General features: G+C 36.4%; 51 protein-coding genes and 2 tRNA genes (1 of these 53 running past the window's edge). 4 read left to right on the top strand and 49 right to left on the bottom strand.

What is annotated here, in order from left to right; translation table 11 throughout:
• The 4 genes in view from secD to KKH91_05330 are tightly spaced (each overlapping or abutting the next) and all read left to right on the top strand, a layout consistent with a single transcriptional unit that may run on beyond the window.
• Positions 1–1035 carry the 3' portion of a protein translocase subunit SecD gene (secD, locus tag KKH91_05345; GenBank protein MBU0952231.1) on the top strand. Its footprint begins 387 nt before the window's first position, so only the last 1035 of its 1422 coding nucleotides appear in the window; the start codon falls outside the window, past its left edge; the stop codon is at positions 1033–1035.
• Entirely contained in the window at positions 1032–1943 is a 912-nt protein-coding gene (secF, locus tag KKH91_05340; GenBank protein ID MBU0952230.1) for a protein translocase subunit SecF, read from the top strand. The genes secD and secF overlap by 4 nt, the downstream gene beginning before the upstream one ends.
• Entirely contained in the window at positions 1940–2518 is a 579-nt protein-coding gene (locus KKH91_05335) for a hypothetical protein (protein MBU0952229.1), read from the top strand. The genes secF and KKH91_05335 overlap by 4 nt, the downstream gene beginning before the upstream one ends.
• Complete coding sequence (locus KKH91_05330) at positions 2515–3171, top strand: lysophospholipid acyltransferase family protein (protein ID MBU0952228.1); 657 nt, start codon at positions 2515–2517, stop codon at positions 3169–3171. The genes KKH91_05335 and KKH91_05330 overlap by 4 nt, the downstream gene beginning before the upstream one ends.
• Positions 3172–3184: 13 nt before the next feature.
• Here KKH91_05330 and def read toward each other — a convergent pair whose 3' ends face one another.
• From def to KKH91_05085, 49 genes are all read right to left on the bottom strand, one after another.
• Complete coding sequence (gene def, locus KKH91_05325) at positions 3185–3697, bottom strand: peptide deformylase (GenBank protein ID MBU0952227.1); 513 nt, start codon at positions 3695–3697, stop codon at positions 3185–3187.
• Positions 3698–3703: 6 nt separating this feature from the next.
• Positions 3704–4663, bottom strand: a complete 960-nt coding sequence (gene argF / locus KKH91_05320; GenBank protein ID MBU0952226.1) for an ornithine carbamoyltransferase — start codon at positions 4661–4663, stop codon at positions 3704–3706.
• Positions 4664–4689: 26 nt separating this feature from the next.
• Positions 4690–5532, bottom strand: a complete 843-nt coding sequence (locus KKH91_05315) for a prolyl oligopeptidase family serine peptidase (protein MBU0952225.1) — start codon at positions 5530–5532, stop codon at positions 4690–4692.
• 22 nt (positions 5533–5554) lie between these two features.
• Positions 5555–5640 (bottom strand) — tRNA-Leu (locus tag KKH91_05310).
• A 20-nt stretch (positions 5641–5660) separates the two neighbouring features.
• A tRNA-Glu gene (locus tag KKH91_05305) sits at positions 5661–5733 on the bottom strand.
• A 22-nt stretch (positions 5734–5755) separates the two neighbouring features.
• Complete coding sequence (locus tag KKH91_05300; GenBank protein ID MBU0952224.1) at positions 5756–6850, bottom strand: DNA recombination protein RmuC; 1095 nt, start codon at positions 6848–6850, stop codon at positions 5756–5758.
• A 64-nt stretch (positions 6851–6914) separates the two neighbouring features.
• Complete coding sequence (locus tag KKH91_05295; protein ID MBU0952223.1) at positions 6915–7910, bottom strand: PorV/PorQ family protein; 996 nt, start codon at positions 7908–7910, stop codon at positions 6915–6917.
• Positions 7907–13114 (bottom strand): right-handed parallel beta-helix repeat-containing protein, encoded by a 5208-nt coding sequence (locus KKH91_05290; GenBank protein ID MBU0952222.1) that lies wholly within the window; start codon positions 13112–13114, stop codon positions 7907–7909. Before KKH91_05290 ends, KKH91_05295 begins: the two co-directional genes overlap by 4 nt.
• Before the next feature lie 84 nt (positions 13115–13198).
• Positions 13199–14473: an adenosylhomocysteinase gene (gene ahcY, locus KKH91_05285; GenBank protein MBU0952221.1), complete on the bottom strand. Its 1275-nt coding sequence runs from the start codon at positions 14471–14473 to the stop codon at positions 13199–13201.
• 73 nt (positions 14474–14546) lie between these two features.
• Positions 14547–15716, bottom strand: a complete 1170-nt coding sequence (metK, locus tag KKH91_05280; GenBank protein ID MBU0952220.1) for a methionine adenosyltransferase — start codon at positions 15714–15716, stop codon at positions 14547–14549.
• Positions 15717–15776: 60 nt separating this feature from the next.
• Positions 15777–17213, bottom strand: coding sequence for a phosphoglucomutase/phosphomannomutase family protein (locus KKH91_05275; protein MBU0952219.1), 1437 nt, complete (start codon positions 17211–17213; stop codon positions 15777–15779).
• Positions 17200–17529: a cupin domain-containing protein gene (locus KKH91_05270; protein MBU0952218.1), complete on the bottom strand. Its 330-nt coding sequence runs from the start codon at positions 17527–17529 to the stop codon at positions 17200–17202. Before KKH91_05270 ends, KKH91_05275 begins: the two co-directional genes overlap by 14 nt.
• A 61-nt stretch (positions 17530–17590) precedes the next feature.
• A complete protein-coding gene (locus tag KKH91_05265; protein MBU0952217.1) occupies positions 17591–18646 on the bottom strand; it encodes an NDP-sugar synthase in 1056 nt (351 codons plus the stop codon).
• A gap of 3 nt (positions 18647–18649) precedes the next feature.
• Positions 18650–20020, bottom strand: coding sequence for a sugar transferase (locus tag KKH91_05260; protein ID MBU0952216.1), 1371 nt, complete (start codon positions 20018–20020; stop codon positions 18650–18652).
• A 74-nt stretch (positions 20021–20094) separates the two neighbouring features.
• Entirely contained in the window at positions 20095–21147 is a 1053-nt protein-coding gene (locus KKH91_05255) for a glycosyltransferase (GenBank protein ID MBU0952215.1), read from the bottom strand.
• Positions 21148–21345: 198 nt separating this feature from the next.
• Positions 21346–22314, bottom strand: coding sequence for a glycosyltransferase (locus KKH91_05250; GenBank protein ID MBU0952214.1), 969 nt, complete (start codon positions 22312–22314; stop codon positions 21346–21348).
• A gap of 12 nt (positions 22315–22326) precedes the next feature.
• The gene (locus tag KKH91_05245) at positions 22327–23259 is read right to left on the bottom strand and encodes a glycosyltransferase family 2 protein (protein ID MBU0952213.1); all 933 of its coding nucleotides are present in this window, start codon (positions 23257–23259) and stop codon (positions 22327–22329) included.
• A gap of 1 nt (position 23260) precedes the next feature.
• Positions 23261–24004 (bottom strand): O-antigen ligase family protein, encoded by a 744-nt coding sequence (locus tag KKH91_05240; protein MBU0952212.1) that lies wholly within the window; start codon positions 24002–24004, stop codon positions 23261–23263.
• A gap of 523 nt (positions 24005–24527) precedes the next feature.
• The gene (locus tag KKH91_05235) at positions 24528–25838 is read right to left on the bottom strand and encodes a nucleotide sugar dehydrogenase (GenBank protein ID MBU0952211.1); all 1311 of its coding nucleotides are present in this window, start codon (positions 25836–25838) and stop codon (positions 24528–24530) included.
• Between the two features lie 17 nt (positions 25839–25855).
• Positions 25856–26941: a UDP-N-acetylglucosamine 2-epimerase (non-hydrolyzing) gene (wecB, locus tag KKH91_05230; protein ID MBU0952210.1), complete on the bottom strand. Its 1086-nt coding sequence runs from the start codon at positions 26939–26941 to the stop codon at positions 25856–25858.
• On the bottom strand, positions 26938–28005 hold the full coding sequence (locus KKH91_05225) for a polysaccharide biosynthesis protein (protein ID MBU0952209.1): 1068 nt from the start codon (positions 28003–28005) through the stop codon (positions 26938–26940). Before KKH91_05225 ends, wecB begins: the two co-directional genes overlap by 4 nt.
• Complete coding sequence (locus tag KKH91_05220; GenBank protein ID MBU0952208.1) at positions 28002–28883, bottom strand: SDR family oxidoreductase; 882 nt, start codon at positions 28881–28883, stop codon at positions 28002–28004. Before KKH91_05220 ends, KKH91_05225 begins: the two co-directional genes overlap by 4 nt.
• A 5-nt stretch (positions 28884–28888) precedes the next feature.
• Positions 28889–30109, bottom strand: coding sequence for a glycosyltransferase family 4 protein (locus KKH91_05215; GenBank protein ID MBU0952207.1), 1221 nt, complete (start codon positions 30107–30109; stop codon positions 28889–28891).
• Positions 30110–30122: 13 nt separating this feature from the next.
• Positions 30123–31262, bottom strand: coding sequence for a glycosyltransferase family 4 protein (locus KKH91_05210; GenBank protein MBU0952206.1), 1140 nt, complete (start codon positions 31260–31262; stop codon positions 30123–30125).
• Positions 31259–32314 (bottom strand): radical SAM protein, encoded by a 1056-nt coding sequence (locus tag KKH91_05205; GenBank protein MBU0952205.1) that lies wholly within the window; start codon positions 32312–32314, stop codon positions 31259–31261. The genes KKH91_05210 and KKH91_05205 overlap by 4 nt, the downstream gene beginning before the upstream one ends.
• A gap of 4 nt (positions 32315–32318) precedes the next feature.
• Positions 32319–33236, bottom strand: coding sequence for a glycosyltransferase family 2 protein (locus KKH91_05200; protein MBU0952204.1), 918 nt, complete (start codon positions 33234–33236; stop codon positions 32319–32321).
• On the bottom strand, positions 33214–34167 hold the full coding sequence (locus tag KKH91_05195) for a Gfo/Idh/MocA family oxidoreductase (protein ID MBU0952203.1): 954 nt from the start codon (positions 34165–34167) through the stop codon (positions 33214–33216). The genes KKH91_05200 and KKH91_05195 overlap by 23 nt, the downstream gene beginning before the upstream one ends.
• Complete coding sequence (locus KKH91_05190; protein ID MBU0952202.1) at positions 34167–35411, bottom strand: class I SAM-dependent methyltransferase; 1245 nt, start codon at positions 35409–35411, stop codon at positions 34167–34169. Before KKH91_05190 ends, KKH91_05195 begins: the two co-directional genes overlap by 1 nt.
• A gap of 4 nt (positions 35412–35415) precedes the next feature.
• On the bottom strand, positions 35416–35841 hold the full coding sequence (locus tag KKH91_05185; GenBank protein MBU0952201.1) for a hypothetical protein: 426 nt from the start codon (positions 35839–35841) through the stop codon (positions 35416–35418).
• Between the two features lie 24 nt (positions 35842–35865).
• Entirely contained in the window at positions 35866–36807 is a 942-nt protein-coding gene (locus KKH91_05180) for a GDP-mannose 4,6-dehydratase (protein MBU0952200.1), read from the bottom strand.
• Entirely contained in the window at positions 36804–37844 is a 1041-nt protein-coding gene (locus KKH91_05175) for a glycosyltransferase (protein ID MBU0952199.1), read from the bottom strand. Before KKH91_05175 ends, KKH91_05180 begins: the two co-directional genes overlap by 4 nt.
• A gap of 2 nt (positions 37845–37846) precedes the next feature.
• Positions 37847–38518 carry a class I SAM-dependent methyltransferase gene (locus KKH91_05170; GenBank protein MBU0952198.1) on the bottom strand — a complete coding sequence of 224 codons (672 nt, stop codon included), beginning with the start codon at positions 38516–38518 and terminating at the stop codon, positions 37847–37849.
• Complete coding sequence (locus KKH91_05165) at positions 38475–39839, bottom strand: B12-binding domain-containing radical SAM protein (protein ID MBU0952197.1); 1365 nt, start codon at positions 39837–39839, stop codon at positions 38475–38477. The genes KKH91_05170 and KKH91_05165 overlap by 44 nt, the downstream gene beginning before the upstream one ends.
• Before the next feature lie 3 nt (positions 39840–39842).
• Complete coding sequence (locus KKH91_05160) at positions 39843–41039, bottom strand: glycosyltransferase (GenBank protein ID MBU0952196.1); 1197 nt, start codon at positions 41037–41039, stop codon at positions 39843–39845.
• Entirely contained in the window at positions 41032–42447 is a 1416-nt protein-coding gene (locus KKH91_05155; protein MBU0952195.1) for a hypothetical protein, read from the bottom strand. The genes KKH91_05160 and KKH91_05155 overlap by 8 nt, the downstream gene beginning before the upstream one ends.
• Before the next feature lie 2 nt (positions 42448–42449).
• On the bottom strand, positions 42450–43388 hold the full coding sequence (locus KKH91_05150; GenBank protein ID MBU0952194.1) for a class I SAM-dependent methyltransferase: 939 nt from the start codon (positions 43386–43388) through the stop codon (positions 42450–42452).
• Entirely contained in the window at positions 43385–44857 is a 1473-nt protein-coding gene (locus KKH91_05145; GenBank protein ID MBU0952193.1) for a hypothetical protein, read from the bottom strand. Before KKH91_05145 ends, KKH91_05150 begins: the two co-directional genes overlap by 4 nt.
• Positions 44850–45884 (bottom strand): glycosyltransferase family 2 protein, encoded by a 1035-nt coding sequence (locus tag KKH91_05140; protein MBU0952192.1) that lies wholly within the window; start codon positions 45882–45884, stop codon positions 44850–44852. The genes KKH91_05145 and KKH91_05140 overlap by 8 nt, the downstream gene beginning before the upstream one ends.
• Positions 45881–47209 (bottom strand): lipopolysaccharide biosynthesis protein RfbH, encoded by a 1329-nt coding sequence (gene rfbH, locus KKH91_05135; GenBank protein ID MBU0952191.1) that lies wholly within the window; start codon positions 47207–47209, stop codon positions 45881–45883. The genes KKH91_05140 and rfbH overlap by 4 nt, the downstream gene beginning before the upstream one ends.
• 11 nt (positions 47210–47220) lie before the next feature.
• A complete protein-coding gene (locus KKH91_05130; GenBank protein ID MBU0952190.1) occupies positions 47221–48159 on the bottom strand; it encodes an NAD(P)-dependent oxidoreductase in 939 nt (312 codons plus the stop codon).
• A complete protein-coding gene (locus tag KKH91_05125) occupies positions 48156–49220 on the bottom strand; it encodes an NAD-dependent epimerase/dehydratase family protein (protein ID MBU0952189.1) in 1065 nt (354 codons plus the stop codon). The genes KKH91_05130 and KKH91_05125 overlap by 4 nt, the downstream gene beginning before the upstream one ends.
• A complete protein-coding gene (gene dmpG, locus KKH91_05120; GenBank protein MBU0952188.1) occupies positions 49217–50227 on the bottom strand; it encodes a 4-hydroxy-2-oxovalerate aldolase in 1011 nt (336 codons plus the stop codon). The genes KKH91_05125 and dmpG overlap by 4 nt, the downstream gene beginning before the upstream one ends.
• A 1-nt stretch (position 50228) precedes the next feature.
• Entirely contained in the window at positions 50229–51119 is an 891-nt protein-coding gene (locus tag KKH91_05115) for an acetaldehyde dehydrogenase (acetylating) (GenBank protein MBU0952187.1), read from the bottom strand.
• A gap of 14 nt (positions 51120–51133) precedes the next feature.
• Positions 51134–52909 carry a thiamine pyrophosphate-binding protein gene (locus tag KKH91_05110; GenBank protein MBU0952186.1) on the bottom strand — a complete coding sequence of 592 codons (1776 nt, stop codon included), beginning with the start codon at positions 52907–52909 and terminating at the stop codon, positions 51134–51136.
• Positions 52900–53676 (bottom strand): glucose-1-phosphate cytidylyltransferase, encoded by a 777-nt coding sequence (gene rfbF / locus KKH91_05105; protein MBU0952185.1) that lies wholly within the window; start codon positions 53674–53676, stop codon positions 52900–52902. The genes KKH91_05110 and rfbF overlap by 10 nt, the downstream gene beginning before the upstream one ends.
• Positions 53673–54620: a GDP-L-fucose synthase gene (locus KKH91_05100; protein ID MBU0952184.1), complete on the bottom strand. Its 948-nt coding sequence runs from the start codon at positions 54618–54620 to the stop codon at positions 53673–53675. The genes rfbF and KKH91_05100 overlap by 4 nt, the downstream gene beginning before the upstream one ends.
• Before the next feature lies 1 nt (position 54621).
• Positions 54622–55599, bottom strand: a complete 978-nt coding sequence (locus tag KKH91_05095; protein ID MBU0952183.1) for a GDP-mannose 4,6-dehydratase — start codon at positions 55597–55599, stop codon at positions 54622–54624.
• 15 nt (positions 55600–55614) lie between these two features.
• On the bottom strand, positions 55615–56172 hold the full coding sequence (locus KKH91_05090) for a winged helix-turn-helix transcriptional regulator (GenBank protein MBU0952182.1): 558 nt from the start codon (positions 56170–56172) through the stop codon (positions 55615–55617).
• Positions 56173–56185: 13 nt separating this feature from the next.
• Positions 56186–57451: a hypothetical protein gene (locus KKH91_05085; protein ID MBU0952181.1), complete on the bottom strand. Its 1266-nt coding sequence runs from the start codon at positions 57449–57451 to the stop codon at positions 56186–56188.
• Positions 57452–57671 lie beyond the last annotated feature (220 nt).

Below are 57671 nucleotides of genomic sequence, written 5' to 3'. Positions count from 1 at the left end.
AAAACAGCATTGCTTGAATTCAGGATTGTTGATACTTCCGACAAGTTACCCAATATATCGGCAAAAATGAAAGAACTCAATCTCAGTTTTGAAGAAGCATCTACGAGAAAAGAAATACTGAAAATGATGCCAACTGGTTATATGATGCTGTCAGGGAGAAATGACGGCAGTTTTTACTTAGTAAAATCATCCCCGGAAATTACAGGCGCTTACCTGGTAAATGCAAAAGTAGAACTTGGCGGAGAATTCGGCCTTCCGAGAGTCGGCATAGAATTCAACAATGACGGAGCAAAAATATTTTCACGGGTTACTGAAGCTAATGTTAACAAAAATCTTGCTATCGTGTTAGATGGGGTAGTTCAATCTGCTCCAGTTATTAGGACAAGGATTCCTGACGGTAAAGCAGTTATTGAAGGCAATTTTACAATCGAAGAAGCGAAGTTTTATGCTACAGTTCTTCGTGCAGGTGCCCTGCCTGCCCCGGTAAGAATAATTGAGGAAAGAACAGTCGGCCCTTCATTGGGTGAAGATTCAATTCGTGCAGGAACACTTGCTAGTGTTATAGGGCTTTTGTTGGTAATGATTTTTATGATTGTTTACTATAAGCCCCTTGCAGGTACTATCACGAATATCGCATTACTTTTGAATTTCTTTATACTGTTTGGTGCCATGGCTGTCTTTCATGCCACTTTAACACTTCCTGGAATTGCAGGTATAATACTTTCCCTAGGTATGGCAGTTGATGCCAATGTATTGATTTTGGAGAGGATGCGTGACGAGCTTGATTTGGGTAAAACGAGCCGTGTTGCCGTTGATTTAGGCTATGAAAGGGCGCTTTCAGCTATTGTAGATTCTAATTTGACTACACTTATAGCTGCAGCTTTTATGTTCCAATTTGGAACCGGGCCTATTAAGGGATTTGCAGTAACTCTTACTTTAGGTATAATAACTTCTATGTTTACGGCGATTTTTATAACCAAAATCATTTATGACTATATGTTTAAAAAGAAAATGGTGGAGAGAATAAAATTATGAGACTATTAAACAGCACAAACATTGACTTTATCGGTAAGAGGTATATTTGTTTTGGTATTTCCACAGCGCTAATACTTATCACTATCATCTCCATTTTACTGCATCACGGCCTTAATCTTGGTATTGATTTTAGCGGAGGCTTGCTTGTTGAAGTAAAATTCAATGCACCTTTCCAGATTGAAGCAGTAAGAAAAGCATTAAATGATTCCGGGATTTCTTCCTTTGAGCTGCAGAGTTTCCCTAACAAAAATATGGTTAATATAAGAGTCAAAGATAGCCAAGCTGCTTCGGCAGAAAGTATTTCTTCTCAAATAAAAGATGGATTGAGCAAATCTGATGCTACGAAGGATTTTATAGTTGAACGCGTCGAGTTTGTAGGTCCCAGCGTAAGCGAACATCTTTCAAAACAGGCCATTTGGGCGATTTTACTTTCCTTTGTTGGAATAATTGTCTATGTTGCATTCAGATTCAAATCGCCGATATGGGGTATTGCTGGTGTATTAGCATTGATACACGATGTTGTTATTACTATTGGGATGTTTTCTGTATTTGACAGAGAGATAACACTGACCGTTGTTGCTGCTTTGCTCACGCTTGCAGGATATTCAATAAATGATACGATTGTAATTTATGATAGAATTAGAGAAAACATCTCATTGCTGAGAAAAGAATCGTTAGGGAATATTTTAAATGTGAGCGTAAACCAGACTCTTTCCAGGACCATTATCACTTCTTTAACAGTTGAAATGGTACTACTGACTCTATTCTTTTTTGGAGGAGATGTTATTCATGATTTTTCGTTAGCCCTTTTGTTTGGTTGTATTATAGGCACCTATTCCACCGTTTTTGTAGCTAGTCCCCTGGTTTACGAATGGACTATGTACAAGAATTCAAAACGAAAAAAATGAAAATAAAGAAATTCAAGGTTTCTCTAAGAAAAAAAGAAATATTCAGGAACCTGAAACTTACAACAGAGATAAAAGAAATTACACCCCAGCTTGATGAGGCAGTCTTAAAAGAAATAGAAAAATCCAATAATTATTTATCTCCGGCGGGCGTTACCGAAACGTTCCCTCTTTCAGAAGCGCTGAGTAAATTTGAATTAGCTCCCCAGGATTTTGAACAAAAGCCTGTACCGATATCAGTAAGTGTCATCGTTGTAACAATCGGAAATACAATTGAAAAAGAAATAGAACTTGCCAGGCAAAGCGGCAAACCCTTGCATTCCGAAATCATCCATAGTCTGGGGCTTGAAGCATGCAACAGCAGCCTCAATTTCATTTACAGGATTATTAATGAAGAATCGGCAGAAGAAGAATGCACATTGCTCCCCTTGGAAAAACTCTCCGGCGATATTGAAAAAAGCGTTACCAAGAAAATGGATACACAGAGGATAGGTGTATCTATTGACGAAAATAATCAAATTCACCCGGTTTATAGCTGCGCAGCAATAATCAGATGGATCAATAAAGTTAAGAAATGAATTTTTTCCTCAACAAACTTAGCGACAAAACCCTTTCTTTCACCGCTTACCTTTTGATGAAATTAATAGGCCATACCTGCAAAATAAAATTTGTAAATGAAGACATTGTAAAAAAGGAAAAAGAGAAGAGCAAGGGTGTAATTTACGCTTTCTGGCATGGAAGGCAGTTTTTACTCATCTTTAGCCATCGTTTCAGAGACATCTGCATTATGACAAGTTTTTCCAGAGACGGCGAATTACAAACAAATATAATTAAAAAATTGGGTTATAAACCTGTCAGAGGGTCGCACAATAAAAGAGGCGCCATTGAAGGCACTCTTGATATGATAAAATTGGCTAAAGAAGGCAACAATATAGCTTTTGCGGTAGACGGCCCTAAAGGGCCGGTTTTCAAGGTTAAAGACGGAGTTTTATTCATAGCAAGGAAAATTAATCGCCCGATTATCCCCATAACCAGTTCTGCAAAAAACAGGAAAATATTTAATAATTGGGATAAGTACCTGTTTCCAGTACCGTTTAGCAAATGCGTAGTTGTCCATGGTAATACGATTACAATAAATGAAAACGACAGTTTGGAAGAAAAAGCCTTAGAGCTGGAAAATGAATTAAATAGAATTACCGAAGAAGCGGATAGATTAGTTGATGCTATGTAAAAGCTTAACGGAGCTACCAGGTACCTGCCTTTATTCTGCGTTTAATTTCACTTTTAACTTTTAGTTTCGACAAAATTGAAAGCCTGTCTATGAATTGCTTGCCTTCAAGGTGGTCAATTTCATGCTGAAGAACTCTTGCCAATAAACCGTCCCCAATAAACTCAATTATTTGTCCTTTGTCATCGACTGCTTTGATTTCAACGCTTTTAGCGCGTTTTATTGTCAAGTAAAGCCCTGGGAATGATAAACATCCTTCTTCCTGGCTGCAGCTGTCTTTTTTTTGGGTTATTTCCGGGTTTATCAGGACCAATTCAACTTGATTTTTATTTTCATCCGGAATCGAAATAATAAGGATTTTGATAGGTACGCCAACCTGATTAGCCGCAAGGCCCAACCCTTTAGCGTTTTTGAGTGTATCGCTCATATCTTTAATGAGTTTTTTTGTCTTGGCATTTATGCTTTTAATTATTTTTGTTTTTTTCTTGAGAATCGGATCCGGATATTTTACTATCGGTAATACTGCCATTTTGTTTTACCTCATTAAATATAAAAGTATGGCTTTTTGGACATGCAAACGGTTTTCTGCCTGGTCAAATACTATTGAATTTGGGCCGTCCATAACTTCACCGGTTATTTCTTCTCCTCTGTGAGCAGGCAGGCAATGCATTACTAAGACGCCTGGTTTTGCATTTGATATAAGCCTTGCGTTCAATTGGTAATCTTCAAATATCTTGATACGCTTAGTCTTTTCTTTCTCTTTTCCCATGCTTGTCCATACATCCGTATAAAGAACGTCGCTGTTTTCTACAGCTTCTTTAGGGTTTCTTATAAGTTGAAATTTACCGCCTGATTTTCTGCAGATTTGCCTGCTTTTGTCAATTATGCCCGGATGCGGTTCGTAACCTGCAGGAGTACAGACAACAAGATTCATGCCCATAATTGAGGTTGCCAGCATAAGCGAATTTGCTACATTGTTCCCGTCTCCTACGTAAGTGATTTTGATATTATTAAGGCCGTACTTTTTCCATTTTTCTGCGTCCATACTTTTAACTTTGTATTCAAGAATGGTGAAAATATCGGCCAATACCTGGCAAGGATGTTCCATGTCGCTTAGCCCGTTTATTATCGGGACTGTGGAATATTTGGCAAGTTCGATGATATCCTGGTGGGTATTTGCGCGTACCATCATACCGTCCACATACCTGGATAAAGTCCTTGCCGTATCAGCAAAAGTTTCCCCCCTTTTTACCTGGGTTTCCTGGCTGTTTAAGAATATTGCATGGCCTCCAAGCTGAGTCATGCCTACTTCAAATGAGGCCCTGGTCCTGGTGGAAGGTTTTTGGAATATCATGGCAAGTGTTTTGCCGATAAGCGGCTGGTATTTTATACCTCTTTTTACCTTGTCTTTCAAGGCCACGGAAAGCGCAAAAATCTTGGTGAATTCCTGTTTGTTTAAGTCGGTAATAGATAACAAATCTTTAATTTTTTTCATATTTTATCCTATTTGGAATTTCTCAGTCATTTAGAACTTAGTTTAGTAAGTATCTTGTGAACATAATTCCAGGTTCTGAAAAATCCCCAGAAATTAAAACGTGTCAACATACACTTTAATTTTAAAGGCGTGTGGATTCCTTCGCCTGGAAATATTTTGAGATGCACGTCCTTTTTCAATTCTTTCATTTTATGATAAAGTTCAATTGAATGGTCCATCGACACGATCTCATCATCTTTACCGTGAATCAGATATACAGGGCATTTTATGTTTTTTACGAAGTTCATCGGCGAACGTATCTCAAACTCCTTTGGCTCTTTCGCAGGAGTTGTGAAAGCATATTTTTGATAAAGTTTAAGAAGGCGGGCCCGTTCATCGGTTCGGGGATGGGCCTCGATATACCCCTGTGTATAATAATATGCCCGGGCCAAATCAGCGAAAGGCCCCATTGCGATAACTGCTTCTACATTCAGTCTTTCGCCTGCTTTCGAAGCGATATTGAGCATTGTTGCCCCGCCCATGCTTACTCCAACAAGTACTGTTTTAGGGCTGATAAATGGAAAATTTTTATGGGCATATTCTATTGCATTAATAATAGCCTGAACTTCACCTTTGGCTATTTCAACACGACTGTATTCCGTTCCTAATACTACGTAGCCAGCCCTGGCCATAATTTCGGCAGAAGCAGGTATTTCCCAAATTCTAAACTGCAAGCCTACGTCGAAAGCGATTAAAGGAAAAGGGCCCTTGCCTTTTGGTTTCCAAATCACTGCCTTGAGTTCTTTTTTATCTCTTATATGCTTGAACTCAATAGTTTCAATTCCAACAGCTGGCGTTAAATGATAAATAAAACCTGGAAAACTTAACATAATTGAGAAATCACTTTGAAAATGCCGGCGGTCGGAGTTGAACCGACATGCCCGCATAACGGACACGGGTTTTTGAGACCCGCGTGTCTGCCATTCCACCACGCCGGCTTAGTTAGGTCTAAATTATATGGCTCCAACGGGATTCGAACCCGTATTTCAGCCTTGAGAGGGCTACGACCTAAACCATTAGTCGATGGAGCCCCTCTGAGATCATAGATCTGGATCAGATATCCAGTAGATTTTTTTGTACTGGTGTCCCTGCGGGCACGGCTACATTGTCGCTTGAAGAGGCCAATCTCTCCTCGAATTTAATAAGGCGCTTGTCGGAGTCTTCATATTTGGATTTTGCGCTATTTAAATGTTTCCCAAGAATTTCAAATTCCGTTTTAAAACGTTCAAAATCACCTTTCAAGCGCTGTAAATTTTCCAGTATGGATTGAGCATTCTTTTCAACCTGCAATCCCTTTAAACCCAGCACTATCACCTGCAAATATGCGTAGAGCGAGTTTGGAGAAACTGGAACTATTCTTTTCTCGAGAGCATAAGAAGATATAGCGCGTTCGTCAAGAAGGTCGTTTTTAATTATTGTCTCATAATATACGTTTTCTGCAGGTATATACATGAGAGCAAAATCAAAAGTGCCTTCGTCAGGAAGAATATATTTTGATGCTATTGAATCAATATGTTTCTTCACGTCTGTAATGAATTTCTTTCTCAAAGACCTTTTTTCGTCATCAGTTTTAGCTTCGAGCATTTTGACGAAATTCTCAAGCGGAAATTTTGAATCAACTGAAACAATCTTATTGCCTATTTTAACTATTGCATCAACGATTTCGCCGCTTTTAAATTTATATTGCTGGGCAAAATTTTCAGGGGGAAGTATCTGGGAAAGTAATTCGTTTAGAAATAGTTCCCCCAATGATCCTCTTAGCTTCGGGGCTTTCAAAATTTCCTGTAAAGAGGATATATCTTTGCCCACTTCCAGGATTCTTTCGGTTGATTGTGAAAGAGAACCGAGCCCTTTCTGAACTTCTCCGACAACTCTTGAAGTATTTTCCAGCCTGTCACCAAGCGTTTTATTTACATTATTGAGCTGCTTGTTTACTATTTCGATAACAGAATTGAGTTGTTGCCCCATAGCTTGCGAATTTGATTGCATGCTATCATTTACTTGTTTCCTTAAAGATTCAACCTGTTGCTGTAAAAGAACGAAGGGCTGGTCGTTTTTTTCCTGAGGTTTTGACTGAACCATCAAAATTACCAGTGAAATCAGTAAAACGACGGTTATTCCAAGAAGTATAGCGAATAATATATTCATAAAAAACCTGGTTTAGACAGTGATTTTATCATTTTTTGCTGGTAGTGTCAATTTAAGGCAGTATTTAATGGAATTTGTTACCAAATTTATAGGTTACAGATATGCGGTGAGTGTAGCCTAAATCTTCCGAGTTTGAAGTTAAAGCGTAGTCAAAATCAAATTCAGAACCCTCTTCTTTTGATTCTTCTACGGTCCCTTCTTCCCACAAAGCTTCTTTTTCGAGGTTAGTCCTGGTTCCGATACCAAGGCAAATGCCTTCAGTACCGGATATTTTATTAAGCTGGTTATGCCCGGCTCTTAAAACAAAGGAATTGTTATAAATGTATTCGATTCCGGAATATATTTTCATTGCGCTGTCGGATGTTTTATCTGCATCGACATCAATCTTAAAGCGGCTTGAAGGTATGTAAGCAATACCTAATCTGGTAATTGTAGGAAGGCTATTTCCTACATCTGCAATTGTGATTGGAGAACCCAGGTTTTGTAAAGCTAATCCTGCTGATACGTAGCCTTCGCTTATTCTGAACTTATAAATTCCGGAAACGTCTGTTGCCATACCGTTGCCTGAATACAGTCCGTATTTCTGTGATATTGTTTTTGCTGTCAGGCCCACGCCAAAATTATCCACTATTTTTCTGGTATAAGCAACTGAGATTACCGAATTGCTTACCGAGTTATTTGTTGCAAGTAGCAAGCCTGTCGAATCCCTGGCTTCGATTTCACCCGTTGAAAGATAACTGATGCCCAAACCAAAAGTGTTAGCGCCTGAAGGATAAGCAAGGTTGACTGATGTATGGGTAATATCTTCAAATAACAAGATATGAGTTGCCGAAATATTTATTGATTTAATCTGGATAAGGCCGCTTGAGTTCGTATAGATGGCATTTGAATCATCAGAGATGGCAGTAAATGCATTTCCCATACCTGCCGGCCTGGCACCAGGTATTAATTTAAGGAAGACAGCCGTACTGGTCCCTGGTGATTCCGCGACAACAAAAGAATCAGCTGCAAGAATTGAAAAAATAGTTAAAGAGAGTATAGTCAGTATAAATTTTTTCATTTACGTTTTATCACTATTTGTTTTTTTGTCGTAGTATACTTGGTTGAAGAATCCATTTCTGCAAGCAGTTTAATTATATATACACCTGTTCCTACCAATTCCCCATCCTGGTTTTTTGAGTCCCATACATACGTTTTATTTGAGCCTACAGTTGTATCCAATGTTTCCTGTCTGACAAGTTCTCCGATAATGTTATAAATTTTTAGAGTGACTTTAGTCGCGTTATTAAGGAGGCTGTAGTTAACCCTTACATTTCCATCAGTGCTTGGGTTGGGATAGGTGTAAGATTGAGTTTTAAACACTTGTTCGGGGTTCTGAATGTTTACGGTGAAACTTGAATTGAAAGTGGAATAATTATTTGCATTATCATAGATTGTCGCAGTTATTGAGTAGTTACCATTTTGCACCTCGCCGGTTATAGTATAAACCAGGCTATTAGAGCCGCTTATGGACAATGTTCCTGCGGCTGCTGTGCCATTTTGAAGCAATGCAATAGTGGAAGATGATAAATTTAAACCTGATAAGGTATCTGAGGCAATGATAATGATTTGAGTAAAGCCCGAAGTAAGCGTGCTGGCGCTTGAAGGAGTAACTGATACAATCGTAGGAGACGATAAATCAATGGCATTTAAAGAAGTAAATGTTACGGTTACAGAAGACGTCAAAGGTAAAACATCCGACTGGTCTTGCGCGCTTATTATTCTTTGCCCGGCACTCACACACATCAGTGTTGCAGCTCTGATAAAACCTGCATTGTCAGTATAGTTTGTTGAGAGAGTAAGCAAATCCCCTGCTATATTCGGAAGAATACTTACATTTACAAGCTTGTTGGGAACAGGATTACTATATATATCAAGCAAGGTTACATAAACTGTAACAGTACTGCCCAGTATCGCTGTCTGGCTGGATATGCTTACTGTTGAAATACTGCCGTTTACATTTGTAGGAGTAAAGTTAATTGATGCGCTGGAAACAATCATGATATTATCAGTAATATCTGTTGCTGTAATTGTTTTTCTTTCAGCTTTTGTTGACCAGAATGAGGCAAAAGCCTGGCCATTTGAATTTGTTTTGTCAGTTGGTTGAGTTATATAATTGTCGGTTCCCGATACAGAAATAGTAACATCTTTGCTGGCAACGGGATTGCCGTCCAAATCTTTCAATGTTACAGTAACATTGACTGGAACCAGAGAGGAGCCTACTACACTATCAGTGACAGTAATAGACAAGGCAGAGCCGGGGGCGCTTACATTTTTGGTTATCCACCAACTCTGGCTGGCTGATTGGAGTCCGGGATAAGAAACAACAATTGTCGGGTTTCCCCTTTGTTCATCACAATACCTGAAAGTTGCTTCACCTGAAACCATAGTTGCACTGGTAATAGTTACATTAGCAGTTGAACTTACGAAAGCATAATTTGTAGATGTACTCAATAAACTGATTGACATATTGGCATCCACATCTTTATTGTTTGCTGAATCCTGGCCTTGAATTGTAATTATTTGTGAGGTAGCTCCGGAGCGCAATTCTTGTTCAGAAGATATAAAAATGAGCTTGGATACGATTATGTTATCTACAAAGAACGAACCGGTAGTGGCTCCTGAACCAGTTCCATCTCCTCCTGAAGGGGTTATTCTTATTGCAGTTGAAACATCTTTATTTGCTAAATCAGTTGAAGAATCCCATATAAAGGTATGCAGCATACCGGGTGAAACGACAGCAGTCAGATCCGTAGTAGGTTCAGACCCAACGCCTATTGTAGCCGGTTTCCACGTGTTTGAGGAAGGGTCGCGATATTCAACCGTTACAGAACATTTATTAAATGGATCAGGCCTGTTGTTATCATCAATTAAATTAAAAGCTATAGGTACAATGCCTGTTTGTTCGGTTGAAGGTGTAACAATCGTAATCCTTGGCGGTGTTCCTTTAATAGTGAAAGTACTCATCGAAATCCCTGTACCGGAAGCTTCATAAGTGCTCATTACATTGTTGTTTACGCTATAGAGGCTGTAAGAATATGTAGAAATGGTCATGCTATTAGGGTTTGTTGCATAAAACCTGAAAGAAAGTATACCGTCTCCGGTGTAAGCGATAGAGGAAATAATACAGTAAAAAATTTCGCCATTTGTATAATTGTTGTCATTGCCAACACCGGTTTTTAATTTCATTCCAATTCTTTCAGAAGTTTCATACGTGTCGTTATCATTAAAATCGATCCAAACCTGAACTGTAGTAGGGGCATTCCCGTTAGCTCCCAGCCCGCGGTCAATATATTTTACCTGGAACTCTCTTGCGCTGGATTGGTCAGCGTTATTGGGGTCAATGCCATCATCAGTAAAACCTGATAATCCGCTCCATACAAGAGTTGGATCCCAGTAAACGGCTGAACCAATGCTCAATTTATCCTGCAGGAAAGGCCTCGTGTAATCCCTAAAGTATAAAGTGGAACCATCAGCCCTTACGTTGTAGATTCCGGTTACAGAAGTTGTTTCAATATAAACTGAATCAAGGTAATGGTCGGTTACATTCAAAACAGATATGTAGGTTGAATAAGTTGTGCCAGGAAGAAGATTTTCAATACGGATATTTTCTGTATTATTTTCTGGTTTAGCATTTAAGAATAGACCTTTTCCGTCAAGGAATGACAAATCGGTGTATTTTATTTTGTTTATTATGCCGCCTAAAGTCAAACCGTAATAGAAACTTGTATCAGGAACGTCTTCGGCCAGTTTTCTGGTGACAAGAGTTGGGGCAGTAGATAAACCAATAAACTCAACCGTAGCACCAGTTTTATTAGTAAAGCTTGCACCAATATAGTTAGGATCAGAAAAATCACACAGTTCTACTTTTTTTTGTGTGTTTTGGTCATTTGAGTCTGCTAAAATAACAAAAGTATATTCTTCACCCGGCGAAACAGGAGAGTAGTGGTGAGTGATTCTGAATCTTATTTCTCCGTTATCACTGATATAATCGGAGTCAGGTTTAGCAAAACCATTTCCTTCAGAGCCGCCCCTTGTCTGCATCCCCGAACTTGAACCCCAAACCGTCCAGCGGTTTATTGATGACTCATAGGTTAATATCCAAAGCTCTGTTTTTGTTGTCGAACTTGGCGTAATTGATGTAATGTCATTAGACCCTAAGGGAGGCATGCCGGCTCCGTCAGCACCTCCATCGTCGTATCTCAGCATAGGTGTATCATAATTATTTATAGTTTTGTTCCAGCCGTGAGATTTTCCTGTGTATGACTTTTCGCTATAGTCAAATTTCAGGAGATCGGATGTATGCCAGGAATGGGCAGATTGGGGTATTGAGAATTGTCCCCAAACTCTTGTTAACCCATTTGTTCCGTTATGTTTTTGGCTTATAACCCATGAATTTTCTTTAGTAAACTCCTGTTTTTCCGGTGTATTCGTGAAGGTAACAGTACTCCTGAATAAACAATTTTTCATCCAGAGTTGAGAAATATAACCGATATTTTCTTCACCTTCTATATAGATGTCCCCAATTGTATTATTTTGAAATAATTCATTTGCACAAAAGGTATCTACTGAAGAATGAGAAGTAAAACCGGTCCTGGCATTTTCTGAGCTCACATTGGATATAAATATATTGCCGTTGGCATTGTAACGGACTCTCATTCCTCCGTCAAGATTTTTTGAGAAATTGTTCCCTACAACGTAGTTAAGATTTGAACCGTTCTCTAGAGCAATTCCGTGAACAGGGTTGCTATAGCAGCTATTCCCGGCAATTATATTTTTTTTGGAGTTATAAAGATAAATACCCTCTTGTCCGTAACCCGGCAGTTGGTCGTGGACAAGATTGTTAGAAATAAGGTTTTTATCAGAACCATTAAGGTAAATTCCTATAATTTTATTTGCATAAACATCATTGTTCTTGATTGTGTTTTCATTTGATATGTTTGTCAGATGAATTCCGTAACCGATATTTGCTCCAATGTTATTATAAATCTTGCAATTTCTAATTTCGCTTTTTTGTGTTGAATCAAGCCAAATACCGTTATATCCGTTTCCTCTTATTATGCAGGATAATATACCCTGGTCATACCATTGCCTATTGAGCCTTGTACACCCGGAAAGATAAATACCAGTATCAATTGATGAAGAGATATCGCAGTTATAAAGGAAAATTTTTTGATCTATCGCACCGTCTATATTGAAAAAGCAGATACCATATTTATTTTCTGCTCTGAATTTACCAAAACGAGTAATAGAAGCATTTTCAAAGTCAGTATAACCATAGCATTGCATATAAGAGTCACCATAAACACCTGTAAAAGAGATATTTCTTCTCGTATTTTCAGAATCGGGTTTTGGGTTTGCGCTTGGATTGGTCCCGATTAAACGTAAAGTACCATTGTTGCTAACTGCGGCAGGTGATAGTGAACCGTTTAGAGAAAGTGACATCGTGCTGGATAATACAGAGCACCTGGCATCAAAAACTCCTTCAGAATTTGTAGTTAGTTTTGCAAAAGAAATGTTTGCTAAACACTTATTTGCCTGTGAGTTCACCATAATGTAAAGATCATTCAAAGTCCCTACAGTTATTTGTCCGGCAGCTAAATTAAGAGTAGTATCTGGCGCATTGATCTCTATATCAAAAAAATTACCGTAATTAACACAATTGGCAAGCGATATATCACGGCATGCCAAATTAATAATCGATTTTGTGCTTGCTGTGATTCTAAAAAGCGCTGATTTATCAGCACCTAATTTAATGTCTCTGGCATTGATTGTAAGATTTTGGGTTTGTGTAGTGTTGAGCAGGGATGTTAAGGAAGAGCCATCGCCGTTTAAAACTAAGTCGTTAGCGTCTAATAGCATCCTGTCATTTGCATTTGAACCGTTCATGGTCATAGCAGCGCCATCGCCAAAAGTGATATCCCCTCGTACATTAAGAGTTGATGCATTTACTCCAAAAGGATGGAATTCAACAGTTGCGTATTGATCCAGTGTAAGAGAAATGGCTTTGCATTCAGCAGCAGTATCTATTAACAATAAAAACCCTTCACTTACAGTTACTTCATCATCGGGCCCAGGGATTAAACCGCCGGACCAAGTGTAAGTTGAATTCCAGACACCGGTTGTTGTTTCTGTAGATGTTTGAATTGCAGAAGAAAAAGAAATTGCAGGTAAGAGAAGATTGACTGCAAGAATGGCCAAAAGGAAGAAGATTATTTTTTTCATTTAGCGTTAAAATTATATAAATATTAAGGCGGTTTGTCAAGAAAAAAAACTGCCAGTTTATAGCTGGCAGTTTTTTAGATTATTTTACGTACCTTCTGACCAGGAATCAAGATATTTCTTCTGTTTTTCAGTGAGTTTATCTATACGGGTCCCCATCGAGTGCAGTTTTAATTCTGCGATTTTTTCATCAATAACTTTAGGAACAGGGTAAACATTATTTTCGAGTTCTGTATTCAGGGTATTGTTTTTATAATGCTTTAAAAGATATTCAACTGAAAGTGACTGGTTCGCAAAAGACATATCCATTACGCTGGCAGGATGGCCTTCAGCAGCAGCCAGGTTTATAAGGCGGCCTTCTGCCAACACGTAGACATTTCTGCCGTTTCTTAAAGTGTATTCATCAACAAATTCTCTGACTTTCCGTACTTTTTTACTGATAGTCTTCAAGTCTTCAATATCTATTTCGACATTGAAATGGCCTGAATTTGCCACTATTGCCCCATCTTTCATTGAAGCGAAGTGTTCTTTCCTTATTACAGAGATATTCCCGGTGAGGGTAACAAAAATATCTCCTATTTTTGCTGCTTCACTCATTGGCATTACTCTATAACCATCCATTTTCGCTTCAATTGCTTTAATTGGGTCTATTTCAGTAACTATTACATTAGCGCCCATACCGTTAGCGCGCATGGCTAAGCCTCTGCCGCACCAGCCATAACCTAAAACAACAAAGTTTTTTCCAGCTAAAAGGATGTTTGTAGCTCTTATAACGCCGTCAATTGTTGACTGGCCGGTTCCATACCTATTGTCAAAAAAATGTTTGGTTAAAGCGTCATTTATTGCAATAATAGGATATCTCAATACGCCATCTTTTGCCATTGCTTTAAGCCTGATTACGCCTGTTGTTGTTTCTTCGGTTCCGCAAATTATTGTATCAATTAACGATTTGTGGGTAGTGTGAAGCATTGTAACTAAATCGGCTCCATCATCCATGGTAACTTGAGGTTTTGTGGCGAGTATCGATTCAATGTGTTTATAGTAGGTTTTGTTATCTTCACCTTTGATAGCAAAAACCGGGATTTGCCAATATTTCACTAACGCTGAAGCGACTGAGTCCTGGGTTGAAAGAGGATTGGAAGCACATAATGCGACTTGTGCTCCTCCTTCTTTTAAAGTGATTGCAAGATTTGCAGTTTCAGTTGTCACGTGCAGGCAGCAGCCTAATCTGAAGTTTTTCAGCGGTTTTTCTTTTGCAAATCTTTTCTTAATCTGGCCCAGCACAGGCATTTCTTTTGCGGCCCATTCAATTCTGCTCTTGCCTTCAACGGCAAGGTTCATATTCTTTACGTCGTATTTCATTATTTCCCCCCTAATACCCATTGCTACCCGTTAGGAATGGTAATGGGTATTTTCTCCTAATTATTTTTTAAATTTATTTCGCTGCTTTTCTTAATTCATCAACTTTGTTGGTTTTTTCCCACAGAAAGTCAGCTTCTTTTCTGCCAAAATGCCCGCCGGCAGCTGTTTTGCAGTATATGGGCCTGCGAAGTTTGAGGTAATCAATTATACCCCTGGGTGTTAGTGGGAACACGTCCCTGACGATTTTCTCAAGCCTTTCATCGCTGATTTCACCTGTGTTATGGGTATCAATCATGATTGAAATAGGGTCGGCAACACCGATACAATATGAAAGTTCTACCAGGCATTCATCAGCAAGCTTCGCTGCGACAATATTTTTTGCAATATGCCTTGCCATATAAGTTGCTGACCTGTCAACTTTGGTCGGGTCTTTCCCTGAAAATGCTCCGCCGCCGTGCTGAGCCCAACCGCCATAAGTATCGACAATAATTTTTCTCCCGGTCATACCTGTATCTGATGCAGGCCCGCCGATAACAAATTTTCCTGTTGCGTTAATAAAATATTTTGTTTTTGAATCAGCCATTTTGCCGATTATGGGGTCAATTATTTCCTTTTTCATTTGTTTTTTTGCATTTTCAGACATGTGTTTTCCGGTTTTATCTAAAACATCTTCGGTGTGCTGGCATGCAATGACTACAGCGTCAACTCTTGCCGGTTTGCCGTTGACATATTCAACAGTCACCTGGGATTTGCAATCAGGGCCTAAATAAGAAAGAAGGCCGGAAGTCCTTGCTTCATTAGTTTTTTTGATAAGTTTATGGGCTAAAGTAATCGGCATAGGCATTAGTTCTTCAGTCTGATTATTTGCATAACCAATCATTATTCCCTGGTCTCCGGCGCCGCCTGTGTCAACTCCCTGGGAAATGTCCGGTGATTGAGAGTGAATTCCGTTTAATATCCCGCAGTTCTTGTAATCAAAACCATATTTTGGATCATTATATCCGATATCTTTGACTACTCTTTTTACAATGCTTGGGACATCCACATAAGCTTTTGTGGTTATTTCGCCCCCGACAATGATCAGGCCCAAGGTTATAAATGTTTCACAGGCTACCCGCCCTTTTGGATCCTGCCTTAAAACATCATCCAATACTGCATCAGAAACTTTGTCGCAAACTTTGTCCGGATGGCCGGCGCCTACTGATTCAGATGTAAAAAAGAAATCTTTTCTAACAAAACTCATCTCTTTCTCCTCTTGAGTACCCCATTCTGCTCGCTTGGAAGAGCATGGGGTATCTCTCTTTTATTTGTTTTTAAAATAGTTCATGGTTATTTTTTTGCCGTAATCAATTAGTTGCTGTGTCGTTTTCTGTGACGGTGTTTCTGAATACACCCGAAGCAGTGGTTCTGTTCCTGAGGGCCGCATTAAAAGCCAGGAATCATCTTCAAGTACTATCTTTATCCCATCAAAGGTTTTTACAGACTTCAACGTCTTACCATTTATTTTCTCAGAAATAAAGCCCTTGATAATATTTACAAAGCAACTTTTGTCAAAAATTATTTCAGGTAGGCGAAAATCATACCGCATGAAAGACGATTTTCCGAATTCTTTTTGCATTTCTTTTACAAGCTCAGACAGTTTTTTTCCTGACGAACCAATCATTTCCAAAACGGTAAGGCCCGACAGTATTCCATCCCTGTCCGGCAGTTCTCCTGGAAGCGCATAACCGCAGGATTCCTCACCGCCGAAGATATTCCCCTCTTTAAGTATTTTCTCAGTTATATACTTAAAGCCTACGGGTGTTTCTTCAAATTCAAGACTATATTTTTTTGCAATACGCTCAGATAAATAGCCTAATGAAATTGTTTGCGCGACTTTTGGTTTTTGATTTTTATATTTTGCCTGATAATATAAAAGCAGCGGAAAGACCGTATGAGGAGGCAGGTAAATACCGCCGTCAGCCACAACTCCTACGCGGTCACCGTCGCCGTCCGTTACAATACCTGCCGCGGCTTTATGTTTTTTTACCTCCGATTTTGTCAAAGACATATATTTTTCAATCGGTTCAGGATTAAACCCGCCGAACAGCACGTCCCTTGTATCTCTTAACTTGATTATTTTTTTATTATCCTTGCCAAATAAACCGTCGATATAGCGGTAAGCCGGGCCATGCATGCAATCAAAGACAATATTTTGTTTTATTTTCCCTATTTTACTGAAGTCAACTGACATTTTGATGTATTTAATATAGTCGTCTTTAAATTCGACAGGCGCTAGACCCTCATTATCTATTTTAGACTCGACAAATCTTTGCGGTATATTTTTTTCTATTTCCTTATTAAGCCATTCCGGTACAGGCCCGCCATATTGCGCTTTTGCTTTAAGCCCGTTAAATATAGCGGGATTATGGCTTGCGGTTATCATGATGCCGATTTGCGCTTCTTTCGATTTTGTAATGAAACAAAGATTGGGTGTTGTGACAGATGAATCCGATATTATCACTTCATAACCGTTTTGTAAAAACACTTGAGCGCAGCAATTGGCAAATTTTTCTGAAAGAAACCGGTTGTCATAACCAATTGCAATTTTTTGCCCGGATTGCGAATTGGATGGTTTTTGGGTGCTTCGCAGGTAATCGGAAATTGACTGGCTTACTTTTGCGACATTTTCAAAAGTAAAGTCTTTGGAAATAATTCCTCTCCAGCCTTCAGTACCGAATTTGATGTTATTTTCTTGCATAATCGTCTTCCATTCTTACTCTATCTCTTGGATGTGACGTTGAAGTTTCAATTATTCTGACATCGGAATACTTTGCGAACATGCGGTGGATTGTGTTAGGTTTTACTCTGATAGCTTGCCCCGGTTTGACGGTAAATGTTTTTCTTCCAAGCTCCATTTCAAATCTTCCGGTATCACAGTAAAGTGTTTCATCTTTAATTTTGTGATATTGCCTGCTTAATCTATGGCCTTTTTTAATTATCAGGATTTTTCCCAAATATTTTTTTGTATAAGCAATCCAGATTTCTTTTCCCCATGGTTTATTAACAATTTTCATTTTTTTTATCCTTTTAAACACCCAATGCTATCCGCTTGGAAGGATATTGGGTGCATTCCTTTTACAAGTTCGAAAACCTTGTTATCAATGAATTGTCTCCGATTGCACAGCCTGGAGTCAATATCGAATTAGGTTCTACGTTACAATTTCTGCCGACTATGGATTTTTCAATCTTTGTGCCTTCTCCGATTATTGTATTGTCTAAAATTACTGAATCACTAATCTGGGCTCCCTTTTTAATTTTGCAGTTTTTTCCTATAGAAACAAGCCCTGAAAGCTGGACAAATTCGTCAATTCTGCTGTTGTGCCCGATTATTACCTTGCCTTCAATAACTGACTTCGCGTTTATAGATACATTTTTGTCAGCCCAAACAGATTTTTTGATCTGCTTGCCCGGCACAGGTATCTTTACTTCTCCTTTAAGTATGTCGAAATGCGCCTGGACATATTTTTCTACCGTGCCAATATCAAGCCAATATGGCGAAGAAACGAATCCAAATACAGGTTTTTGTTCTTCAAGAAGGTGCGGAAATAATCCTCTTTCAACAGAATAATTTATATTTACAGGTATGTAATCAAGCAATTCAGGCTCAAAAATATATATTCCGCTGTTTATGGTATTACATGTAACCTCGTCCCAGGAAGGTTTTTCAAGAAATTTTTCTATTCTTGATTGTTTGTCTGTTTCAACCAGTCCATAAATGGTGGGGTCCTTCACCCTTACAAGACCTATAGTAAGAATAGCATTTTTCTGGTTATGAAATTTGGCCATCTCTTTCAGATTTATGTCTGTAAGAATGTCTCCATTAAGAATAATCGTGGTTTGGTCAATAAACTTTTGTGCATTTTTTATTGCGCCGCCTGTGCCTAAAGGTTTTTCTTCGTAAACATAATTCACTTTAAGGCCGAAATTTTTTCCGGTGCCTACAAATTTACTAAATTGTTCGGCTCTGTAGCTAAGGCAGAAAGTTACTTCTTTTATGCCAAACTCTTTGATTAAGTTAAGCTGATAAGTTATAAACGGCTGGTTTAAAATAGGTAACAAAGGTTTTGGGGTTGTGCAGGTAAATGGCCTTAGCCGGGTACCAATCCCCCCGAGTAAAATGAGAGCTTTCATTATTTAATACGCTCCTTTTCGGCTGAAAATTGCCGGCAAAGTTTTTAACAATATTTTTAAATCAAGCCCTAAGGACCAATTTTCCAGGTAAAAAATATCAAGTTCTATCATCTCTTCGTAACTGAGAGAAGCTCTTCCTGAAACCTGCCAAAGCCCAGTTGCTCCCGGCAGTACGCTTAAGCGCCTCTTGGCCCAATTATCATAGGCTTTAGCTTCCCATAATACCTGGGGCCTGGGCCCTATCCAACTCATTTCTCCTCTAAGGATATTTATTATCTGAGGGATTTCATCGATACTGTATCTTCTTAAAAATTTTCCGATTTTCGTAATCCTTGGGTCATTTTTCATTTTAAATACGGGGCCTTTTCGTTCAGTGAGATGTTTTATTTTTTCAAGCATTTCGTCGGCATTTATCATCATGGTTCTGAATTTAAAGAAATTAAAAACTCTGCCTTTATAACCCATTCGTTGATGAGAATAAAGAATTTTTCCTTTTGAATCAAGTTTTATAAATATAGCAATGAAAATAAGTGGAACTATTGAGAAAGACAAAAATACTATAGAAAGGAATATATCAAACATTTTTTTGTAATAAAAATTTGCCCCCACTAAAGACGGCGATTTCAAACGAAATACCGGAATTCCTAAAGAGTCGTCAATAAGTATTTCTCCGAGTTTTAACTGTAGCAGGTCTGGGACTATTTTTAGCTCTATTTTCTTTTCCTCGCATTTATCAGACAGATCTATCAGTTCCTGTTTGCTTAACAGAGAACTCATCACCAGTATTTCGTTAATGTCTTTTTGCGTAATCAGGTTAAAAATGTTTTCTTCGTTTTTATAGTCAAATAAAAAAAACGGTTTAATGTGCCTGTTTCTTCGAAAGGTTTTTTTAAGAATTTCAATTTCTTCGATTTTGCCGATAATGAGGACATTTTGCGAGTGAGTTATAATGAGTTGAAAAACGTATTTTGATGTTAAGTGCCAGATGAATATCAGGATACTGCTGATAACCCAGATTATCCCAATAACAAATCTTGAAAATTCCACGTCCCTGTAAACAAAAGTAATAGCCATTAAAAGGATTGTGGCTATGACTGTACCTTTAACAACATTTACGAGGTCGTCCAGGTCTGATTCAATTTTTTTCTTATAAAATCCCACAAATATAAATACAGGCAGCCAGACTAAAATCGCGAGTTTAAATAACTCATTGTAGATGGTAAAGTTAGGTATGCCTTTAAAAGGAGGAAATACTGTTATAATTGACGCCCAAAAAAACCTTATGTAATATCCAAGCACAAATGAAAAATAGAGCAGTAAAAGGTCGCCTGCGAAGAGAACACATATAAAAAGTGTGTGAGAATGTTTTTTCATAAGTTTGTCATCCAATTCCTGTCCCAAAATTAATGTGGAAACGAATTTTGGGATTTCGTCTGACTCAGATTATACTAGTTTTTAAGATTTTTTTCAATGAATTTGCTGATCTTTTCTTTGAATACACTACGACTAAAATCTTGTGCGTGCACGTGAATTTCTTTTGAATCAAATTGTATTTTACCTAGTTTATGTATTGCTCTAGTTAGAGATTCGACTGTTTGATTTTCAAAAAAAACACCCGTTTTGCCGTCAACTATGGTTTCAATAGCCCCGCCCCTGGAATAGGCTATGACAGGAGTACCGCAAGACTGCGCTTCTACGGGGACGATCCCAAAATCTTCTTCACCCGGGAAAATTAAAGCTTTGCAATTTTGATAATAATATTTTAGTTCATCATCATTCTTCCAATCTAAAAATTCAATATTTTTATTTGCCATTTTTTTTAATTTTTTTTCCTCCTGTCCTGATCCGATTATTTTTAAAGGCAATCCGATTTTATTAAAAGTTTCTATTGCCAAATCTATTCTTTTATAAGGAGCAAAAGCAGAAACAACCAGGTAGTAATCTTTTTTTTCTAATTTATCAGAAAGAGTATAAAATTCAGTATTCACCGGAGGATAAATGACAATAGAATCGCGGTTGTAATGCCTTTTTATTCTTTCTTGAATGTATTGAGAAATTGCAACAAAATTGTCAACTCTCTTTGAACTGTTAACATCCCACCATTGAAGGACTGGTCTCAATATTTTCATTGCAATTTTAACATATAGTTTTGAATTTCCAAAATATTGGTCGTACAGGTCCCATATGTAACGCATAGGGGTGTAACAATATGATATATGTAGTGACCTTTCGGGAACTTTCACACCTTTAGCAACACAATGGCTGGACGAAATTATCAAATCATATCCGTTTAAATCAAATTGTCCTATAGCTATTGGCATTAAAGGCAGGTAATTTCTATATTTATTTTCTATGTCAGGAAAATGCTGAAGAAAAGATGTGATAATTTTCATTTTCTCAATGGTTGGAGACAGAGAACCTTTTACATGTACCAGCGAGAAAAGAGTTGCTTCAGGAAATAATTCACAAAAAACTTCCAAACATTTTTCCCCGCCCCTCATTCCGGCTAGCCAATCATGGATAATTGCGACATTTATCCCTTTATTTTTAATTTCCATACCAGGAAAATTGCCTCCATGATGACACTTCCGAATATTCTTTTATTTTGAAACCATTACTAAAAGCCCTGTATTTCATTTCTATTAAACATCTGTAACCTTCGGATTTTATTAAGCATGTAGGAATAATGATCAGCGGTCTCATAAGACAGCCCTAAAAGACTTGAATTCAAAACATCCTTTTAAAAAATGCCAAACGTAATATAATGGCAATGGTAAAATTTCAAAATAGCCGGGAAGATTATTTATCTTGTATTTAAAACAAATACCAACGTTTAATAACAACAAAAGCAGCATAAAACGGGCATTAAAAGAAATTGCAAGAATAAAGGATAAAACCGAGAACAGTGAAAGATAGTGTAATGGCCTTTTAATTGTAAAAATGCCGATTTTTTTAACTTCAATCATTTTTCTGAACAATTTGTTATGTTTTTTACATAAAAAAGGGTCAAAATAGTAACGTTTAGCGTGGTCATAGGCGCCCTTAATAGTTTGATATTGTCGCGGGTGATACGCCAACATTTCCGGAGAAACGACCGCTTTATAGCCTGATTCCAGCAGCCTGAATCCAAGCTCGATATCTTCACGAAAATAAATGTTCATATTTTCATCGTAAAAACTTATGTCATATCCGCCCAATTCATTAAAAATACTTTTTCTAAACATAAGATTGCATGGCAGGAAAGCTAATTGGTAATGCTTCTCAAGCCTTCTAACAGGTTTATTTGAATCGATATATTTTGTAATTCCTTCAACTGCTGAAATCTCATCATTGATAAAACAGCCAGACCCAGTTTTCAGCCAGTTTGGATCAAGGATTATGTCATCTTCTGTAAAAGCAATTATAGTTCCTCTGGCTTTTTCTACTCCCGTATTTCTGGCAAAAGCCGGTCCTGAACGATTTATATTAATAATTGAAGTAGAAAACGGCATTTTTTCCGTGTATTCTTTTATAAATTCATTTATGTTTACAGTTGAACCGTCGTCAACAATAATCAACTCAAAGTCTTCTTTTGAATAATTTTGTCTGTTTATAGAATCAATACACGAAACTAGCAGCTCTCTTCTGTTATATGTTGGAATAATAATTGAAATAAACTGATTTTTCATTTTTCAGTTGTTTTAATCCAAAAGCAATTTAAAGGACTTGAAATATCCTTTTAGCCTGCTCTTCGATTCTTTCCTTCTGTTTCTAAGGGTGAGCCCGATTAAAAGCCATAAAATCAGCCTGGTAATATTTCTTAATGATAAAATAACTTTAAGTGCTAAAACAGCCGTTATAGAGTAATGTTTTTTATAGAATAGAATAAGGCTCCTTGTGTATTGCAAAAGCCTGAATTCATCATAATAACCTGTTTCACCGCCGCCAAAATGTATTATTGAACAATCTCCCAAACGAGTTATACTCCACCCCTTTCTTTTGGCGCGATAACAAAAATCAGTTTCTTCGAAGTACATGAAAAAATCTTCATCAAAAATACCAATTTCCTCAATTACTTTTTTTCTTATCATCAGGCAAGAGCCTTGTAAATAATCAACTTGTTTAGTATCTCTATAGGGTTCGAATGTCTTTTTGTGTTTTCCAAAGATACGATTGTTTGGAAAAAATCTGTCCAAAAAAAGCGTTTCAGATAACAAATTAACATTATTGGGATAGGTAATTCCCGTACATTGGTTGCTTTTATCAGGGTTCAAAATAATTGGACCGACTATCCCAGCTTCCGGGTTCCGGTCTAAAAATAGAACCATTTTTTCGATACTATTATCCAGAATCAATGTATCAGGATTTAAGATAAGAATATACCTACTGTCAACTTTGTCAAATCCTGTGTTCTGCGCTTTGGCAAAACCAATATTTTTATTGTTTCTGATTATTTTTATGGTCGGAAATGTTTTTTCAATAAGTTCAATGGAATTATCGGAAGAAAAATTATCTATAATTAAAATAGAAAAATTTATTTTTTTTGTATTTTCATATATAGATTTTATGCAATTTTGCAGGAACTGGATATTATTGTAATTTACAATGTTTATTGAAATGTCATCAGCGTTCATTTTAAATTATGGTTTTATTATTTTTTAAATTTCCCACTGCGATACCCAAAAGCATCCAAAAAGTAAATTGAGGCGCCAGCCAATAAAATAAATCTGCTACTAATTGATTTAACATGAAAAATGAAAGGCCCAAAAATATGGCAAATATATAGGAATTCATTCGATGTTTCCATAATACGTGAAGCCAATAAATAATGAACATTATAAACATAGCAGTACCTATAAGCCCTATTTCGCATAAAAATCTGAGAAAGACGTTATCAGGGGTTTTTAAATATTCTGTAGAATCCTCAGCTCTATAGAAGTCATGTGCTATTGGGTAATTACCCAGGCCTACTCCAAAAAAAGGGTATTTTTTTAATACAGTCCAGGTTGTATTGTATGAAGCAGAACGGTGAGAGTGCACAATACTAGATTTTAAACTTTGGAAACCAAACCGTTCTATAAACAATGGCTTCGAATGCGTAAATAAGAAAAAGAAGGTTATAATGATTATTAATGACAACAGCAACTTCCATTTTCTAATAAAAAATTCATTTTTTTCTGTGTAAAAGTAAAAAAACATTAGCATCAAACTTAAAATCCACGAACTGCGTGAGAAAGAAAAGAAAATTGTTAATGAAATTAAAAGAAGAGGAATTGACTTGAGTATTATATTTCGCCCCCGGATGTACCATATTGCAATAGGTAACACCAATACTAAATAGCCGGACAAAACAAGAGGATGTCCCATTGTACCTGCCATCCCGGACCTTGGAGACAAAGCCCAGTGTGTTTGAAAACTCGGGAACTTAGAAAATGGGTTCCAATGGAAAAAGAACTCTATTAAACCCACTATGCAAACAAGGGAAGCACAAATCAAAATAGCCGACGATGTCGTTTTTCCATTATTTTTTAAAATCCGTTGTGAAATAAAAGCTATTCCTAAACCCCTAAAAATGAAACTGCCAATACTGCGAATAGTATAAAGCCTGTCAACACTCGAAATTAAACTTAGACAAAAACCCGCAATTACAAATAAAAGCCACTTATCAAATAATGTTATTCTTTTTTCTGTAAGCCAGGATAATGAAATTAGCAAAAGGACAAGCCCGCTGGTAAAAATGTAGTGGAATGGTATTTCTCCTATTTTGAAAGGTAAGTAATTCATTGGAACAAGAGAGACCAGGAAAAACAAGGTTATGAATATCCAATAAACTATATTCCTTGAATTATGTAATTCTTTACTAAACTGCATTTAATCCCCTTTAACACCCACCGCCATCCGCTTATGCCTTAATTATTTTTTTGGAAGTTGTTTTTATAGAATTTCTTGTATCGATGATGAGCTTAGAATAGCGCGAAATCATATCATAATCATAACAAGTGTGATTGGTTAATATCATAACGCAGTCATATTTTCTTAATGAGTTTTTATTTAAATTAATCGATGATTTTGAAATTTTGAACTTTCTCATTTTGGGCACAATGGGAATAAAAGGATCATTATAATCAACTTTTGCGCCTTTTGATTCCAAAAGTTCAATTATTTTAAATGCAGGGGATTCCCTTTGATCACCAATATCCTTTTTGTAAGCTATACCTAAAATCAAAATTTTAGACCCCTTTAATTGTTTTTTGTTTTGATTTAAAGCATCAATCGTTTTTTCTACTACATATTCAGGCATTTTTATATTAATTTGGCCGGCTAATTCTATAAATCTTGTAGAATAATCATACTTCTTGGCGATATAAGAAAGGTAAAACGGGTCTACGGGGATACAGTGTCCGCCCCAACCGGGGCCGGGATAGAACGGCATAAAACCGAATGGTTTTGTTTTTGAGGCTTCGATGACCTGCCAAACATCAATGCCCATGCGGTCAAATAACATTTTCAATTCGTTTACTAAGGCAATATTTACGGCTCTAAAGGTATTTTCGAGCATTTTGGTTGATTCTGCTATTTCACAAGAAGAGACTACAACAACTTTATTTATTATTTTTGAATAAAATAATGAAGCCAATTCTGTCGAGTTTTTGTCAATTCCGCCGACAACTTTTGTAATTGTTTCAGTATTAAAGTTTTTGTTGCCGGGGTCTTCTCTTTCTGGAGAAAAAGCCAGGAAATAATCTTTCCCGCATTTCAATTTCGTTGAATCAAGGATAGGTTTTAAAACATCTCTTGTTGTAGTCGGATACGAGGTGCTTTCCAGAACAATTAATTGGCCCTTACGCATATTTGATGCTACCGATTCACCTGTCTGCTCTATATAACTCAAATCAGGCTCATTTGTCTCTGTTGTAGGCGTAGGCACACAAATTACTATTATATCGCAGCGTTTTAATAATTTGAAATCAGATGTCGGCAAAAAATTCACTAGCTCAGCTAGCCTGTCTTCAGAAATATGAGCTATATAGCTTGTATGTTTCTTGAGTGATTCGATTTTGTTATTGTCCACATCGAAGCCGTAGGTTTTATAGCCGTGTTTTGAAATGAGCATCAACAAAGGTAACCCGACATAGCCCAGTCCTATCACTCCCACAGTTGAGGTTTTGTTAGTAACCTTATCTCTCAATAGTTCAATTGTTTCCAGTTTCATTATGTTGCCACTTACGATTAGAAATCGAACCGGCTGAAAATAATCCTTAACACTTTATCCGAAACGTTTTTTTCCTTATATTCTTCCGGTGCAGACCATTTGGATTTTAAATTTGCTACTAATTTAACAGATTGAATTATATCAGCTACGGTGAGTCCGGAAAGTATATTGCTTCCGCATTCCAGGGTTTCTGGCCTTTCCGTAACATCACGCATGGTTACATTTGGAACCATCAAAATAGAACATTCTTCCTGAACAGTCCCGCTATCGCTTAATACGCAGAAAGCATTTTGCTCAAGCTTGATAAATTCAAAAAAACCCATAGGCGTTAAAAAACGGATATCTTTGTTTGTTATCGAAATATTGAACTTTTTCATTTTGTCAGCGGTTCTGGGATGCAAACTGCAAATAATAGGATACCCATAAATAGAATGCAGTTTTTCTAATGCGTTTACCAAGCTCTTTAAATTGGTATTATTGTCGACATTTTCAGCTCTGTGCATTGTTATCAAGAAATACTTGTCTTTCTTAATTTTTAACTTATTTAGTATAGTGTTTGTGTCAATCTGTTTTTTAAAGCGTAGAATTACCTCATTAATAGGGTTGCCGGTTACAAATATTTTATTTCTATCAATACCTTCTCTCACAAGGTTTTCTTTGCTTCGTTGTGTATAGGGCATGAGAAAATCACTGGAATGGTCGATAATTCTTCTGTTGATTTCTTCAGGGACTTTATCATTATAACACCTATTGCCTGCCTCCATATGATAAACCGGTATATGCAGCCTTTTGGCCGGGATGCAGGAAAGGCCGCTATTTGTATCTCCCAAGATAAGCAATGCATCCGGTTTTTCCTTAACTAACACCTTTTCAGTCCTTTCTATAATCTGGCTGATTTGTTCTCCTATGGTTGCTCCCCTTGCATTTAAAAAATAATCCGGTTTTCTTACTTTTAACTGGTCAAAGAAAATCGTATTAAGGGATTCAGTGAAATTTTGGCCTGTATGAACTAATACATGGTTTGAATTTTTATCTAATTTTCCAATTATTAAGCTTAAACGTATTATTTCCGGCCTCGTACCAAGTATTGTTATTATTTTCATCTTAGGAATTCCTCTTCTTGCGTAAGTATGTCATTTTCCAAGAGTAATTTAAATTTTTTCAATAATTCATAAGTTTCATCCGTTGACATTACGTTGTCTCCTGAACTATACTCCTTTGTCAGGAAGGTTGTTTTGCCTGCGTTTTTATTTTGTAATTCGGGTAACATGGGGAGTATTACGTAATATTCGCCCCTGGTTGTAGTCCTGTAAGCCTCTTCGTCGGAAACCAGTATTTCGTGGATTTTTTCTCCCGGCCTAATCCCAATTATTTTTATCTTATTTTTTCTTTTTCCTATAAGAGCTTTTGCAATATCCATCATATTTGCTGAAAGAACGCGCGGGATAAAGGTTTCTCCGGGATTTGCTTTCTTCACGGCGGCAAAGATTATATCTACGGCATAATCAAGCGGCAGCAAAAATCTTGTCATATCTTCTGTAGTAATGGTTATATCCTGCCCGGCTAGAATTTGTTCGTGAAATAAAGGGATTACAGAACCTCTCGAAGCCAGTACATTCCCATACCTGACACAAATAAACCTTGTTTTTTTAGACTGCAAATTTGCATTTATAAATATTTTTTCCTGGATTGCTTTTGTCATACCCATGACATTCACAGGTTTGCAGGCTTTATCGGTAGAAACGCCTACTACGGTTTCTATCGGCAGATTATTTTCTTTTATGGCCCGGACAATGTTTTGGGGGCCTTCGATGTTTGTCATTACGGCCTCGAACGGAAAATATTCGCAGGTTGGAACCTGTTTTAAGGCTGCTGCATTGAAAACTATATCAACATCCCTTAAAGCTGAAAGGACGCTGTGATAATCTTTTACGTCGCCGATCCAAAACTCAAGTAATTCCTCAAAATTATGATAGATCAATTCATCAGTAGCGAATTTTTTATGTTTATAATCAACACGCATCTGGTGCTGTTTTGCTTCATCCCGTGAAAACACGATTATTTTTTTTGGTTTGCCATCCTTGCCTGATAGCAGTCTTCGGACAAGAGTTTTACCCAGTGAACCTGTGCCCCCGGTAATAAGAATTCTTTTTCCTTCGAAAATCATAAGTTCCTCCAGATGTTATATTGATTGGTATCGATTGCAAGTTTATCAATCATTGTTTGCCAGAGAAGAGGCTTGAAACCGGTATTTGCTCTGAATTTTGTAGAATCAAGGCTTCGGTCGCAATAAAAATCATCAAATGCAGCAATTTCGGTTTTTACATTGAATGAATTTTTTATAATATTCAAAAGGTCAAACTTATTTATCGGTTCGGCAGAAACGTTATATAATCCGCTTATTTTACTATGGTTTTGGATAATGTCAATAAAGATATCTGATAATGCGTCTGTGGTAAAACCCGAAAAAACAGCATTTTTGAAGCCTTTTATCATATTCTCTTTTTGGTTTAAGAACCATTCAACCAGGCCCAGAGAGGTTTTCAGTTCCCTCCCGATTATAGATGTTCTTATGGTTAATGTATTGTTCATGTTTCTTACTTCGCCAAGAAATTTAGTTCTTCCGTACAAATCAACAGCATCCGAAAAATCATCTTCCTTATAATTCCCTTTTTCTCCGGAAAAAACACAGTCGGTGCTGATATGTATTAATTTTATGTCAGCTTCTTCACATATTGAACTTAAAATATGCGGAAATAAGGAATTCGTTGTAATCATCTGAACCGGGTCATCAGCAATTTTTTGCTGCTTGGTTATGCCGATACAGTTAATAATGCAGTTTGGGTGTATTTTTGATAAAGTTCCTTTTATATGTTCGATATTTTCGGTTGAGAAGTTGTCAATAACATTTTTCTCTTCGAAAATACTATATCTTTTGTAATGTGAAAAATTTCTAAAGGCTGCATAAGTGTCAAATTTACCTTTGAATTTAAGGTATGTTCTGTGGCCCAGCATTCCGCTTCCGCCAAGTATTAGGATTTTCATTTTAGTTAAGTCCTGCTTGCATACGAATGAACTAAAAAATTGTTTAGTTTATCTACGACGGACTCGGAAGAATATTTCTTTATCAACTGCTCGTTATTGATTCTTTTATAACCATCATTTTTCAGGATATCTGTTATCGCTTCTGCAAGTTTAGCGGGATTTGAAGGTTCTGCCGCTATACCTATTTTGTTTTCTTTGAGTAATTTTTCACATTCCCCTCTGGCCCCCATCACAATTGGTTTATTTGCTGAAATATATTCGTACATTTTTCCCGGAACATACATATCGAGGTGCGTATTATCAATGTAATTTGAGAAAAGAATGTCGCTGATATTTAAAAAGCTTGGAATATACTCCCTTTGGACCCTTCCGATAAAAATTATTTTATCAATATTTTCTTTTTTTGTTAGTTGTTTTATATTGTTTAAATCAATACCGTCCCCGATTAGTAAAAAAACAAAATCCTTAATTCCTTTAGAATCTAAAATTTTAATAATATCAATAACAATGCTCAAATTTTGTAATTTTCCGACATTACCTTCAAACAAGATAACTTTTTTGTTGTTCAGTGCATAGTTATCTCTCAGTTCTGAACAGTATTTATTTTTGTTTTCATTAAAAAGAGATACGTCAACCCAATCAGACGCGCAAATCATCTCTTTTTTTGTTTTCAAGCATCCCTGTATATATTGCCCCATGCTTTCAGTAACTGTTGAAAAAGTTGTTGTGTTTCTGTAAACAAATAGCTCTACATTTCGCAGGATGCCAATTAGTAATTTGTTTTTTAACATTCCGGAAATTACGCCAAGTGCCGGTAAAATATCCGTGACATCAAAGTGGTGCGGCAAATTGTAGAATTTATTGAGCAAGGCACCCGGAATTCCTGAAGCAAGAGGTGTCATTGATAAACATAAATCAACTTCTTTACGTAAACTGATTGCTTTGAACAGAGAAATGATAGAAAATTCAAAGTAAGACAACATCCTTAAAATAGGATTGCTTTTAGGCGTAAAAATCAGATTTAGCCTCAGTATATTTACTCCATTATGGATTTCTTGATACTTGGTGTGCTCTTCCTTGTTTAAGTGATAGGTTCTTTTCGGAAATGAAGTTAGAACAGTTATTTCATGCCCTTTTTTAACGAGCAATTCACACATCTCCGTGGCTCTACGCCCTGTTCCGACAAGTTCCGGATAATAATGTTGGTGCACAAACAAAATGTTCATAGGTTTAGCCATGCTAGTTTAATTTGTTAAAAACATTTATTAAGCTTATTGCAGTTTTATCCCAGGAAAACAAAGCAGCCCTTGATAACCCTTTTTCTATTAATTCTTTTTTTAGAACATCGTTGAACAATATTTTACTAACTTCTTCAGCGATATTATTTTGATCAAATGGATCAAAATAACGTATTGCGTCACCGCAAATTTCTTTAAATGGATTAAAACACTTATTTTTTAATGATGGATTAAGGTCACAATCAGAAGCGGCTACGGGCACTCCTGCAGTCATTGCTTCTAATAACGGAAGCCCGAAAGTTTCTTCTATAGATGTAAAAACAAATGCATCAGCCTCTCTGTAAAAAGCAGATAGTTCATTATATGTTATTTTCCCAGTTAACTCAACTTTACCAGCTACAGAAAAGTCTGAAGCTGTTTTTAAAAGGGTTTTATAATAACTATAATCTAAAATATCCCCTATTATCACCAGGTTACCCCTATAGTTATATTTGTCAAACAGGATCGCAAAAGCTTTTATAAGTCTATCTAAGTTTTTATGCGGCAGGATTGCAGATACAGTTAAGATAAAATTATTTGTTTTATTCAGTTGATTTATTTTGCTGAATTTAAAATCACATCCATGCGATATCATTACACATTTATTGGGATTTATGTTTAATTCTTCAGATATTTTCACTAAAGAGTCGTTTGAAACAAAACGTATAATGTCAACTCTTCTGACAAAAATCCAGGATAGAAATTTGATTAATGAGTTTTTACTTCTGTTATTTAAGGACCATTTTATAGGTATTTTTGAAAATGGATTTGAGTTTTCTATTGTCATTACAATTTTGCAAGGAGCAAATAAGACAGTCATATTAGCCATGGAATAAAGCAAATCAACTTTGTAAAAAAGTATATAAAATGGAAGAATTAATTGCTCAAACACTACTCTGAAGTATGGATTTACAGGAAGATATTTAACTTCAATAATTTGTATACCTGAAGGTATTGTGTTTCTTAATTCAAATTGTTTTGTAGATAAAAGTACTATATATTTGTTATTTTTGTCGTGCTCTATAATTTTGGGTAAAAGATTGGCTAATGTAGAAATACCTGCGCCAGCCAGTGCATTTATAGCGTTTATCGCAATGATCATATATATTTTTTGCCATTAGCCCAGCAGGAATTGCACATTTCGTTATTGCTGCGTCCCGAAAGAATCGATTTTTTTAATTCCTTAATTTCTTTACTTTTACGTATTTCGTCAGGCTTTTGCTGAAAAACATTGCCAATTTTGTATTTTTTAACGAGATACTGTCCCCAGCAAGGTAATACATCGCCGCTGGCTGTTAAAACATCAACATCAAAAACACTTGTACACATAGTGCTAAAGGGCCAAATATTTATACCAAGAAATTTTGCTTTCTTATAGGCATTAGATAATATTTTTTCTAAATTCATTTTTTCCCATAAATCGATGTAATTTACTGCATCTTCTCTATGACCGGCATAATTCATTGGATGTAATGAAACATCTTTGACGTTAAATTCCGAAACTATATCAAGAAATTTTGAAATTTCGTTTACATTTTCTTCCTGAATTACGTAGTTAACAGACACATTTATTTTAGAATTTTTTGTTATAAATTCAATTATTTCCAGAACTTTTTGTAAATTAATACCTTTTTGCAATAAATCAATAGTTTCCTGTGTTGCTCCATGAAGCGAAACCTGGATAGAATTTATCGAAGATTTGCATACTTTTTCCAATTTGTTTTTATCATTCGAAAGAATAACACCATTAGTTGCAAGTAAAAGAAGGCTTTTTGTAAATTTGTCTCTCAATATATCCAAAGCTTCGAAAAAGTCAGGGTGAAGAAGGTTTTCACCTCCCGACAAAACAATGGATTTAACTTTTTTTGGGTCGTACTTTCCAATTAACTTTTTAAGGTCGGATAGCGTCATAGTTGTGTTTAAATTCATATATTCTTTCAAAACGCCGGTCCTGTAACACGCTTTACAGGCTAGGTTACATTTACTTGTTAACTCCATATGAATACTGCGGGGAAGGCTTGAAATGTTATAATGGAGAAATTGTTTCACTAAAAGAACGAACTCTTTTATCAGTGATTTTACTTGTATCTTTTCCTTAAAAGGCTTAATAATTAGGCGTGTAACTCTTTTTATCAAATAAAATATTTGAGCCATGCTATTACTCCTTACAGTTCGAATTAAATATATTTCGTTGTTTGATAGTTATTGGTAAATGGTAAATATTCCACAAGATGCTTCCAATGATAATCAAGAAGTTTAATATTGGATTATATCTTCTCATTCTTTTGTAAACAGAATTATGTTTCTTCCTTTTTCTGAAGGGGTTACATCCCTGATTTAATAGAGAGAGAACCTTAAAAAACACACCAATGATATTTTCATTCTTTATTGAAAATCTTAATGCGTTTCTATAAGCGAGCCACGTAGCAAAAAAACCTTTGTTTATCGATGAGCCTTCGCCGTAGTGCCATACAGGAATATTGGTTTTTATGATTTTATAATTTGCTTTTAAAAGTCTATGAAATAAATCATTATCTTCACCATACATAAAATAATCTTCGTCAAAAAAACCAATATGCCTGAATACAGCTGACGGACATAAGTATAAACAGCCTTCTACGCCTTTTGAATCCTTTATTTCTTCATATTTAAAGTCAATATTTTTCCAGTTTACAAAACTAATTTCTTCTTCTTTAGGAATTGCTGTATATCCGATCAACCCAACCGTACTTAACTTATCAAATAAATCGACAACAAGATTTATCCATTCAGGCAATATTTTAATATCAGTATTAAAAACAGCTACATAATGAGCATTTTGACTTAAGGCGTATTTTATACCGGTATTTACAGCTCCGGCAAAACCCTTTTTGCCAATATTTTCTAATATCTTAATTTCTGGAAATTTATCTTTAACATAGATTAAAGATTCATCTGCAGAACCGTCGTCTACTAATATTACGTTGTAATTTTTATAATTTGTTTTTGCCAAAGAATCGAGTGAGTAATAAAGATGTTTGGCCCCATTTTTATTGGGAATTATTACACAAACTTTAGGCTCTATTTGATTTTGCATTATAGTAACTCTCGGTAACATTAAGGGACTTTTGACATTCGGTTAACACTTCCACTACCTGCAGGCCTAGATGCAAACTCTGATCATATCGTCGGCCTTCTCCGATAGCGCGGCAGAAATCAGCCACAAGGTTAGTAAGCGGCAGAGAGTGATCAATCGCAACAGGTTCTACGGCTGATTTAGAAGAAAATTGAAAGACAAGTTTATTTTCCGCAAGGTCATCATAAATCAGGGAACCGCCTTCGTATGTGGCTTTAAACAGCCGTTGCTTATTTTGTTGGATGTTACTGATATTGATTTCAGAACAAGCACCAGATTCGAAATCCAGTATGATTCTGAAGGACTCCCCTGTTCCCTGCGGTTGTTGAATAAATCCGGTTCGTTTAGCACTAATGTGCGATGGAAAACTTCCGGAAAGCTCTATGGACATTGATATATCATGGGGTGCCCAATCCCACAGCGGCGGAGTGTCAGGGCGAAAGGGTCCCCAAGCGCCTCCTGATGAATGCATATTTTTCAATTTACCAAGAGACTGGCCCTTCATTTTTAGTCCACGAAACGCAGCACTGAACAGGTGAGTATGCCCAACCATTATTAAAATTCCGCAATCAGCCGCTTCTTTAACTAGATTTTGAGCAGCCGGCAGAGAAATCGTCATGGGTTTTTCAATTAAAACCGGTATGCCGGCATGGATTGACTCTATCGCTATTTCAAGGTGAGTTTCCGGCGGTGTAGCTATAATGATGCCATCAAGGCCGGTATTTTCTAAAAGATTACGCCAGTCCGGAGTTACCTTGCAGGTTGAAGGGACAAGCGAAACGCTCTCAGGGTTTCTGCTCGCTAAATAGGCAAGATTGATATCGGGCATGCGATTAAGGGTCTCGATGTATCGTTTACCCCAGCGCCCGGCCCCTATCAGCCCAATTTGCATTAAGACTCACCCCCGATTATAGTCAGGTTAGGAAGCGGCAGGATGAAACGGCTCTTGTTTCCGGCATAAAGCCTGTGTTTTTTTACTATCGGTTCAGCAAAGTTCCACGCGAGCAAAAGAACATAATCCGGTTTTTTTTGATAGAGAACATTTGCAGAGTATACCGGTATATGTAATCCGGGAGTGAACATTCCCTGCTTGAGCGGATTGTCATCGACAATATAGTCAAGGATGGAGACATCTATCCCGAAGTTATACATCATTGTTGTTGCTTTAGCCGTCGCACCATAGGCAGCAATTGACCTGCCTTTTGCTTTCAACCCTCGCAGCAATAACATTAGTTCTTCGCCTCGGATGTTAATCATATCACTCCAACGGTGAAAAGTATCGGCAAGGTGCAGTCCCGCTTTATGTTCCTCAGTGATAAGTTCGGCAACTGTGTTATCTTCATGTTGTGTAGAACTGCCTACATAACCTACCAGCGCGCCTCCCTGAATATCGGAGCGCTCGGCATGCAGTAATTTGAGCCCATTGTCGGCAAAAAATCGTTTCAACGGTTCGACGTGGTGAAAATCAACGTGTTCGTGATATATAGTGTCAAATAGAGTCTTGCGATAAACATCCAACAGGTAGCCAACTTCAAACACAAACTGGCCATCAGGCGCTAGCAGCGAACGGACACCATCTATAACTCCGCGAAGGTCATCGATGTGAGCACAAACATTGTATGCGCATATTGCCTTTGCCGGGCCATATTTTTCTCGAATTTGTTTACCCACTTTGGCGCCGAAAAAATCGATAATATTTTCAATCTCAGCTGAATCCGGGGCAACATTTCCTGCCGGGTCCACGCCTAAAACCCGCATTCCGGCTTCTTTAAAGAAACGCAGTAACGCACCGTCGTTAGAGCCGAACTCAACCACTAGATCTCCCTGTTTGAGATTCAGCCGGCGCACAATAGCGGCGCATTGATCTCTGAGATAGCCGACCATTACCGGAGAGGTACTTGATACGTACACGTAGTGGCTGAACATTACTTTCGGGTCAACAATATCAAGCAGTTGCAGGTGGCCGCAGTCGGCACAGCGGTAAACGTCTAAAGGATATAATTCCTGCGGTTTGTCTTTCTCCGCCGCTGATACAAACGAGTTAGCCGGAGGCGTAGGTTTGAGGTGCAACACACTTTCAAGTTCCTTCGAACCGCATAGCCTGCAATTTGTTCGTTTATGATGATGGAGCGTCATTGAATCAGCCCCCTTTTACCGAAAGTTTATGGAGTTCGACTCGCACTATGTCATCTTCGTACGAACCCTGGTCCCGCGGTTTTCCGGTGATGTTGAGAAATTCCGAGTCTTCAGTGAATTCAACTGCGTGTTCCACTAAAGGCGGAGTGAAGACCATCTGGCCTGCCTTCACCAATAACCAACTTGGGGCCGACTTATCTCCTGCCGGGCGATGGAAATATTTCATTGTGCCTTTTATTACATACATAAAGTGTGAATCTGCTTTATGGTAGTGGTTAGCCCGGACAGTGTTCGCTTTGGAGGTGATGACCTGGATAGCCTGTATTCCTCCGTCTACTAACGTCTGGATATAACCCCGGCCATCTTCAAAGGGCGCAATCATTGAAACTATGGGACCTGTTGGACAAGCTGAAACATCATTCTTACTCATATAAGTTACCTCCCGTTTAGGTTATTATAGAAATCTTTTGAACTCGTCTTCCTCGACAATCTTTTTGATTTCCTCGTCAAAATCCCGTACCGGTTTCCAGCCGAGCGCACGTAGACGCGTGTCGTCAAGACTGTATCGAACATCTTGGCCAACCCGGTTAGGTATTTGGATGTAGGCGTCCTTTTCCGGAACTTTAAAAATGGCTGCGATCTTCCGCAAAACTTCGATGTTCGGCAATTCACAGTTGCCATGCACGTTGTAAACAGTATTAGGTTCTCCTTTCTCAAAGATAGTGAGAATGGCGTCAATCGAATCTTCAACGTGGAGCCAAGAACGTATATAACTGCCATCGCCATGCATCATTGCCGGCAAGCCACGCCGCATCCGCCATGCCGATTTGGGAATAAGTTTCTCCGGGTATTGGTTTGGCCCATAATTGTTGGTCATACGGACGATGTTATAGCGAAGCGAGTAGGTCCGGGACCATCCAATGACAAGCATATCAGCGGCGGCTTTGGTAGCCGAGTAAGGGTTCGACGGCCGTAGTGGATCCGACTCGGTATGCCTGCCGTTTACAATGTCGCCATAAACTTCATCGGTACTTATCTGGATGAAATGCGGCGCACCTGATGCGGATTTGGCGCGTGTAAGCTCGAGAAGCCGCTGAACACCAAGTATGTTCGAATGGCAGAACTGGCGATTGTTTGCAATAGAGTTGTCGACATGCGACTCGGCCGCAAAATTGACCAGGAAATCACTTTCAGGCAGATGGCTGAGATTAGCAATATCTTCCTGAATGTGCCGGTAATTACTGTGTTTTTTGAACCCCTCATTTGCGACACGGTCGGCCGCATAATTAATTATGTCCACATTAGTTACAAAATGGCTCATATCCAGGCAGCGTTGCACAAAATGTTTGCCGATAAACCCTAATCCGCCTGTAACAAAAAATAGTTTAGATTTCATTCGTGTCTTACCTCCTTTCCAGGTAATGTATTGACGATATCCAATATTTTTTTTGCTATGTCTAGTATCGTATTTTGCCCGCCAATAACCTTTTTGTGAGCGTTAGCTGCTATTTTAATTCTCTCTTCTTCGTGAAGCAAATAGTATTCACATTTTTCCTTCAATTCCTTGTATGAATCATAACAGACAATTTCTTTACCTTCCTCAAATAATTCTAATAGCATATTTGTCCTATTTGTAATTAGAAATCCTCCGCAAGCTGGCACTTGGTAATTTTTCATATTAATTTCATCGTTTTGTTCTGTGGTTAAAGTATCTATAATTATTTTGGTGGAATTTACTACTCTGGACATGTCTTCTAACCATGCTATTTTGTTTTTTACTTTAAACTTTTTTTTGAATTCCTTACTGCTTTTATTCCAACGGCCTCCCCATATTTTAACATCAAGACCTTCCAAAAAGTTAATCATTCTTTCTCTCTTTTTGCTCCAGGAGCCGATAAAAGCGATACCGCTCCCCCATATGATTTTTTCATTTTCAGATGTAACGATAGGGTGATGTTCAGGATAGTAAAATAAAGGTAAATATTCCAATTTTTTTATCCCCTTGCTGCGATAAAGGTTGAATAGGTGTTTCCTCTGAGTCAAGACACAATCATATTTTGTAATTGTTTCAGTGTGTATAAAGGAAGAAAACGCATTATTGAAAAATTCATCAGTGCTCCAATTTATAACATGCTTAGTATGTTTTTTTATGGCATCAATGGTTTTGGACGTAAGATGCCATCCGTTATTCACCAAAACAAAATCGTATGTGCTGTTTTTTACGCAATTTACTAAATCCCTATTTATCCTGGAAGCAATAAGCGGCATCATTATTCTATTGAGGACACGATTTTTTAGATTAACCCCTCGTTCTGTATAAAGATAAGAAGTCCAATTGAATATATCTGTTTCACAATTCAACTGTTCAAAGGATTTTTTTAGTTGAGGAGCTATTGCAAAGAAATACCCTTCGCCATATATTAATATTTTCATTTTTATTTCCCTAAAACGAACAAATAATGAGATGTTAAGAATTCTTTTAAAAAACCAAACGTCATAATGTCAATATATTTGGTCTTAGTTTTTTTATTTATTAGAGCACAGGACTTGTATATCTTCAATTTTGCTGCAGTAAAGAGAGCTATCATTGATTTTTTTGTGAAGAACCTTAGGTGAGACATATCCAAAAGCCCGCTTTCAGCATATTCCCAATTCCCCTTAAGAAGTAAAGGAAGAAGAACTTTCCAGCATCTTACATTTGGAATACTTGCTATTATCCGGCCATTTGGTTTTAGATAGTTTTTAATTTTATTCAATACTTCCCACGGATTTATCAAATGTTCAAGCACGTCACCTAACAGTATAAAATCAAATTCTTCGCTTTGTAAATCGAGTTGTAATTCTTCAATATTGCCTAAAATAACTATATCTATTTGGTTTTTAGCAATTTTTGCCATCGTATCAGATATCTCAATACCTACAACATATGAAGCTTTACCTTTTTGTTTTAGGGCAAAACCCGTCGCCCCTGAACCGCAGCCAATGTCAAGTATCCTGTTTGGGCCGCAAGGAATTTCAGAAATCAAATCTTCTCTTATAAGATTAAAATAAGAGCTGGTTTTACTATCGTACAGAATTTCTATGTTTGTAATTTTTGTATCTTTCATAAATTTTCTTTATAATCCACAATGGATTTGTTATTATCCTTAATATCAGGTATTTATGCCTGCGTCTAATTTTTTCTCTTTTTATCAGGTTGTAAAGCTCCATTATTTTGTTTTTTGGCAAATTAGATAATAATATTTTATTTTCCGGGTTATCTTCTACTTCTACGGCAAGATCTTCCCAATTCATGCCGTTTGAAACTATTCCTTTATTTAAAGCTATATCCCATACTGGCGTTCCGGGAAATGGAGTTAATATATAGGTCTCAAAGTCTATTAATTTACTTTTTTTTATAAATGAATAGGTTTCAAGGATATCTTTTTCACTTTCGTCCGGTGAACCTATGATAAATGTGGCTTGAATAGGAATTTTTGCCTTATGAAACATATCCAGGGCCAGCCGGTTTTTCTCAATTGTCATTTTAGGTTTGAGAAAATCCAGCGTTTTTTGTGACCCAGACTCAAGGCCAAAACATATTCTTTCAATATCAAGTTGTTTTAGAGTTGCTATTAAATTTTCGTTTACAAGATTGGCTCTGCAAGAGAAGTTAAATTTAACCTTTTTGTCAATTCCTTTAGATTTGATGCCTTTCACAATCTCTTGAAATCTACTTAAATTTGCTACAGCAAGATCGTCATAAAAAGTAATAACTTTTGGTTTGTATTTATTTATTATCAATTCTAATTCAGCTAAAACATAATTTGAAGAGAACCAGCGGGTTTTATTCCAGAAACGCGTTGATGCGCAAAATGTACATTTATACGGGCAGCCACGCGAGGAAAATAGATAAGTAGTTTCGCCAATGTGTATATTCAGCAAATCTCTGTCTGGAAAGGGCAGTAAGTCAAGATTTTCCAAAAGAGGCCTTTTGTTTGTTAATAAAATACCTTCATTGTCATGTAAAACCAGGCCATTGATAGATTTCATCTCCATTGAGCCAGATTTGCCGCCTTTAGACAAGTAATCAACAACTTCTACCATTGTTTGTTCTGCTTCTCCTACTACCCCGAAATCAAATATTTTGGGTAAGCTTTCAGGAAGCATCGTTATATGAACTCCTCCGACAAATACAGGAATATTCAACTTTTTACACAAATCGGCTACAAAAATAGCTCTATTGAAATTTTGAGAAACTGATGAAACACCTACATAATTTGGTCGAAACTCTTTTAATGTTTCTTCGATTTTGCTGTCAATAATTTTAATTTGAATAGCCTGGAAATGCTTTTTTAAATAGGATGACAAATAAGCCAGGCCTAAAGGCGGATAAACAGTTTCAATATACTTTTTTGTGTTTATTGCGTTAATAAATAATAGTTTCATAATTTATGCCATAATATGCGATAATCGAAATATTTCTTCGAATCGTTTTTCCCAGGTATGGTCCTTTAATGCACGGCTTCTCCCGTTTTTTCTAATATTTTCGGCTTTCGATGGGTTATTTAAAATCCATTTAATTTTTTCAAGGCAAGCTTTTTTGTTTTCATAAGTTAATATTTCATTGCCTATGGCGTAAACAAGCTTCAATTCCGGGTTGTCTTGCGTTAAATACAAGCCGCCTGACATCGGAATCTCAAAATCTCTGCCTTTCAAACACATTAGTTTATTTGACTGAGCAACTCCGGCGAATCCTAAATTAATCCTGCTTTTTGAGTAAAGTTTTATCATCTCTTCGTCAGATAAACTCCCGTTTTCCCAGCCTTGCCCAAAGGCCGTCACATTTATGCCATTTCTCCTAAGGTAATTGATTAAGGCAGGCCTATATCCGTATTTTTTACCTACGAAAGATACATCATAGAGATAATTGCATTCATGAGGTTTATGAATGTCAGGATGCGCTGCTTCAGGCCAAAATTTTGCTAATCCGCCGTGAACAGTGTATTTTATAATTGAATCTGGCGCATTAGTTAAATTTAAATCTATGCTGGAAGCTATTTCAGCCAACCCATAAAACCTTTTTTCAATTTTTGGCCCCTTAAAAAAAAGCTTATCATCCCAGCAAAAATTGAATATTGGTGTTCCTGACTTAGTGAATTCATTAAGAATATTCGTAGATATATTGTAACCGCACAAATATCCTACGAAAGCGTCTATTCGCTGTATTTTGTCGGCTTCTTCGAAACATTTTAACATTTTATTGTTCATTTCTCCGCGTACACTAATCCATTTGTTTGAACTCTGATTATAACCAGATGATTTCCATTCAAATGTTGTTAACTTTCCAAAGCACTGCAAGGTTCTAGGAAGCACGGATTCCCAGTTGTTTTGTTCATAGGCAAGAAAAATATGGAGATTGCCTTTTTGCTTTGGCTTTGGGTTTATCCCTTTAGAATTAAGCCGGTTTTGAAGCTCTATTCGTAACTCATCACTAGTGCTAACCTTTAAATTATGTCTGGCCGCCTGCCTACGATAATAAGCCAATTCACTTTTATTTTTATAATATTGATAAAAACCCTTAAGCGAAGTATTTAATTTATTTAAAAGACTGATTTTTTTCAAGCAATGTTTGAATTTATTAAACATTAAGTTTAGTTTCCCTAAGATGGTATTTGTATGACAAAAGTAAATAAATAAATACTACCACTGACAATGAAAAAATCACGTGATTAATAACCCCTTCCCAGCAAAAATGAGCCAGCATGAAACCGACAACGGCGTTTACTTCCGGGGCATCAATCTTATAAAACTTAAATTCTAACCAAACAAGAAATGCGGATATAAATGCTGATGATAAAAATACAATTAATGTACTCCCGCTTGTAAACAGATATCCAAAGAAACTAACCCCCCAGCCCATCGCGAATCCTGGTCCGTTAGTAAGATCAAGACCATATACAATCTTATTAAAGTCTATTTTTTGAGCCATCGATCCATAAAAGCTTTCCAGATCATTTAACGGACTTGCAGAAACAGCCATCAATTCAGTAACCCCGCCAATTCTCATGACTGCAAAAGAAACAACTTCTTTAATATTCAGGAAACCCCCGGTATGTAGTTTATCTTTTTTTTCAACAACTTCACTAATTTTATATGAACCTTTTTCGTAAGCCATATCGCGCAAAACAGTTGTTAAAGGCAACAAAAATAAAAGTAAAAGTGAGCCAAAAATTAGGTACTTTGATACAAGTCGTTTAGTTGCGTTAGTCTGGATAGTCATAAATACATATAGAATTACCGGAATAAGCCTAAAAAATAAGGCTGCTCTGCTTAATGCTTCTATTCCTGAATATAAACCTTCAGTGAATATCAGTAATAAAAGTATTTTTAGATTCGTTGTTTTTTGATATTTTAGTGTCAAACTTAATAAGATTATGCTTGTTACTGGAACAATTATGTATCTAGTATAATTCATGATTCCAGTAAGCCTAAAGGGCAAAGGGTCAATCCTCACTAATCCAAGTTGTCCCACACCCAAATTCCACATTAAAGTACTAAGGATAATACTTAATGCAAACCATAGAATTATTAAAAATAATAATTTATTTTCCGACAATTTAAAATAGGTTTCTGTTATTTTAAAGTTTTTATTCACCAGTGATTTAGCAATTAATTGTCCAAATACAATGCCTGCAATTCCAACTATTGCAACTAAAACAACATTTACATATTCTGCATTTGTAAACCCGAAAAAGCCATATTGTCCATATTTGTGGGCAAAACCGCTATTTTCGTCTTCTAAAACAAATGTTAAAGCTAATGGAAAACCTATTATAAAATGCATTGCAAAAGTAATTGGAGAGTAATAAACTCTTTTACCTTGACAGCAGATATACATAGCGATGAATGCTGTAATGGAGAGCACAACCCCATACAGAACATTGAATTCTGATTTATGTTCGGTCAAGCCATTTAATGAAAAAGAAATTAAGCAATATATTGTTGCTATGACGCCAAATCCTAAAAAGTATTTACGCCAATTATTAGTTATCATTTCTATTTCTTTCCAACTGCTATTAATTCTTCTGAGATCCCTAACCGGTCCAATATGTAATTAAACGGATAAATTACAAAATCAATCCATGCAGGGTAATTAATTTTTATGGCAGAAGTACTATTTTTGTTGAATAATTGAAATATGCTTAAAATTATCCAGGATGATGGAGTACAATAATGAGTCTTTATATCATCAAAACCTGAGTCTTTCAGTAATTTATAAATAGATTTTTTTGTAAAAAGTTGTAAATGGAAAGGTATCCATGATGATATGGAATATTTTCCAAGGATACGCATTGTAATACTATTTCCGTGAGGCACATAAATAATGAGTTTTCCGCCTTTTTTAAGTATTTGATAACATTCTTTAATTACTTCGCTACAGTTGGGCATATGCTCTAAAGCATTATCAATTCTTATATAATCAAAAGTCTCTTTAGGTAATCCAGCTGTTTGTAATTCACCGCAGATAAAATGACCGTTTGGCAATAATTCTTTGCATTTTTGAATAGACTGAATGCCAACATCCAAACCCCAGACATCATAACCTCTCTGATTAAATTCTAGCAATTTAGCTCCGCAGCCGCAGCCAATATCAAGTATATTAAAAGTTCCTTTTTCAACTTCCTTTATTGGCCAGGAATGTGGGCGTGAAATAAATTTTCTCAAAATTTTTTTCCAAAAGGGAACTTTACTTTTTGTTAATACTTCGGCCAAATTCACAATACCCGTATTTGTATGTTTAGATTCAGTTGAAGAATAATATCCGGCAATTGTTTCCCATTCCGGCCGTTCATTCAAGTAAATTAATTTACAATTATTGCATTTGACATAAGTTCCTGAACAGTCAATCCCGTCCCTTCGATTACGGTCAGTATACAGTACTTTGGAAATTGTAGAACCACATACCGGACAATTTGGAATTTTAATATTTTTCAAGCTATATCACCCTTTAATCTTAATCCTTCAAACAACCATGATTTAGAAATAATGTATTGGGCTAGAATCATATAAACACCGCCAAAACAGACTACTAAAAGCGATTGTTTGAAATTAGGTATTGGTATCAAAATTGTAAGTAGTAGGGTTAACACTATAAATGGAATCATTAGACTAAAAGATTTGAAAAATCTGACCCATGGAAATTTAACAGGCAGTTCATTCTTTAATTTTAGATCAACTAAAACAACAGTTACAATATATCCAAGAAGCATAGAAATAATTATTGAAGCAAATGGGTTTATTTGAAGTGTTGTGAATATTCCAAGTAGAACTATTGCGGCTCCAATAAATTGAGGCACCACAAGTATTTTCATGTCAATTTGAGCGAGCGCTGCCATATAATAAGAACTGCCTATGAGTCTTACAGTTTCAATTAAAGCGGCTCCTAAAACGATATAAGGAACATTTTGAAATTTACTGCCAACAAATATTTTTATTAAAAAGTGTGCTGAACAAGATATAAATACTCCCATGATAACAATTGACGGGATGAAACAATCAGCGTATTTATTCCATGCGATTGCTTTTTGCTGCTTGTCTTTATTAGCAATTTGATTAAAAAAGTAGGGATTATAGAATTGCCCGAACAAATTTTCAAAAGCAATCATTATTCCGGCTGCGACTGAATAACCGGCTGCAAATAAGCCAACCAGGTTTTCCTGGCTATTAAAACCAAGTATAAAACGGTAAGATTGCGTATGAAGCCAATAAAAACATACCGTAACTGCTAATGGGATTGAAAATTTAAATACAACTAAAAATGAAAAACTTTTATCATTTTTATAGGGAAGATCGTCGTTATTTGTAGAAACATTTAGCATTTTCCATAGAATAAAGGCGGAAAATAGCAGAATTATAACATTCGAAATAATTGACCCAAAAATCCAGTATTCTGCTTGCGGCGAAAAAAACTTTACTAATAGAATAGAAATAGCCAAGCCGAACCACAAAGTCAAATTTGTGAATAAAACAAAATATATACGATGTCCTAAAATATTCAAATTATTCAGCATGGTACCTGTTAAAGTGACAAACAATAAATTACCAACAAGTATTGATGACATCCAAAAATAACTAACGTTTGTGCCTATTCCAAATAATTTCAAAAATATTAAAGTTAATATTAGACTGAAAGCGGTGATGTAAATTAAATAAACAGCGAATTTTAGCATATATTTGCGCGATAAACCTTCTAAATTCCATTCTATCAATTTTCTGCTTACATACATACATATCGGGTTGATAAAAACTCCGCCGAACCATGCAATTACGCTAAGGATGATATAATAGCGCCCAACTTCGTTTGGAAGCAGAAAAGTAGTCAGTAATCTTAGGCTGATAACAGCAGCTACCATTTGTAATACTCTTCCAATCAATAATACCGAGGCATCTTGTATTTTATTCATCGATCTTCCAATGTTTTATGAATTGTTTGTGTTTTTTTAATCTATTATGTTTTTCTGTAGGAAGTTTTAAATTTCTTAAATTATCAATTATTTGAATAAGGAATTTTGGCAACAGAATTGAAACAATTCTCCTTAGGATTAAAGGTGAAAAGATTTTAAACCGGATTCTTGATATTAAAGGAAGTAAATCCCAAACGTGAAATCTATCAGGTGCAATGAAATTTCCTTGTTTACAGCCATAATAAATGCCTAAAAGTTGAACTGAATCTTTGGTGTAAGTATTTTCATCAAAAGGTGTATATTTTGCGAGTTTACCCCCGAACTTTATCATTTTAAGTAAAAGTTTTTTTGGGCTGAATCTTATTACATAAAGCGTCTTCAATTCTTCGGTAAATGGTTCGCTGGTAACGATCATTTTACATTGTCTTACCAAACAAGTGATTGCAAGCGCACTATGTATGAATTCAGACCCTATGAATTCTTCAAGCTTCAAATAATCAATATTGTCTCTTTTTACTACAATGGAGGTGATTTTACTCAGATATGTCAAAGGGTTCAATTTAGGTGTTAATTTATCAATAATTAAGGTTTCCTTTATGGCAAAGAACGGCACCATTTCTCCGTATATTGTTATCCTTAAAAAATTTAAGGCTATTACAGAGGGTTCATAATGTTCGATCAAGTTTAAAATATTTTTAATACAATCTTTACAAAGTACTTCATCATCTGATAAAAGCCATACATATTTTCCTTTGGCCATTTTTGATACGTATATAACATTTCTATCAAAGCCTATGTTTTCGTTATTATGATTTATAGATAAATACTTGAAGTTGAACTGGCTTTCGTTTGATAAATCTCTGGTTTGGTCAATTGAAGCATTATCGCTGATGCAAATTTCTACATTATCGGTATTTTCTAATTGTTTTGAAAGATTTGATAATAAATCTTTTAAAAGGGAATATCTGTTCCAGGTAGGGATACAAATAGAAAGCAGAATGTTTTGTTCCAAATTAACATTATTCATTTTAAAGTTTTGAGACCATTAAAAAAGCTATTCGTTATTTTAAAGATATATTTTAATTTTTCATTTGTTATACCGGGATATACGCCTATCCAGAATAAATTGTCCATGACATTATCCGTGTTATTCAGATTGTCAAAAATCCTATATTTAATATCCTGATAAGCCGGCTGTTTAATAAGATTCCCGCCAAAAAGCATACGGGTAGCTATTTTATTGTTTTCTAAAAAGCTTACGATATCGTTTCTTTTAAAAGGAGCATTTTGCTTTACCAGAATCGGGAAGCCAAACCAGCTGGGATCTGAGTATTCTGTTTTTTCAGGCAAAAGTAAAAACTTATCATGTTTTTTTAGATGCTCGAAAAGAGTACTGAAATTTTTCTTTCTCTTTTTGATAAATGCTGGAAGTTTGTCTAATTGCGCCAGACCTATAGCGGCCTGCATATCAGTGAGTTTTAAATTATAACCAATGTGTGAATATACATATTTGTGGTCGTAACCAAAAGGGAGTTTACCGAACTTTTGATTGAACCTTTTGCCGCAGCTGTCATCATGGCCTGGTTCACACCAGCAATCCCTGCCCCAATCTCTTAAAGAAAGAACTATTTTTTTTAATAAAGGATCATTGGTTAAAACAGCGCCCCCTTCTCCCATGGTTATATGGTGTGCAGGATAAAAACTGCAAGTTGATAAATGGCCGAACGTGCCGGTATGCTTTCCTTTATATTTGGAACCTAACGCATCACAATTGTCTTCAACAAGCCATAAATTATGTTTTTCTGCGATCTGTTGGACTTTATCAATATTGAAGGGGTTTCCCAATGTATGAGGAATAAATATTGCTTTTGTTTTTTTTGTGATTGCTTTTTCGATATTTTCTGTTTTAATATTGTAGGTTCCTAAATCAACATCTATTAATACAGGGATCAAATTATTTTGGATTATAGGGTTCAACGTAGTAGGAAAACCGCAGGCAGTTGTTATTACTTCGTCACCCGGAACTAATCTTTTTTCTTTAAGTTTGGGTGAAGTTAGCGCGGAAATAGCGAGCAGATTCGCTGAAGAACCGGAATTATTCAAAAGGCAGTATTTTACACCCAAGAATTCGGCTAACTTATTTTCGAATTTCTGGGCATATTCCCCTGCAGTCAACCAAAAATCCAATGAAGAGCTTACAAGATTCATTAATTCATTTTCGTCATAAATTCTACCGGCATAATTTACTAAAGTTTCACCCGGAATAAACTTTTGGGGTATTTTCGAAAAATGATACTCTTTAACCTTTTTTAAAATTTCTTCTCTAATTAAATTTTCTTTTAATTTTGTCATGACTATGTCCCTTATTTTACTCTGCAGTATTGAATATATTTGTCCTCATATATAAGTTTTTTATCTATTTTGTTTATATTGTCTTTGTACCATGAATATAAATTTTTAAGTGCCCGGTTAATTGGTGTAAAAGTAAAATTTCCTATTTCCTTCAATAATCTTATATTTGAGCCGCTGTATTCGGTGTTAAGCCCGGGGTGCTTAATAACAATTTTAGAAGGATTTAAAGAAATATCATTAATATTTTTGGCAATTGTTATAAGGTCTATTGGTTTACCGGTTACAAGATTGTAAGTATTGTATTTCGGCTTATTTTTAATGAAATACTCTATTATTTTTACTAAATCGTTGATATAGCTAAAATCAAATAAGACATTTTGCGATATAACAATAGGCAGGCCAAGCAAGTTTCTAACAATTGAGTTTGATATGAATTTGTATTCATAATCTTCGTATTTACCATAAACGCCAAAAAGGCGCAGGCTTACAATATTGCTTGATTTTTCTGCGAATTTTGAACAAATATATTTGGAGAACCCATAAGCATCTTCAGGTACATATTTATCAAAATAGTTTTCAGGCATCTTCGGCTTATAATTTTTAATTGAGTATTCAGCCCCGGTGCCTAAATTTATCAGCTTCATATTTGAGTTTAAGCAATGAGCTAAATTAAAAAACATCCTTAGATTATTTGATGTTACATCCGTCCTGCCGGCATCATATGCGGTTTTTCTGGTTCCTCCGGTATTAGCGCAGTGAACTATAGTGTCTATTTTTTTATCCTTGAGATAAGCTTGAACTTTTTCACAGTCTAATAAATCTAGTTCTGAATGGTAAGGATAAAAAAGTGAATATTTGGATGAAGAAAAACTCAATAAATGCTCAATTAAGTTTTTCCCTATGAATCCCCTTGCTCCGGTAATAAGAATGTTCTTTTTATTTTTTTTCATTTTAAAAATTCATGGTACCAGGTAATAGTCCGCCTCAGGGCATCTTCAATATCAACCGTTTCTTTCAATCCTAAAAATTCATTGGCTAAAGTAGTATCCGGGACAAACCTGGATTTATCAGCGTTCTTATTAGGAGGAAGTTCAGAAACGATCTTAATTTTATTCGGAAAATTATTGGATATTTTTTCTGCTAGATTTTTAAGCGTTATGCTGTTAGGGCTTCCGACGTTGTAGGCTAAACCTGCCTTGCCGTTAGAAAGTATGCTTAAAAACCAGAAAGCCATATCTGAAGCATACATATAGCTTCTTACAGTATTTTCATTGCCAAGGATCCTTATAGGCCCGCCTAACAGGCTGTCTCTGATGAAATTGTTGATTGCCCAGGGTTTATCGATTAGTTGATAAGGGCCAAGGAATGCAAACGGGCGGGCAGTGAGTATCGGTAATTTAAATTGGTTTCTATAGGCTGTACATAAAGTTTCAGTATAGCGTTTAGCTTCAGAATAAATAGAAACGATTGAATCACAATCGGGGCCTCCATGAAACGATTCGGAGATTCTTTCTAAGTCAAAAGGCTGGCCTCCGTAAATAAGGCCTGAACTGATATTGAGTATACTTTTTATATTTGACAGCCTGGTTGCTGCGGAAAGAATAGAATCCGTTCCTTTGGAGATGACTTCCATAGTTTTTATGGGTTCAGATGAATGTTTGCGGTTATCAGGATCAGCAGCCGCATGTATTATATAGGACACATCATCGGGAAGCTCAAAAAAGTCTCTTATGTCTTTTTCAATGAGAACTATATCTTTCCTTGTTGTTAAATGCGGAACTTTGGAACTGAAACTAAAAGCATTTTTTGACATCAGTACCATGTTTGTATTAAACCTATAATTGTCGTTTAAAAAAGCAATTAATTCAGCTAACCAGGTACCAATGAACCCGGTTCCGCCTGTGATAAATATTTTTTCGTTCTTTAATTTTTCGAGCGTCTTTACATGTTTCTGGGTAAGTATCTGGCTGCAATCGTTTTTTACTATTTCAATAGTCCGCGTGTTCATCATTTTTCCCTCTTAGTCGATAATTCAATGGCTACCTCTACAATTAAATCTTCCTGGCCGGCAACCACTTTTCTTTTTCCCAATTCTATAAATACATCCCTTGGATCAATATCGTATTCTTTTGATATACGCTCCACATGTTTCGAAAAACCCGAAAACACTCCTGCCAAACCGCTTATAATGCTGATAGGTTTTATACTTGGTTTAAAATCCGGTAATTCTTTTTCTATAATATCGCTTGCATCAAGTATTTTATAAAGGTTAATGTCAGTTTCATAGCCCATTTTGTGAAGAACCGCAACCAAAATTTCTATAGGCGTGTTGCCTGCACCTGCACCTAGCCCCCGCGCAGTACCGTCAAGAATTAAAGCGCCTGCTTCAACTGCTGCTATAGAGTTTGCAACTGCCATACCCAGATTATTGTGTGAATGAAAGCCTACAGGTATAGTTAAGGAATTAACAAGCGCGCTTATTCTGTCAGTTACGTCAACGGGAAGGAATGCGCCGGCAGAATCCATCAGTATTATCCCTTGTGCGCCGTAAGATTCCATTTTTAGGCATTCTTCAATTAAAGTTTCTTTGGGTGCCATATGTACCATCATGACAGCGGCATGCGCTATTTTGCCTTTTTCTCTTACGTAACCCAGATGGCGTTGAGTCAAATCAGTTTCAGTGCAGTGAGCCCCTACTCTAACTACATCCACTCCAGCTTCAATTGCCGGTTTAAGGTCTTTGTTAATTGTTGCGTAGCCTGGAAGGTCGAAAATTCCAAGTTTTGTGTTTTTTAAATTCTCCCTTGCGGTTCTGATCATTTCTAAATCAGAAAGCAGGCTTTGTCCGACTTGTATGGAAGAAGCTCCAAGCCCGTTCCCGTGGCCTATTTCAATAATAGGAATACCTGCCGCTTCCGCAGCTTTACAGTAAGTAGTTATTACTTTTGTGCTAAACTTGTGTTGAATTGCATGAGACCCATCCCTTAAAGTTGGATCGGCAATTAATATTTTTTTCATCTCAGTCCTTAACGTTCAATTTTGATTTTGCGTATTCTTCTGCAGCTGCGATTGCTGCGCAATTGATAATATCAAGGTTTCCCGCATAACTTGGCAGATAATCTCCAAGCCCCTGGACCCTGATCATTAAAATAATGTTATTGTTTTCGATCATTGGAGGGACAACGAGCGAATACCCGGGAACATAAGTTTGTATTTTTTTTATCATTTTTGTTATTTCTGTATTTAATTTATCAATTTCCGGTTTCTTCACATAAGCCCGCACGGTTGTTTGCATATTTATGCATGGCTGAGCTGGATTGAGGACAAGAATTGCTTTCGTTTTTTTTGCGCCTGAAAAGTGAGCTAATCCTTTTTCGGTTGTCTCTATGTATTCATCCAAATTGGCTCTTGTTGCCGGCCCGGCACTGCGTGATGAAATAGTTGATACTACTTCGATGTAATCAACGTCTTTCTGGGTCTGCCCGATGACATAGGCTAATGGGATTGAAGCCTGCCCGCCGCAAGTTATCATGTTGACGTTGTTATAAGAAAGGCATTCTGTAAGGTTTACCGCAGGGACGCACATTTTCCCCACATTCGCTGGTGTAAGGTCAATGGCTATTTTGCCAAGTTTTTCTAAAATTGGTGCATGTACTTTATGTCCCGAGGCAGAAGTGCAATCAAAAACAATATCACAAATATCAGGGTTAGAAGTTATTGCATCTATGCTTTTATCAGAAATCGGTACCCCAAGGCTGATTGCTTTTGTCATTCCCCTGGACTGGGTATTTCTGCCGATGAAAACAGAACATTCCAAATGGTTAGATCTCATCAACTTGACTAAAAGATCAGTCCCAATAAGGCCGCTTCCAATAATTGCGACTTTTAGCTTTTTTGAATTGTTATGCATAACGCTTTCTTTTTTTAAAGAGAATTATTTTTATATTCATCTCTAGGTAAAAAAGGGAACATGTCGTCATAAGGCATTGATACCATTTTGCCATTATCCAATTTTTTTGAAGCAATCCTAGGAATTAATAGCTGATTTGGAGGTGTAATAACTTCACAAATAATTGATCCTTTATGTTTTTTTACTTTTTCAATTTTTGAATTAAGTTCTGAAAGTCTTGTAATCCTGATATAATCGATCCCGTAAGCTCTTGCTATTTTTCTCATATCAGGGAAACTTACACCTGTTTTTGGGCTTTCACCCATAAGCCGCCCATTACAGAAGTTTTTTTGTGTATGACGAATAAGAAGATAACCATTGTTATTAAAAACAATAAATTTTACAGGTAATTTGTAATGTACTACTGTCTGTAATTCCTGTAGGTTCATTTGAATAGATCCATCTCCGGTAATACAATAAACATCTTTTCCTTTATTTGAAGCAGCGACCCCTATAACAGCCGGCATATAACCCATTGTTGACAGGCCGCCAGTAATTATATGACGTTGTCCATATTTTACTTTGAAGGCTTGTGCGTGTACATGAAAACAGGAACCGGTATCAACTACAAAAACATCATTTTTAGACATTTTTTCAGAAAAAACTTTCATAAAATGATAAGAATTTATCCCATTTTTTTCATTTAAATATTCAGGTAAATCAACAGGATATCTATCTTTCCATTCTTGTGTTCGTTTTATCCACGAGTAACCATTAAACCGATAATGTCCCAATTTTATCAAAAGTGTTTTCAAAAATAATGAAATGTCAGTTTTAACAGCAATATCAGGTTTCACTGAAGGTTTATTTAATTCATTTTCATCGATATCAACAATGATTTTTTTTGCGAAAGGTGCGAAATTTTGAAAATCATAACTTACCAGGCCAATGCCAAGCCTGCAGCCCAAAATAAGCAGAAGATCGGAATTTTGCACTGTAAAATTAGCAGGCCTGTCACCATAAGTTCCTGGCCTGCCTACAAATAGTGGATGTTTATTATCGATTAAATCCATCCCCAATCTTGAAGTAATTACAGGAATTCCAATTTTATTTACGAATTTAAGAAAAAGTTCATTTGCACCTGAAAGGCGCACTCCTGCTCCAGCAAGGATGCATGGTTGCTTACTTTGCGTGAGAGCGCTCTTGATAATTTCCAATTGTTTATTCAATGCCTTATTATTGTTTAAAGTTTCTGAAGATTGAGAATATCCTTCATATTTGTTCGGATTAAAAAATGCACCTTGAAGATCAACAGGACATTCTATGTATACTGGGCCAACTCTATGAGCTTTTGCCATGGAAATACATTTTTCAACTTCATAGCGTACTCTTGATAGATCGTCTAACAAAATGGAATATTTGGTTATATGTTTAAATAATGGAAGGCTGTCAAACCCTTGTAAAGGAAATTGTCTCGGGCCTTTAACTTTAGCCAGAGAGAGTTTCGATTGTCCTCCAACAATTATGCATGGAGAAGAATCAACATAAGCTCCGACAACGCCGGTAATTGTATTTAGAACGCCCGGGCCGGCTGTAGCATAAACTATTCCCAATTTTCCGGTAAAGCGGGCATAAGCTTCAGCTGCCATGGCCGCACCCTGTTCATGCTGAAAGCAAATATACTTTATTTTTTTATGCTGCAATATAGCATCTGTAAGATGCATAATCATTCCGCCGGAAACAAGGAATATATATTCCCCACCAGCCTCATATAATTTATTTGTGATAAAATCAGCAACTCTTATTTCCATATTTTCCAGGGAGCTTTTCCTGAATCCCAAAGTTTTTCCAGTTCAATCTTATCCCTCAAGGTATCCATACATTTCCAGAAACCGTTATGTTTATACGATATGAGCTGGTTAGCTTTTGATATGTTTTCAAGCGGGGTTCTTTCCCATATTGTAGCATCGCCATTATTGATATAATTAAATACTTCGGGTTCCAGTACAAAATAGCCGCCGTTTATCCAGGAATTTTCACCTTTTGGTTTTTCAAGAAATGTTTTAACGTGGTTGTTTTTACTAATGTCCAAAACGCCAAATCTCCCGGACGTTTGAATTGCGGTCAGAGTAGCAAGTTTTTTGTTTTTTTCGTGTGTTTCCAGCAATTTGGCAATATTGACGTCACTAACACCGTCGCCGTAGGTTAACATAAATGTTTCATTTTTGACGTATTTCTCAATTCTTTTTAATCTTCCCCCCGTCATAGTGTCTACGCCTGTATCAATCAGCGTTATTTTCCAGGGGTCAGAATTAGAATAATGGATTTTGGTTTCATTAGTTTCCATGTCTATTGTCATATCGCTCATGTGCAGGAAATAATGAGAAAAATATTCTTTGATTACATAACCAAGATGGCCCAGGCAAATAATAAACTCGTTAAAACCATAATGAGAGTAAGTTTTCATTATATGCCAGATTATTGGCTTACCCCCGATTTCAATCATTGGTTTTGGAATAGCTTGAGTTTCCTCAGTAATTCGGGTTCCTCTGCCGCCAGCAAGGATTACTACTTTCATTTATTTTCTCCTAATGATTTCTTATACCAATCAATAGTTTTTTTCAACCCTTCTTCAAAATTTGTTTTTGCCTTGAACCCGAATTCTTTTTGCGCCCTTGAAGTGTCAAGGCTCCTTCTAGGTTGTCCGTCCGGTTTTGTCGAGTCCCATGTAATTTTTCCCTGAAAACCGGTCAATTTTACAATAAGTTCAACGAGGTCTTTTATAGAAATTTCAAAACCTGCCCCGAGGTTAACCGGGTCAGATTTATTGTATTTTTCGGTAGCAAGCATTATTCCTTCTGAGGCGTCTTCAACATAAAGAAATTCTCTGGTTGCTTTGCCCGTACCCCAAACAATAATTTCTTTTTCCTTTTTTTCAATTGCATTTATGCATTTTCTTATCAGCGCAGGAATTACATGCGAAGATCTTGGGTCGAAGTTATCACCGGGCCCATAAAGGTTAACGGGCATTAAGAATATCGAATTAAAACCGTATTGCTGGCGGTAAGCCTGAGACTGCACCAAAAGCATTTTTTTTGCGAGGCCATAGGGGGCATTAGTTTCTTCCGGATATCCTATCCAAAGGTCGTTTTCTTTAAAAGGTATGGGGGTGAATTTAGGATAGCAGCATATAGTACCCAGTGCCACAAATTTTTCAACGCCGACTTGTCTGCCAATTTCCATTAATTGTACGCCCATCATTAGGTTATCATAGAAAAATTTACCGGGGTTTTCACTGTTTGCGCCGATACCGCCTACTACAGCGGCAAGATGTATAACGATATCCGGTTTTGAATTCTTATACATCTTTGACACGTCTGTCATGTTTACGAGATTGTAGTCTTCAATTTTGGGAATAAATATGTTAGAGCAACCATTTTTTTGAAGTTTTTTCGTAAGATGAGAGCCAAGGAAACCGGCGCCTCCGGTTATAGTTACTTTTTTATTCTTCCAAAAAGACATGCTATCTCCTTTTATTAAAAGCGGTATACCAGGCTATGGCTTTCTTTAAACTTTCATCTAAAGTATACTTGGGCTGCCAGTTAAGTTTTTTATGCGCTTTCTCGGCAGACAAATATTGATTTATTATTTCATTTGAAGCTTCATTCAAAATAATGGGTTTAAGGTTGCTTCCCATCAGTTTGATAATTTTTTCAACCAATTCCTTGACTGTTACGCGGATTTCACTGCTAAAATTAAACGCTTCACCTTGTATTTTTAATTCTTCCATTTTTTCTGCCAGCAGAAGGTAAGCTTCAACACCGTCTTCAATGTAAAAGTAGTCCCTAATGAAGGTCCCGTCACTTCTGATTATCGGCTGTTGATTATTGAGGACTGAAAGTATCGTCCCCGGGATGATCCTGTTAAAATTCAAATCGCCGCCGCCGTAAAAGTTGCCGCATCGGGTTACGCAAACAGGGAGTTTATATGAATTGTGGTATGTTTTGCATAACAGGTCAGCGCAGCTTTTTGAAACGTCGTAAGGGTGATTGCCTTCAAGCGGAGCGTTTTCATCATAGGGTAATTTTGCTTGTTCTCCGTAAGCCTTGTCGCTTGACGCAACAAGTACTCTTTTGACTAGCGGGTTTTTCCTGCAAGCTTCCAAGATGTTCCAGGTTCCTTTTATATTTGATTCAAAAGTAATAAGAGGGTTTTTATTAGCGACCCCTACTATTGTTAACGCAGCAAGGTGAAAGACCGTGTCTATTTCATATTCTGTAAGAATTCGTTCTATAAGCGCATAATCCTGGAGTTCGCCCCACACAATATTGATTTTATTAAAGTTTCCGTCAGATAATAATTTTGACCTTGGTACCCAGTCACGCACCAGCCCTGTGACGTTGGCTTCTGCTTCTACAAGGTATTTTACCAGCCAGGAGCCGAGGAATCCGCTACATCCGGTAACAAAAACGTTCCTGTTTTTAAAAAAAGCTTTATTCATTTTTTTGCCTCTGATTTAATTATTTACAAAAATATCCGACTCTGATAAGCGGTTAATAAGATTTACGGAATTATTCAGGCTAATATTTTTATTTTCTGTAATTAAAAAAAGCGTGTTTTCTTTACCTTGTAATAGCGAAGAATCATAATCAGGGAGTAATGAATAACTCATATCGTCGCATTTAATAGTTTTAAAAACATTTTCGACAATTTCAGACAGTTCATTTTTGCCTAGAATTACAAAATTTTTTATTCCTTTTTCTTGATAAAATGTAATGAGTTGTAGTGTATTTTCCTTAACTGAACGAATAATCTGGATAGTTTTAAGGGTGTAAGAATATGATTTTTTTGCCTTTTCGACAAATCCTTTTGGAGTAAGGATGTATTGAGCTTTTCTTTTGTTTAGCTGTTTCGCTTTTATTAAGCCTTTCTTTATGAGTTGCCTGATAATGAGATTTGTCAATCCTAAGGATATTCCTGTATTTTTTGAGATGATTCTCTGGTGGGATAGGTGATTATTGGAAATTTCCTTTATGATGACAAACTCTTTTTCAGATATTTCTGTTTTATGCATAGTTATACGCAAATTATTGCCTTGCTTTTATTTTGGGCAAAATTTCTTCCTTATATTCTATCAATAAGGACAGCACTGTTCCAAAAAATAGGCCTAAAAAACAGCTCAGCGCAAGGTTTCTAATCAAAAAAATACTTTTAGGCTCATTTGAAATATAGACAGGTGTTAAAATAGAAACGTTCCCAATGCTTAAGGGTGCATAAGCTCTGGTTACAGCTTCTCTCTGTGAAAATTCCTTGTAGCGATCTTTAGTAAGGTCGTATTCGCGATTCAATTTGTTCATTTTGTTTTGTTTTTCAATTAACTCATTTTGAAGAGTTTCAAGTTCAGTGACGATTTTTTTTGTTTCTTTTTCTAGGATTGTTTTTCTGACCTGATAATTAGATAACGCAATAGTCGTATTTATCAATCTTTCCTTCAAATTTTCGTACAAGGGGTTCAAGGTTTCACTTTCTAATTTTAATGTAAGTAAATCAGACATTTCCTTTTTTGCCATCTTAGACGTAATTTGCTGAAAAGCGACTTCATCACTTAAAGACCTGACAAGTTTATAAGTTCTTTCTTCGTTTTTAAAATGTTTTGTTATTTCTTTCAGATTTTCTTCTTCGCTTTGGATATCATTTATGAGTTTAGTATATTCCATTTCGTACTGGCTTCTTAAGGTCAGTTTATCAACAACCCTTTGATTTAAAATTGATAAATTCGCAGATTTTTGATATTCAGAAAGTTTTTTCTCAATATCAGACAATTCTCTTTCAAAGGAGTCCTTTTGAGAAAGAATATAATCTTCGGATCTTGTCAGCTCGCCTTTTCTAAGCTGAGTATTGGTTTCCAATAGTATATTGGTAATGCCCTCCATTATTTTTTTCACATCGTCTTTATTTTCGCCCTCGAAACTTATTTTTAATATTCTCGGGTCTCTGTCTTTTTCAACCCTTATCATTTTCGCTATAGATTCGGCATTTCCCGGGTTTTTTTCCATACTTATTGATTGTAACACTTTTAAAATAAATCCGGAATCTTTTACTAACGATTCATAAAAGCTTGCGGGAATTCCAATTTTCTGAACATCGCCGTTTTGCGATACAATAGCTGTTTCAATAGCTGACATCACTACCGAACCCTGATAAACGTGGGGTTTCCTGATTGAATAGAATGCAGTTATAGATAGGCATATTAAACAAATAACCAATAGCATATATTTGTATTTCAGCATGATCCTTACTAATGATACTAAATCTAATTCCTGCCCTTGTTCTGTTGTGTTAAATTGACTCATTTTAGCAATTTCTCCTTTTTTAGTAAATATTGTTCAATGTGTGAACATTGTAACAATTATTTTATAAATTGTCAAGTGAGCGTATTAAGTCATCTATAATGTAACCCGAACACCCAACGTTAAGTCATTTAAGAATGTAACCCTATAAATAACTAAATCAAGTATAATCTAGCCCAATCATGGAGGTTAGATTATGCAAATGGGGTTTAAAATGAATTAC

It is taken from the genome of Elusimicrobiota bacterium, from assembly GCA_018816525.1.
GTDB lineage: Bacteria > Elusimicrobiota > Endomicrobiia > CG1-02-37-114 > XYA2-FULL-39-19 > OXYB2-FULL-48-7.
The sequence above is the reverse complement of the archived record's forward strand: the minus strand, read 5'-3'. Positions and strand labels throughout refer to the sequence as shown.

Excerpts from the sequence above, each read along its gene's own strand:
- secF (MBU0952230.1), top strand. The coding sequence starts at position 1,032 with ATGAGACTATTAAACAGCACAAACATTGACTTTATCGGTAAGAGGTAT.
- KKH91_05335 (MBU0952229.1), top strand. The coding sequence starts at position 1,940 with ATGAAAATAAAGAAATTCAAGGTTTCTCTAAGAAAAAAAGAAATATTC.
- KKH91_05330 (MBU0952228.1), top strand. The coding sequence starts at position 2,515 with ATGAATTTTTTCCTCAACAAACTTAGCGACAAAACCCTTTCTTTCACC.
- def (MBU0952227.1), bottom strand. The coding sequence starts at position 3,697 with ATGGCAGTATTACCGATAGTAAAATATCCGGATCCGATTCTCAAGAAA.
- argF (MBU0952226.1), bottom strand. The coding sequence starts at position 4,663 with ATGAAAAAAATTAAAGATTTGTTATCTATTACCGACTTAAACAAACAG.
- KKH91_05315 (MBU0952225.1), bottom strand. The coding sequence starts at position 5,532 with ATGTTAAGTTTTCCAGGTTTTATTTATCATTTAACGCCAGCTGTTGGA.
- KKH91_05300 (MBU0952224.1), bottom strand. The coding sequence starts at position 6,850 with ATGAATATATTATTCGCTATACTTCTTGGAATAACCGTCGTTTTACTG.
- KKH91_05295 (MBU0952223.1), bottom strand. The coding sequence starts at position 7,910 with ATGAAAAAATTTATACTGACTATACTCTCTTTAACTATTTTTTCAATT.
- KKH91_05290 (MBU0952222.1), bottom strand. The coding sequence starts at position 13,114 with ATGAAAAAAATAATCTTCTTCCTTTTGGCCATTCTTGCAGTCAATCTT.
- ahcY (MBU0952221.1), bottom strand. The coding sequence starts at position 14,473 with ATGAAATACGACGTAAAGAATATGAACCTTGCCGTTGAAGGCAAGAGC.
- metK (MBU0952220.1), bottom strand. The coding sequence starts at position 15,716 with ATGAGTTTTGTTAGAAAAGATTTCTTTTTTACATCTGAATCAGTAGGC.
- KKH91_05275 (MBU0952219.1), bottom strand. The coding sequence starts at position 17,213 with ATGCAAGAAAATAACATCAAATTCGGTACTGAAGGCTGGAGAGGAATT.
- KKH91_05270 (MBU0952218.1), bottom strand. The coding sequence starts at position 17,529 with ATGAAAATTGTTAATAAACCATGGGGAAAAGAAATCTGGATTGCTTAT.
- KKH91_05265 (MBU0952217.1), bottom strand. The coding sequence starts at position 18,646 with ATGAAAGCTCTCATTTTACTCGGGGGGATTGGTACCCGGCTAAGGCCA.
- KKH91_05260 (MBU0952216.1), bottom strand. The coding sequence starts at position 20,020 with ATGAAAAAACATTCTCACACACTTTTTATATGTGTTCTCTTCGCAGGC.
- KKH91_05255 (MBU0952215.1), bottom strand. The coding sequence starts at position 21,147 with ATGAGGGGCGGGGAAAAATGTTTGGAAGTTTTTTGTGAATTATTTCCT.
- KKH91_05250 (MBU0952214.1), bottom strand. The coding sequence starts at position 22,314 with ATGAAAAATCAGTTTATTTCAATTATTATTCCAACATATAACAGAAGA.
- KKH91_05245 (MBU0952213.1), bottom strand. The coding sequence starts at position 23,259 with ATGAACGCTGATGACATTTCAATAAACATTGTAAATTACAATAATATC.
- KKH91_05240 (MBU0952212.1), bottom strand. The coding sequence starts at position 24,004 with ATGGCAGGTACAATGGGACATCCTCTTGTTTTGTCCGGCTATTTAGTA.
- KKH91_05235 (MBU0952211.1), bottom strand. The coding sequence starts at position 25,838 with ATGAAACTGGAAACAATTGAACTATTGAGAGATAAGGTTACTAACAAA.
- wecB (MBU0952210.1), bottom strand. The coding sequence starts at position 26,941 with ATGAAAATAATAACAATACTTGGTACGAGGCCGGAAATAATACGTTTA.
- KKH91_05225 (MBU0952209.1), bottom strand. The coding sequence starts at position 28,005 with ATGATTTTCGAAGGAAAAAGAATTCTTATTACCGGGGGCACAGGTTCA.
- KKH91_05220 (MBU0952208.1), bottom strand. The coding sequence starts at position 28,883 with ATGAAAATCCTAATACTTGGCGGAAGCGGAATGCTGGGCCACAGAACA.
- KKH91_05215 (MBU0952207.1), bottom strand. The coding sequence starts at position 30,109 with ATGAACATTTTGTTTGTGCACCAACATTATTATCCGGAACTTGTCGGA.
- KKH91_05210 (MBU0952206.1), bottom strand. The coding sequence starts at position 31,262 with ATGATCATTGCGATAAACGCTATAAATGCACTGGCTGGCGCAGGTATT.
- KKH91_05205 (MBU0952205.1), bottom strand. The coding sequence starts at position 32,314 with ATGGCTCAAATATTTTATTTGATAAAAAGAGTTACACGCCTAATTATT.
- KKH91_05200 (MBU0952204.1), bottom strand. The coding sequence starts at position 33,236 with ATGCAAAATCAAATAGAGCCTAAAGTTTGTGTAATAATTCCCAATAAA.
- KKH91_05195 (MBU0952203.1), bottom strand. The coding sequence starts at position 34,167 with ATGCAAATTGGGCTGATAGGGGCCGGGCGCTGGGGTAAACGATACATC.
- KKH91_05190 (MBU0952202.1), bottom strand. The coding sequence starts at position 35,411 with ATGACGCTCCATCATCATAAACGAACAAATTGCAGGCTATGCGGTTCG.
- KKH91_05185 (MBU0952201.1), bottom strand. The coding sequence starts at position 35,841 with ATGAGTAAGAATGATGTTTCAGCTTGTCCAACAGGTCCCATAGTTTCA.
- KKH91_05180 (MBU0952200.1), bottom strand. The coding sequence starts at position 36,807 with ATGAAATCTAAACTATTTTTTGTTACAGGCGGATTAGGGTTTATCGGC.
- KKH91_05175 (MBU0952199.1), bottom strand. The coding sequence starts at position 37,844 with ATGAAAATATTAATATATGGCGAAGGGTATTTCTTTGCAATAGCTCCT.
- KKH91_05170 (MBU0952198.1), bottom strand. The coding sequence starts at position 38,518 with ATGAAAGATACAAAAATTACAAACATAGAAATTCTGTACGATAGTAAA.
- KKH91_05165 (MBU0952197.1), bottom strand. The coding sequence starts at position 39,839 with ATGAAACTATTATTTATTAACGCAATAAACACAAAAAAGTATATTGAA.
- KKH91_05160 (MBU0952196.1), bottom strand. The coding sequence starts at position 41,039 with ATGTTTAATAAATTCAAACATTGCTTGAAAAAAATCAGTCTTTTAAAT.
- KKH91_05155 (MBU0952195.1), bottom strand. The coding sequence starts at position 42,447 with ATGATAACTAATAATTGGCGTAAATACTTTTTAGGATTTGGCGTCATA.
- KKH91_05145 (MBU0952193.1), bottom strand. The coding sequence starts at position 44,857 with ATGAATAAAATACAAGATGCCTCGGTATTATTGATTGGAAGAGTATTA.
- KKH91_05140 (MBU0952192.1), bottom strand. The coding sequence starts at position 45,884 with ATGAATAATGTTAATTTGGAACAAAACATTCTGCTTTCTATTTGTATC.
- rfbH (MBU0952191.1), bottom strand. The coding sequence starts at position 47,209 with ATGACAAAATTAAAAGAAAATTTAATTAGAGAAGAAATTTTAAAAAAG.
- KKH91_05130 (MBU0952190.1), bottom strand. The coding sequence starts at position 48,159 with ATGAAAAAAAATAAAAAGAACATTCTTATTACCGGAGCAAGGGGATTC.
- KKH91_05125 (MBU0952189.1), bottom strand. The coding sequence starts at position 49,220 with ATGATGAACACGCGGACTATTGAAATAGTAAAAAACGATTGCAGCCAG.
- dmpG (MBU0952188.1), bottom strand. The coding sequence starts at position 50,227 with ATGAAAAAAATATTAATTGCCGATCCAACTTTAAGGGATGGGTCTCAT.
- KKH91_05115 (MBU0952187.1), bottom strand. The coding sequence starts at position 51,119 with ATGCATAACAATTCAAAAAAGCTAAAAGTCGCAATTATTGGAAGCGGC.
- KKH91_05110 (MBU0952186.1), bottom strand. The coding sequence starts at position 52,909 with ATGGAAATAAGAGTTGCTGATTTTATCACAAATAAATTATATGAGGCT.
- rfbF (MBU0952185.1), bottom strand. The coding sequence starts at position 53,676 with ATGAAAGTAGTAATCCTTGCTGGCGGCAGAGGAACCCGAATTACTGAG.
- KKH91_05100 (MBU0952184.1), bottom strand. The coding sequence starts at position 54,620 with ATGTCTTTTTGGAAGAATAAAAAAGTAACTATAACCGGAGGCGCCGGT.
- KKH91_05095 (MBU0952183.1), bottom strand. The coding sequence starts at position 55,599 with ATGAATAAAGCTTTTTTTAAAAACAGGAACGTTTTTGTTACCGGATGT.
- KKH91_05090 (MBU0952182.1), bottom strand. The coding sequence starts at position 56,172 with ATGCATAAAACAGAAATATCTGAAAAAGAGTTTGTCATCATAAAGGAA.
- KKH91_05085 (MBU0952181.1), bottom strand. The coding sequence starts at position 57,451 with ATGAGTCAATTTAACACAACAGAACAAGGGCAGGAATTAGATTTAGTA.